The organism is Casimicrobium huifangae (assembly GCF_009746125.1).
GTDB classification, from domain to species: Bacteria; Pseudomonadota; Gammaproteobacteria; order Burkholderiales; family Casimicrobiaceae; genus Casimicrobium; species Casimicrobium huifangae.
Genome location: NZ_CP041352.1, coordinates 917,210 through 973,055, shown reverse-complemented (window position 1 = coordinate 973,055; position 55,846 = coordinate 917,210). Strand labels below are relative to the sequence as shown.

Annotated in this window: 54 protein-coding genes (2 of these 54 cut by a window edge); 24 read left to right on the top strand and 30 right to left on the bottom strand. The window is 63.0% G+C overall.

Annotation, left to right across the window (positions count from 1 at the left end; all coding sequences use genetic code 11):
- The 9 genes in view from ftsW to mraZ are tightly spaced (at most 14 nt apart) and all read right to left on the bottom strand, a layout consistent with a single transcriptional unit that may run on beyond the window.
- Positions 1-857 carry the 5' portion of a putative lipid II flippase FtsW gene (gene ftsW, locus FKL89_RS04450; RefSeq protein WP_156861629.1) on the bottom strand. The gene continues 406 nt to the left of window position 1, outside the view, so only the first 857 of its 1,263 coding nucleotides appear in the window; its start codon is at positions 855-857; its stop codon lies beyond the left edge, outside the window.
- On the bottom strand, positions 854-2,260 hold the full coding sequence (murD, locus tag FKL89_RS04445; protein WP_156861628.1) for a UDP-N-acetylmuramoyl-L-alanine--D-glutamate ligase: 1,407 nt from the start codon (positions 2,258-2,260) through the stop codon (positions 854-856). The genes ftsW and murD overlap by 4 nt, the downstream gene beginning before the upstream one ends.
- Positions 2,261-2,274: 14 nt before the next feature.
- Positions 2,275-3,429, bottom strand: coding sequence for a phospho-N-acetylmuramoyl-pentapeptide-transferase (mraY, locus tag FKL89_RS04440; RefSeq protein WP_156861627.1), 1,155 nt, complete (start codon positions 3,427-3,429; stop codon positions 2,275-2,277).
- Entirely contained in the window at positions 3,429-4,880 is a 1,452-nt protein-coding gene (locus FKL89_RS04435; protein ID WP_156861626.1) for a UDP-N-acetylmuramoyl-tripeptide--D-alanyl-D-alanine ligase, read from the bottom strand. The genes mraY and FKL89_RS04435 overlap by 1 nt, the downstream gene beginning before the upstream one ends.
- Entirely contained in the window at positions 4,795-6,297 is a 1,503-nt protein-coding gene (locus FKL89_RS04430) for a UDP-N-acetylmuramoyl-L-alanyl-D-glutamate--2,6-diaminopimelate ligase (protein WP_156861625.1), read from the bottom strand. Before FKL89_RS04430 ends, FKL89_RS04435 begins: the two co-directional genes overlap by 86 nt.
- Positions 6,294-8,039 (bottom strand): peptidoglycan D,D-transpeptidase FtsI family protein, encoded by a 1,746-nt coding sequence (locus FKL89_RS04425; protein WP_156861624.1) that lies wholly within the window; start codon positions 8,037-8,039, stop codon positions 6,294-6,296. Before FKL89_RS04425 ends, FKL89_RS04430 begins: the two co-directional genes overlap by 4 nt.
- 12 nt (positions 8,040-8,051) lie before the next feature.
- Complete coding sequence (gene ftsL / locus FKL89_RS04420) at positions 8,052-8,339, bottom strand: cell division protein FtsL (protein ID WP_156861623.1); 288 nt, start codon at positions 8,337-8,339, stop codon at positions 8,052-8,054.
- Positions 8,336-9,286 carry a 16S rRNA (cytosine(1402)-N(4))-methyltransferase RsmH gene (gene rsmH / locus FKL89_RS04415; protein WP_156861622.1) on the bottom strand — a complete coding sequence of 317 codons (951 nt, stop codon included), beginning with the start codon at positions 9,284-9,286 and terminating at the stop codon, positions 8,336-8,338. The genes ftsL and rsmH overlap by 4 nt, the downstream gene beginning before the upstream one ends.
- Positions 9,287-9,296: 10 nt before the next feature.
- Complete coding sequence (gene mraZ / locus FKL89_RS04410) at positions 9,297-9,731, bottom strand: division/cell wall cluster transcriptional repressor MraZ (RefSeq protein WP_156861621.1); 435 nt, start codon at positions 9,729-9,731, stop codon at positions 9,297-9,299.
- A gap of 504 nt (positions 9,732-10,235) precedes the next feature.
- Here mraZ and FKL89_RS04405 point away from each other — a divergent pair.
- Both FKL89_RS04405 and FKL89_RS04400 read left to right on the top strand, forming a co-directional pair.
- Positions 10,236-12,368, top strand: coding sequence for a DUF1800 family protein (locus FKL89_RS04405; RefSeq protein WP_156861620.1), 2,133 nt, complete (start codon positions 10,236-10,238; stop codon positions 12,366-12,368).
- A 14-nt stretch (positions 12,369-12,382) separates the two neighbouring features.
- On the top strand, positions 12,383-13,741 hold the full coding sequence (locus tag FKL89_RS04400; RefSeq protein WP_156861619.1) for a DUF1501 domain-containing protein: 1,359 nt from the start codon (positions 12,383-12,385) through the stop codon (positions 13,739-13,741).
- Positions 13,742-13,748: 7 nt separating this feature from the next.
- Here FKL89_RS04400 and FKL89_RS04395 read toward each other — a convergent pair whose 3' ends face one another.
- Positions 13,749-14,753, bottom strand: coding sequence for an Ldh family oxidoreductase (locus tag FKL89_RS04395; protein ID WP_156861618.1), 1,005 nt, complete (start codon positions 14,751-14,753; stop codon positions 13,749-13,751).
- Positions 14,754-14,761: 8 nt separating this feature from the next.
- Positions 14,762-15,694, bottom strand: a complete 933-nt coding sequence (locus tag FKL89_RS04390; RefSeq protein ID WP_156861617.1) for a hydroxyacid dehydrogenase — start codon at positions 15,692-15,694, stop codon at positions 14,762-14,764.
- 148 nt (positions 15,695-15,842) lie between these two features.
- Between FKL89_RS04390 and FKL89_RS04385 the strand changes: the two genes are divergently transcribed.
- The 8 genes from FKL89_RS04385 to FKL89_RS04350 all read left to right on the top strand — a co-directional run bounded on the left by FKL89_RS04385 (position 15,843) and on the right by FKL89_RS04350 (position 21,672).
- A complete protein-coding gene (locus tag FKL89_RS04385; protein WP_156861616.1) occupies positions 15,843-16,124 on the top strand; it encodes a UxaA family hydrolase in 282 nt (93 codons plus the stop codon).
- A gap of 341 nt (positions 16,125-16,465) precedes the next feature.
- Positions 16,466-17,635, top strand: coding sequence for a UxaA family hydrolase (locus tag FKL89_RS04380; protein ID WP_191991685.1), 1,170 nt, complete (start codon positions 16,466-16,468; stop codon positions 17,633-17,635).
- A gap of 31 nt (positions 17,636-17,666) precedes the next feature.
- A complete protein-coding gene (locus FKL89_RS04375) occupies positions 17,667-18,440 on the top strand; it encodes an SDR family NAD(P)-dependent oxidoreductase (RefSeq protein ID WP_156861615.1) in 774 nt (257 codons plus the stop codon).
- 222 nt (positions 18,441-18,662) lie between these two features.
- Positions 18,663-19,397, top strand: coding sequence for a GntR family transcriptional regulator (locus FKL89_RS04370; protein ID WP_156861614.1), 735 nt, complete (start codon positions 18,663-18,665; stop codon positions 19,395-19,397).
- On the top strand, positions 19,394-20,326 hold the full coding sequence (locus FKL89_RS04365) for an ROK family protein (protein ID WP_337786224.1): 933 nt from the start codon (positions 19,394-19,396) through the stop codon (positions 20,324-20,326). Before FKL89_RS04370 ends, FKL89_RS04365 begins: the two co-directional genes overlap by 4 nt.
- 190 nt (positions 20,327-20,516) lie before the next feature.
- Positions 20,517-20,750 (top strand): 50S ribosomal protein L28, encoded by a 234-nt coding sequence (gene rpmB / locus FKL89_RS04360; RefSeq protein ID WP_156861613.1) that lies wholly within the window; start codon positions 20,517-20,519, stop codon positions 20,748-20,750.
- An 18-nt stretch (positions 20,751-20,768) separates the two neighbouring features.
- Positions 20,769-20,924, top strand: a complete 156-nt coding sequence (gene rpmG / locus FKL89_RS04355; RefSeq protein WP_156861612.1) for a 50S ribosomal protein L33 — start codon at positions 20,769-20,771, stop codon at positions 20,922-20,924.
- A gap of 232 nt (positions 20,925-21,156) precedes the next feature.
- Positions 21,157-21,672, top strand: coding sequence for a hypothetical protein (locus FKL89_RS04350; RefSeq protein ID WP_156861611.1), 516 nt, complete (start codon positions 21,157-21,159; stop codon positions 21,670-21,672).
- Between the two features lie 125 nt (positions 21,673-21,797).
- Here the strand turns inward: FKL89_RS04350 and FKL89_RS04345 are convergent, their stop codons facing one another.
- Positions 21,798-22,994, bottom strand: coding sequence for a DesA family fatty acid desaturase (locus FKL89_RS04345; protein ID WP_238363483.1), 1,197 nt, complete (start codon positions 22,992-22,994; stop codon positions 21,798-21,800).
- Between the two features lie 532 nt (positions 22,995-23,526).
- On the opposite strand from FKL89_RS04345, the gene FKL89_RS04340 reads away from it, so the two are divergent.
- The 5 genes from FKL89_RS04340 to FKL89_RS04320 all read left to right on the top strand — a co-directional run bounded on the left by FKL89_RS04340 (position 23,527) and on the right by FKL89_RS04320 (position 27,336).
- Positions 23,527-23,847, top strand: a complete 321-nt coding sequence (locus FKL89_RS04340) for a 2TM domain-containing protein (RefSeq protein ID WP_156861610.1) — start codon at positions 23,527-23,529, stop codon at positions 23,845-23,847.
- Positions 23,844-24,788, top strand: coding sequence for a sensor histidine kinase (locus FKL89_RS04335; RefSeq protein ID WP_156861609.1), 945 nt, complete (start codon positions 23,844-23,846; stop codon positions 24,786-24,788). Before FKL89_RS04340 ends, FKL89_RS04335 begins: the two co-directional genes overlap by 4 nt.
- Before the next feature lie 81 nt (positions 24,789-24,869).
- Positions 24,870-25,655 carry a LytR/AlgR family response regulator transcription factor gene (locus tag FKL89_RS04330; protein WP_156861608.1) on the top strand — a complete coding sequence of 262 codons (786 nt, stop codon included), beginning with the start codon at positions 24,870-24,872 and terminating at the stop codon, positions 25,653-25,655.
- A gap of 25 nt (positions 25,656-25,680) precedes the next feature.
- Positions 25,681-26,766, top strand: coding sequence for a hypothetical protein (locus tag FKL89_RS04325; RefSeq protein ID WP_156861607.1), 1,086 nt, complete (start codon positions 25,681-25,683; stop codon positions 26,764-26,766).
- A gap of 147 nt (positions 26,767-26,913) precedes the next feature.
- Positions 26,914-27,336 carry a hypothetical protein gene (locus FKL89_RS04320; RefSeq protein WP_156861606.1) on the top strand — a complete coding sequence of 141 codons (423 nt, stop codon included), beginning with the start codon at positions 26,914-26,916 and terminating at the stop codon, positions 27,334-27,336.
- A gap of 7 nt (positions 27,337-27,343) precedes the next feature.
- Here FKL89_RS04320 and FKL89_RS04315 read toward each other — a convergent pair whose 3' ends face one another.
- From FKL89_RS04315 to FKL89_RS04280, 8 genes are all read right to left on the bottom strand, one after another.
- On the bottom strand, positions 27,344-28,516 hold the full coding sequence (locus FKL89_RS04315; protein ID WP_156861605.1) for an acyltransferase family protein: 1,173 nt from the start codon (positions 28,514-28,516) through the stop codon (positions 27,344-27,346).
- Between the two features lie 2 nt (positions 28,517-28,518).
- Positions 28,519-29,442 (bottom strand): CPBP family intramembrane glutamic endopeptidase, encoded by a 924-nt coding sequence (locus FKL89_RS04310; RefSeq protein ID WP_156861604.1) that lies wholly within the window; start codon positions 29,440-29,442, stop codon positions 28,519-28,521.
- A gap of 137 nt (positions 29,443-29,579) precedes the next feature.
- Entirely contained in the window at positions 29,580-30,086 is a 507-nt protein-coding gene (locus FKL89_RS04305) for a DinB family protein (RefSeq protein WP_156861603.1), read from the bottom strand.
- A gap of 90 nt (positions 30,087-30,176) precedes the next feature.
- Positions 30,177-32,324, bottom strand: coding sequence for an alpha/beta hydrolase domain-containing protein (locus tag FKL89_RS04300; RefSeq protein WP_238363482.1), 2,148 nt, complete (start codon positions 32,322-32,324; stop codon positions 30,177-30,179).
- Positions 32,325-32,411: 87 nt separating this feature from the next.
- A complete protein-coding gene (locus tag FKL89_RS20145; RefSeq protein ID WP_162527393.1) occupies positions 32,412-32,804 on the bottom strand; it encodes a hypothetical protein in 393 nt (130 codons plus the stop codon).
- 165 nt (positions 32,805-32,969) lie between these two features.
- A complete protein-coding gene (locus FKL89_RS04290) occupies positions 32,970-34,103 on the bottom strand; it encodes an acyltransferase family protein (RefSeq protein ID WP_272953731.1) in 1,134 nt (377 codons plus the stop codon).
- 233 nt (positions 34,104-34,336) lie between these two features.
- Positions 34,337-34,768: a hypothetical protein gene (locus FKL89_RS04285; RefSeq protein ID WP_156861602.1), complete on the bottom strand. Its 432-nt coding sequence runs from the start codon at positions 34,766-34,768 to the stop codon at positions 34,337-34,339.
- A 176-nt stretch (positions 34,769-34,944) separates the two neighbouring features.
- Positions 34,945-36,183, bottom strand: a complete 1,239-nt coding sequence (locus tag FKL89_RS04280; RefSeq protein WP_156861601.1) for an RsmB/NOP family class I SAM-dependent RNA methyltransferase — start codon at positions 36,181-36,183, stop codon at positions 34,945-34,947.
- Between the two features lie 79 nt (positions 36,184-36,262).
- On the opposite strand from FKL89_RS04280, the gene FKL89_RS20455 reads away from it, so the two are divergent.
- Positions 36,263-36,388 carry a hypothetical protein gene (locus FKL89_RS20455; protein WP_272953730.1) on the top strand — a complete coding sequence of 42 codons (126 nt, stop codon included), beginning with the start codon at positions 36,263-36,265 and terminating at the stop codon, positions 36,386-36,388.
- A gap of 10 nt (positions 36,389-36,398) precedes the next feature.
- Here FKL89_RS20455 and FKL89_RS04275 read toward each other — a convergent pair whose 3' ends face one another.
- The 5 genes from FKL89_RS04275 to FKL89_RS04255 all read right to left on the bottom strand — a co-directional run bounded on the left by FKL89_RS04275 (position 36,399) and on the right by FKL89_RS04255 (position 41,291).
- Complete coding sequence (locus FKL89_RS04275) at positions 36,399-37,229, bottom strand: DUF3667 domain-containing protein (RefSeq protein ID WP_156861600.1); 831 nt, start codon at positions 37,227-37,229, stop codon at positions 36,399-36,401.
- A gap of 208 nt (positions 37,230-37,437) precedes the next feature.
- Positions 37,438-38,604, bottom strand: coding sequence for a mandelate racemase/muconate lactonizing enzyme family protein (locus FKL89_RS04270; RefSeq protein WP_156861599.1), 1,167 nt, complete (start codon positions 38,602-38,604; stop codon positions 37,438-37,440).
- A gap of 16 nt (positions 38,605-38,620) precedes the next feature.
- Positions 38,621-39,307: an SDR family NAD(P)-dependent oxidoreductase gene (locus tag FKL89_RS04265; protein WP_156861598.1), complete on the bottom strand. Its 687-nt coding sequence runs from the start codon at positions 39,305-39,307 to the stop codon at positions 38,621-38,623.
- Positions 39,308-39,320: 13 nt separating this feature from the next.
- Entirely contained in the window at positions 39,321-40,289 is a 969-nt protein-coding gene (locus FKL89_RS04260; protein WP_156861597.1) for a Bug family tripartite tricarboxylate transporter substrate binding protein, read from the bottom strand.
- Between the two features lie 66 nt (positions 40,290-40,355).
- Positions 40,356-41,291 (bottom strand): dihydrodipicolinate synthase family protein, encoded by a 936-nt coding sequence (locus FKL89_RS04255; protein ID WP_156864540.1) that lies wholly within the window; start codon positions 41,289-41,291, stop codon positions 40,356-40,358.
- A 115-nt stretch (positions 41,292-41,406) separates the two neighbouring features.
- Here FKL89_RS04255 and FKL89_RS04250 point away from each other — a divergent pair, with 115 nt between their 5' ends.
- The gene (locus tag FKL89_RS04250; protein ID WP_156861596.1) at positions 41,407-42,378 is read left to right on the top strand and encodes a LysR family transcriptional regulator; all 972 of its coding nucleotides are present in this window, start codon (positions 41,407-41,409) and stop codon (positions 42,376-42,378) included.
- A 175-nt stretch (positions 42,379-42,553) separates the two neighbouring features.
- Here FKL89_RS04250 and FKL89_RS04245 read toward each other — a convergent pair whose 3' ends face one another.
- Genes FKL89_RS04245 through FKL89_RS04235 form a run of 3 tightly spaced genes read right to left on the bottom strand, consistent with a single transcriptional unit; the run spans position 42,554 to position 45,528 of the window.
- Positions 42,554-43,723 (bottom strand): DUF3108 domain-containing protein, encoded by a 1,170-nt coding sequence (locus FKL89_RS04245; RefSeq protein WP_156861595.1) that lies wholly within the window; start codon positions 43,721-43,723, stop codon positions 42,554-42,556.
- A 42-nt stretch (positions 43,724-43,765) separates the two neighbouring features.
- Positions 43,766-44,392 (bottom strand): phosphoribosylglycinamide formyltransferase, encoded by a 627-nt coding sequence (gene purN / locus FKL89_RS04240; protein ID WP_156861594.1) that lies wholly within the window; start codon positions 44,390-44,392, stop codon positions 43,766-43,768.
- Complete coding sequence (locus FKL89_RS04235; protein ID WP_156861593.1) at positions 44,389-45,528, bottom strand: AIR synthase-related protein; 1,140 nt, start codon at positions 45,526-45,528, stop codon at positions 44,389-44,391. The genes purN and FKL89_RS04235 overlap by 4 nt, the downstream gene beginning before the upstream one ends.
- 39 nt (positions 45,529-45,567) lie before the next feature.
- Here FKL89_RS04235 and FKL89_RS04230 point away from each other — a divergent pair, with 39 nt between their 5' ends.
- The 6 genes from FKL89_RS04230 to FKL89_RS04205 all read left to right on the top strand — a co-directional run bounded on the left by FKL89_RS04230 (position 45,568) and on the right by FKL89_RS04205 (position 50,688).
- Positions 45,568-46,890, top strand: a complete 1,323-nt coding sequence (locus tag FKL89_RS04230) for an AI-2E family transporter (RefSeq protein WP_156861592.1) — start codon at positions 45,568-45,570, stop codon at positions 46,888-46,890.
- 21 nt (positions 46,891-46,911) lie between these two features.
- Complete coding sequence (locus FKL89_RS04225; RefSeq protein WP_156861591.1) at positions 46,912-47,634, top strand: HdaA/DnaA family protein; 723 nt, start codon at positions 46,912-46,914, stop codon at positions 47,632-47,634.
- A gap of 229 nt (positions 47,635-47,863) precedes the next feature.
- Positions 47,864-48,094, top strand: a complete 231-nt coding sequence (locus tag FKL89_RS04220) for a hypothetical protein (RefSeq protein WP_181955218.1) — start codon at positions 47,864-47,866, stop codon at positions 48,092-48,094.
- A 280-nt stretch (positions 48,095-48,374) separates the two neighbouring features.
- The gene (gene mnmA, locus FKL89_RS04215; protein WP_156861589.1) at positions 48,375-49,457 is read left to right on the top strand and encodes a tRNA 2-thiouridine(34) synthase MnmA; all 1,083 of its coding nucleotides are present in this window, start codon (positions 48,375-48,377) and stop codon (positions 49,455-49,457) included.
- Between the two features lie 211 nt (positions 49,458-49,668).
- Complete coding sequence (locus FKL89_RS04210; RefSeq protein ID WP_156861588.1) at positions 49,669-50,166, top strand: hypothetical protein; 498 nt, start codon at positions 49,669-49,671, stop codon at positions 50,164-50,166.
- A gap of 66 nt (positions 50,167-50,232) precedes the next feature.
- Entirely contained in the window at positions 50,233-50,688 is a 456-nt protein-coding gene (locus FKL89_RS04205; RefSeq protein WP_156861587.1) for a hypothetical protein, read from the top strand.
- A 43-nt stretch (positions 50,689-50,731) separates the two neighbouring features.
- On the opposite strand, the gene FKL89_RS04200 is transcribed toward FKL89_RS04205, so the two are convergent.
- A complete protein-coding gene (locus FKL89_RS04200) occupies positions 50,732-51,757 on the bottom strand; it encodes a histone deacetylase family protein (protein ID WP_156861586.1) in 1,026 nt (341 codons plus the stop codon).
- Between the two features lie 113 nt (positions 51,758-51,870).
- Between FKL89_RS04200 and FKL89_RS04195 the strand changes: the two genes are divergently transcribed.
- Positions 51,871-52,410, top strand: a complete 540-nt coding sequence (locus FKL89_RS04195) for a PH domain-containing protein (protein WP_238363481.1) — start codon at positions 51,871-51,873, stop codon at positions 52,408-52,410.
- A 16-nt stretch (positions 52,411-52,426) separates the two neighbouring features.
- Here the strand turns inward: FKL89_RS04195 and FKL89_RS04190 are convergent, their stop codons facing one another.
- Positions 52,427-55,846: the 3' portion of a hydantoinase B/oxoprolinase family protein gene (locus FKL89_RS04190; RefSeq protein ID WP_156861585.1), read on the bottom strand. It continues 222 nt past the right edge of the window; 3,420 of the gene's 3,642 nt are visible here — the last part of the coding sequence; its start codon lies off the right edge, out of view; its stop codon occupies positions 52,427-52,429.

The following is a 55,846-nucleotide window of genomic DNA, read 5'->3' as shown; positions in this document are numbered from 1 at the left end:
ACGCCACCACGACCAATCGCCATCAACGATTGCGTGAGTTGATAGCCGGAGCCAAACTCTTCTTTCCACGGATCAATGAAGCCAAAGAAACGCTCCAGCCGGTAGGGTTCGAACCACACCAGTGCCACAGCAGCCACCAGGCCCACCACCACGACCGGCAGCACCAGACGATGATCGAGACCAGCCATGAACAGGATCAGCAGCCCGGTACTCAAGACCACCAGCGTCGCGCCAAAATCGGGCTCTCGCAACAGCACCACGCTGACGGCGAGCGCGATCAGCAGGAACGGGCCGAGGCCGTTCACCAGACTCTGTTTGATCGGCTGTGCGGCGTGAATTACGGCTGCCTTGGTCACGGCGTAGCGCGCCGCGAACAGAATCATTGCGAACTTCATCAGCTCGGACGGCTGCAGACTGAATGGCCCCAGCGGAATCCAGCGCCGCGCCCCGTTGACCTTGCGTCCGATACCGGGGATCAACACGGCAACAATCAGCACACAGGCCACGATGAACACGATGGGTGCGACCCGCTCCCAGGTTCGCAACGACGTGTCGAATACAAACAGCGCAAGCACCGCGCCGATCACCACAAACATGCATTGCCGCAGCAGGAAGTACGACGCCGAACCCCGGGTAAAACGGCTCTCGCTCGCACTGGCGATGGAGGACGAGTAGACCATCAGCAGACCGATGGCGACGAGGAAGGCAACGACCCACACCAGTGCCACGTCAAACTCGGCCAGCGCGCCACCCGACGAGGATAACGGCCGCATCGAAGCGCTTCGGCCGTCGCTACGCCACGGCAGTTTTGCGCCAATGCGCTCAGTAACGCCGGTGAACATGGTGGCGACGCTCATGATGCAGTGCCCCGCTTCGGCGATGTCGGCGATGTCAGCACACGACCGCGCGACGCCGCCCAGTCGCTGACCGCGCGCACGAACACCTCGGCACGATGACCAAAGTTGCGGAACATGTCCCAACTCGCACAGGCCGGGGAAAGCAGCAACTGCTCTCCCGCCCGGGCGCCATCGAGCGCAGCAGCGACCGCATCGTCAAGTGAAGCAAATTTCCGCCACGGCACGCCACTGGCCGATAGCGCAGCGGCGATTGCGTCGGCATCCTTGCCGATCAGATGCACGGCGCGGCAGTGCCGCGCGGCAGCCGGGACAAGTTCTCCAAAGTCCTGCCCTTTGCCGTCGCCACCTGCGAGCAGCCAGGTGGGCGTTGCCAGGCCATCCAGCGCAGCAACGGTCGCCACAATCGTAGTGGCTTTCGAGTCATCAATCACACGCACGCCATCAATCTCGCCAACCGCCTGGCAGCGATGTGGCATGCCGCGAAAGCTGCGCAGGACGCGCTGACAGTCGGACGGCGTGACTGCGAGTGAGTCCATGAGCGCCATTGCCGCGAGCGCGTTCTGTGCGTTATGCGCGCCCGGTATGCCCAGTTCGGCCATGGCAATGATTGACTGGGAGCCCCGCAGCAGTTGACCTTCAGGTCCGGCGATGTCAAGGCCGTAGTCCTGCTTCGTCAACGGCCGTCCGGCACCGAAGGTCGTGGCTGCGACGTCGGTACGACGCATGCTGGCCGACCAGACGTCGTCGCGGTTGATCACTTGCCGTTCGGCACCGCCAAAAATCCGTTCCTTGCAGGCCGCGTAAGCAAAGAAACTTGGGTAGCGGTCCAGGTGATTCGGAGTGACGTTGATGACAGCCGCAGCTTCGGTCTTCAGCGACACCGTCGATTCAAGCTGGAAACTAGACAACTCCAGCACCCATGTCCGGCAATCGGGAGCTTCGGCCAGGGCGTCAAGAATTGGAATGCCGATGTTGCCGGCGACGCGAGCCCCGCCGTCGACGGTACGCGCGAGTTCACCCGCCAGCGCAGTCGTCGTTGTCTTCCCGTTCGATCCGGTAATCGCAAACACGCGCGCTCCATCAGGAACTTCGCGGGCAAACAGCTCGATGTCGCCAACTACCGGTGTGCCAGCCTCTATAGCGCTGCGTACTGTGAAACTTGCTCGCGGCACGCCTGGCGACAGCGCGATCAGATCCGAAGCCGGTAGCCGATCACGCGCGAAGTCCATCGTCACGAATTTCGCCGCCGGGAACTCTGACCGGTACTGCACCAGTGCCGCCGGTGATTCCTCACTATCGACCGCCGTGACCACCGCGCCTCGTCGGCTAAGGAAGCGCGCGAGCGAAAGCCCGGTCGCGCCGAGGCCGACGACCGTTGCTGTGGATTGCGCGCACTGGAACAAGTGACGACTTCCTTTCAGCGAAGCTTCAGGGTGGACAGGCCTGCAAGCACGAGGAACATGGTGATGATCCAGAAGCGGATGACCACATGGTTCTCGTGCCAGCCACCGAGCTCAAAGTGGTGATGCAGCGGGGCCATTCTGAGAATGCGTTTGCCCTTGGTGTACTTGAAATAGCCCACCTGCAACATCACTGAAATCGTCTCGGCGACGAAAACGCCGCCCATCACTACGAGAACGATTTCCTGACGCACGATCACGGCGATGGTGCCAAGCGAGGCACCGAGCGACAGCGCGCCGACGTCACCCATGAACACCCGCGCCGGGTGGGCGTTGAACCACAGGAATCCGAGCCCCGCCCCGGCCATGGCGCCACAGAACACCATCAGCTCCGCAGCGCCCGGGATGTACGGAAACAGCAGATAGCGCGAGTAGTCAACGCGACCCACCACGTAGGCGAACACCGCCAGCGCACTGCCCACCATGACCACCGGCATGATCGCGAGACCGTCGAGGCCATCGGTCAGGTTGACTGCGTTGCTGGTACCGACGATCACAAACCACGTCAGCGTGATGAACCCAAACAGCCCCAGCGGATAGGCAATGTTCTTGAAGAAAGGCACGATCAGATCGGCCTTCGACGGGAGATCGTTGGTGAAACCGCTCTGAACCCAGAGGAAGATCAGATTGAAAATCTTGCCTGTACTCGGCGCCGATACGGCAAATGCGAGGTAGGTAGATGCGATCAATCCAATCAGGGCCTGCCAGAAGAGTTTTTCCCTGGCCGACATGCCTTTCGGGTTCTTGTGCACGACCTTGCGGTAGTCATCGACCCAGCCAATCGCACCGAAGCCGATCATCACAAACAGCACGACCCACACAAAACGATTGCTCAGGTCAGCCCACAGCACCGTCGCCACCGCGATGGACGTCAGCACCAGAGCCCCGCCCATCGTCGGCGTTCCCTGCTTGGCCAGATGCGATTGCGGACCGTCGTCGCGGACGGCCTGTCCGATCTTCATCGTCAGCAACCAGCGGATCATGCGGGGGCCGATCGCCAGCGCGATGGCCATCGCCGTGGCACAGGCGAGGACGCTTCGCAGCGTGATGTAGTTGAACGCAGACAACGCCCGGATATCGGTCGCGAACAGGTTGGCAAGCCACAACAGCATTATTGTTTTTCTCCATACATGGCATTGAGCCGTTCAACGACGCGGTGCATCGCCATCGAATGTGCGCCCTTGGCGAGCACGGTGACAGATCCCGGTTCCGCGCTGGCAATTTCGTCAGCGAGCGCCTGCATCATGGCGTCAAGGTCAAGATATGCACTTGTGCGGCCTCCAATGGCGGTCGCTGCACGCTGCATCCGGCTCCCGAGCGTCAACACCCGATCGACGCTCGTGCGTTCGATGTCCTGCAACAGACTCAGGTGCAGCGAGTCACTGTGCTGGCCGAGCTCGGCGATGTCGCCCAGCACGAGAATACGTTTGCCAGGTTCGTTGAGCAGCACCTGCAGGCCGGCGCGAATGGATGCGGGATTGGCGTTGTAGCTGTCGTCAATGACACACAGTTGCGACGAGATTGGGCGCCGCGTCAGACGCCCTCCAATATTGGTCGCGCTTTCGAGTCCTCGTTGCACTGCGGCGGCGCCGATGCCGAGCGACTGCGCCACGGCTACAGCCGCGAGCGCGTTGCGGCCGTTGTGCTCACCTGCAAAAGGCAATTTGACGGTAACTGCCTCGTCCAGTCCGCGTGCGATGTTAAGGCGTGATTCCGCCGCCAAATACGTGCCACTGACATCGGCCGAATCGCACGTTCCAAAGCGGACTACGCGCCGATTCCGGTTGAGTACTTCCCAGTACGGTATGAAGTGGTCATCGGCGTTGAGTACGGCAATGCCGTCGCTCCGCATGCCAGTGAAAATCTCTCCCTTGGCCTGGGCGACCCCGGCAAGCGATCCAACGCCTTCGAGATGCGCAGGACCGGCATTGGTGATCACGGCAATATCTGGCGCTGCCAGGCTGGTGAGCAGCGTCAATTCATCAAAGTGGTTCATGCCCATTTCGATGACGGCGACACGATGCTGCTGGCGCAGACGTAGCAGTGTGAGAGGGACACCGATATGGTTGTTGTAGTTGCCCTCGGTGCAGAGCACAGCGTCGTCACCGAAATGCGCCCGCAACACCGATGCGGTCAGTTGTCGGGTCGTCGTCTTCCCGTTGCTGCCGGTAATCGCAACCACAGGTCCGGCAAACTGCCGGCGTGCTGCCTGTCCCATCATTTGCAGCGCGAGCAGCGTGTCACGCACCTGCAACACGGCAACGTTGTCGGGCGCTGACACCGGATCTGCGACCAATACGCCTGTCGCCCCCTGAGCAATTGCCTGATCAACGAAGCGGTGACCATCAAAGTTGGCGCCGCGCAACGCAACGTAGAGCGCTCCCGGCTGCAGGGTGCGAGTATCAATCGATACCGAAGTGAATGCCACCGCCGGGTTGGAGGTACGCAATTGCGCTACGCAGGCGCCGGCGAGAAACTCAGCCGCCCACATGATCACCTCGCGCTTTGTCGGGCTGCCCGGTACCTCGCCACGCCAGCAGGGCAGTTCGCGCGTGCTGGACATCCGAGAACGGCGAGCGAACGCCAGCAACTTCCTGATAGTCCTCGTGCCCCTTGCCGGCGATCAGTATGGCGTCGCCGAACGCTGCGCTGGCGATAGCCCGCTGGATGGCGTCGCTGCGATCAACGATGGCCACCGTGCGCGCCCGCGCCGGCGTCGGAATGCCGTCAAGGATGTCGGCAACGATGGCGCCCGGATCCTCGTTGCGCGGGTTGTCGCTGGTAACGTAGACGCGGTCGGCACGATCTGCGGCGATCCGTCCCATCTGCGGCCGCTTGCTGCGGTCACGGTTGCCGCCACAACCAAATACCACCGCCATCGCTGCCGGCCGAGTTTCGCGCACGGTCTCCAGCGCCTTGGCCAGCGCATCTGGCGTATGCGCGTAGTCCACGTAGACACGCGGCCCGGCATTGCCATCAACAGCCACGTTTTGCATGCGTCCGGGCGCAGCCACCAGCGTTGCCAGCACGGCGCCGGCACGGCACAACTCGACGCCATCCGCCACCAGCGCCGCTGCAACCGCCAGCAGGTTGCTGGCGTTGAAACGCCCAATCAGCGGCGTGTTGACTTCGACTTTCTGTCCGGCGTAGTCGATGTTCAGGTGCATGCCGTCAGGACGCATTTGCCGCACGGTGCCACGCACGGCACCTTCGTACAAACCGTAAGAGATCGTGCCAGGCAGCTGACGCTGAATCAGCTCACGGCCGAATGCATCGTCGGCATTGATGATGCGATGGCGAGCTGGATAGTCGGTAAACAGTTTTGCCTTGGCCGCGCCATAGGCGACCATACTGCCGTGGAAGTCCAGATGATCCTGGGTCAGGTTGGTGAAGATCGCAGCGTCAAAGCGCATGCCCTGCACTCGCCCAAGCTCCAAGGCGTGGGAGCTCACCTCCATCGCGACAGCTTCAGCACCGGCCTCGCGCAGATCGCGCAGGATAGTCTGCAAATGAACCGCATCCGGTGTGGTGTTGCTGGTCGGCCACTCGCGTTCGCCGAGTGTCACGCCCAAGGTGCCGATAGCGGCACAGCGCATGCCAAGCGCGCCATAGGCCTGCATCAGCCAGTTGGTGATGGACGTCTTGCCGTTGGTACCGGTGACGCCAAACACGCGCATCGCGGCGGCTGGATGCGCGTAGAACTCTCCGGCAATATGACCAAGCTGTGCGGCGAGATTGCTGATGCCCAGCACTCGCGCGTCGCTGATGGTGGCGTCGGCACCGGTAGCCTCTTGCAACACAGCCGCCGCCCCTGCGTCCAGTGCCGCCCGGATGAATTGACGACCGTCAACTCTGGACCCAGGGATCGCAACAAACACGTCGCCGGGCTTGATGCTGCGCGAATCAAGCGTCATGCGCTGGCGCGCAACCCCAAGGCGATCAAGTGCAGCAACGGCCGCCGAGGCTTCAACGATGGTCATGGCTGCCCCTCGCGGACAATCGCCACCTGGGTATCCACCGCCGTCGGAACGCCCGGCAGCGGCGCATCGTAAGGCACTTCCATCAGGCGCAGTGTTTGCCCCATGATGCTGCTGAATACCGGCGCCGCTACCTGACCGCCGTAGAAAATGCCACCGGCGGGCTCATCAATCATGACGGCGACCACGTAGCGCGGATTGCTGACTGGCGCCAGACCAACAAAGGACGCTACATAGCGGCCTTCCGAATAAATGGCGCCAGCCAGCTTCTTCGCAGTCCCGGTCTTGCCGGCAACGCGGTAGCCCGGTACCTGTGATAGCGGCGCGGTGCCTTCTTTCGACGTTGCCTTCTCAAGCATCGGCAACACCCAGCGCATCGTCTCCGGTGAATAGACCGGCACCTGCCGGGCAGCACCACCGTTTTTGAACAGCGTCACATCGACCAGCGAACCCTGATTGGCAAACACCGTGTAGGCGCGCGCCAGTTGCACCAGGTTGACCGACAGGCCATAGCCGTAGCTCATGGTGGCCTTTTCGATAGGCCGCCACGACTGCGGCGCACGCAGACGTCCGTGCGCTTCGCCCGGTACGCCCGTCTGCGGCGCGCGCCCGAAGCCTGCGCGCTGCAGATGACGCCACATCACCTCGTTCGGCAGCTTTTCCGCGATCTTGGCGGTACCGACGTTGCTCGATTTCTGGACGATCTCGGTGAGCGAGACGACGCCATTGCTGCCGATCGCGTGGGTGTCACGGATAGTGGCGCCGTTCAATGTGTAGGTGCTGCCCTGCATTGGAATCAAGGTGTCGGGTCGCACTGCACCCGTCTCGATCGCGGTCGACACAGTGAACGGTTTCATCGTGGAGCCGGGCTCGAACAGATCGGCCACCGCGCGATTGCGCAGACCGCCAGTGGCCGCCGCCGCGCGATCACCGGGTTTGGCCGTCGGGTAGTTGACCAACGCCAGAATTTCGCCAGAGCGTGCGTCAAGCACCACGGCAGCACCGCCCTTGGCCCGATGAGCATCTACGCCGCGTTTCAGCTCGCGAAAGGCGAGATGCTGCACGCGGGAGTCGAGCGCGAGCTGCAAATCACGCCCCTGCTGCGGCGCGCGCACGCTGCCGAGCTCTTCCACTACGCCGCCGCGACGGTCGATGGTCACTCGGCGTACACCGGGTTTGCCAGAGAGCCATTCGTTCTGCGCCAGTTCGATGCCTTCCTGACCTACGTCGTCGACGTTGGTGATCCCGAGCACCTGCCCGACCACTTCCTGTGACGGGTATTCGCGCTTGTATTCAGTCTGGATGGCAACGCCGGGAATCTTCAGCGCGGCAACGGCCTGTCCCTGCTCAGGGGTAACGCCGCGAGCGAGAAATACGAGATCGCGCTCGCTGTCGAGTTTGCGCTCGAGGTCCTTGGGCTTTAGCGCCAGCGCCTTCGCCAAAGCGGCGCGCTGGGCGTCTGAAATTTCAACCTGATCGGGAAAAGCGAACACACCGCGTGCCGGAACGCTGGAGGCAAGCACTGCCCCTTCGCGATCGAGCAGACGACCACGGTGTGCCGGTAATACGAGGTCGCGCGTGGTGCGGGCATCGCCGCGTCGCGTCAGGTCTTCGTGTTGCACGACCTGCAGATAAATGCCGCGGCCGGCAAGCACCGCAAAACCCGCCAGCAAACCGTAGGCGACCGCGCGCACACGCCAGACGGCGAATTGCGGTGTGCTTTTGGTGTTGGCGGTTCTGGCCATGCTGCCCACCACCTACTGCGCCGCGGCAGCGCTACTGCCACCGAGTTCGACCAGTTGTGTCCGTGCACCCTCCGGCAGGTCCATGCCGAGACGGTCACGCGCAGTGCGTTCGACAATGGTCGGTGTCGACAGTCGTGACTGCAGCAGGACCGCCCGATTGCGCTCCGACTCAAGCTGGTAGGCCAGGTCGCGGGCGCGATTGATCTCGATGGTGAGATGGCGCACGCGATACTGGCTGCTGACCAGTGCGAATGCGCTGATCCAGACCAGAATCGCCAGCACAATATTGGCTCGCGTCATGCGACCGTTCCAGCAAAGTCGCCAAGCTTTTCCGCCACGCGCAGACGCGCGCTGCGTGCACGCGGGTTAGCTGCGACCTCTTGCTCGGTGGGCGCGATGTCGCGCCCGACCAGTTTCATCGCGGCCGTGGATGTCTGCGCTGCCGGCAGGTGTCGCAGACGCGGGTCTTCGGGTGTGCGTCCGGCCTGCTCACGCATCCACAGCTTGACGATTCGGTCTTCGAGCGAGTGAAAGGTGATGACCGCAAGACGACCGCCGGGCGCAAGCAAACCCGGCACCGCGGTCAGCGCCATTCGTAGCTCCTCGAGTTCGCGGTTGACGTGAATCCGAATAGCCTGGAAGGTTTTCGTGGCCGGATGCTGCCCGCTCCACCGCGCTGGGACGGCTTTTTCGACAACCTGCGCAAGCTGAAGGGTTCGCTCGACCGGTTGCCGCTCGCGTGCTGCAGCAATCGCTGCTGCAATCCTCTGAGCAAACCGCTCTTCACCGTAGTCACGGATCACCCCTGCCAGTTCGTCAACACTTGCCGTGGCGATCCAGTCGGCCGCCGTTGGGCCGCTTCCCTGGTCCATGCGCATGTCGAGCGGGCCATCGCGCATGAAGCTGAAACCTCGCGCGGCGTCGTCGAGCTGCGGTGACGAAACACCGATGTCAAGCAGGATGCCGTCAACCGCAGCGATGTTGCGTTCAGCGAGCACGCGGCCCAGTTCACCGAAGTGGGCAGCGACAAAAGTGAAGCGCGGATCGCCGATGCGGGCCGCTTCAGCAGCGGCCGCCGCGTCACGGTCAACGGCAATGAGTCGCGCGTCTGCCGGCATCCGGCGCAGCAACTCACGGCTGTGGCCACCGCGACCAAAGGTACCGTCCACCAGCGTGCCACCGCGCTCGGGCAGCAGCGCGTCGCAGGCCTCTCGCAGCAGAACGGAGATGTGGGTGCCGGGTTGCATCGGGCGCCACTCATACGGACAAGCCGGCCAGCTCGGCGGGCGGGTCTTCACGCATCGCGCGTTGTGCCAGCTCGATGACGTCCTGCCAGCCGCGTTCGCTCCACAGTTCGAAGCGATCGCCCTGGCCAATCATCTGCACCTTGCGGTCCAGCTTGGCGTAGTCGCGCATTTCCGGGGTCAGCACAACACGCCCGGCGCCATCGACTTCGCAATCGCTTTTGTAGCCAAGCCACATGCGCTGCATCGCCTTGATGCGCGGGTTCATGTTGGGCAGCGCGCTGACGCGGGCTTCGAACGGCTGCCAGGCGTCAGCGGCAAACAGCAGCAAGCAACCGCTTGGATCGGCGGTCAACACCAGGTTGACGCCCAGCGCATCGCGATAGCGCGTGGGAATCGCCATGCGACCCTTCGCGTCAATGCTCAGATTGGATGCGCCCGTAAACATGCAAAAGATTATCCCACCTTTTGCCGCGAATCCCCACTTTTACTCACAAGTTGACAAATTTCTGATCAATCTGAAGAAACTTATATTTTTCAATGACCTACAGAAGCTTTCTAAACGCTTTTACACATAAAAATAGACGCAAAATGAACGAGTTATGCACAACTATCAAAGTGTTGCGTGAACTGACACTGCTCGAGGTTTTACGCGTGGATCATCGCACTTCGATGTCTGCGGCAAGTTGACCATCGACTTTTGGCATTTTGACGGTTTGAGCCTTTATCAAATGGTGCTTTCAGCAAAAAGCTGTAAGACAGTGATTGGTCGCACGCGATGCATCCGTGAGGCCGCCGTGGCTGTCTATGAGATTCTTCGCCGCACAGGGCGTGTCGCAACGTCCAGACCATTAACGGGAAATAGTTTGTTACGTTTGATGGACAGGCATTTGTGCGACTTTGCACGACACTCCGCATTACTCAATACTCACCAGAGAAAAGGGGAGTCCAGATGCGCAACTCCAGTTTGTCGCTGTTGCAATGCCTGCAGGCGAGTGTCGCTGCCACAGCACTGATCGTGCCCGTCACAGCACATGCGGCCGAGCCCGGTGCCACCATCGTCGAATTCTTCAACTCGACGTCGAGCAAATATTTCATCTCCGCCAATCCCGCCGACTGGGCGCTGCTTGACCAGTACGCGAGCATCGGCTGGAAACGCACCGGAGTTACTTTTTCTGCCTTCACGCAGGGACAGGACGCGAGCGCGAAGCCGGTTTATCGCTTCTATGCACCGGCAGTTGGTTCACACTTTTTCACCATCAGCGAGTCGGACCGCACGCTGCTGGCAAATACGCCGGGCTTTGTTGCCGAAGGCATCGCCTGGTACGCCTACGACCAGTTGCAAACTCTGGTCGCCACCATCAATCCCTGCGCCAGCGGCACCACAGCGCTCTACCGGACATTCAACAACGGCAGCAATGGCCCGGCAAACCATCGTTACTTCCAGGACTACGGTTTCTACCAGTCCTACGCTGCCAAAGGCTATGCGCTTGAAGGCGTCGCGATGTGTCTGCCGCTGTCAACGGCTGAGAAGCGTGCCGATGCCTCGCGACTGCTGTACCAGGCAAGTTTTGGCGCCAAGCCGTCGGATATCGACACCGTGCTCAATCGCGGCGCGTCTGGCTGGATTGATGACCAGCTCAACGCCGCTGCGAGCCAGTACACGCCGCGCGACTGGTGGCCGCTCAATCGCCCCGACACCTGTGTCAACAACACCACGCCGCCGCTGACCGATGCCAGCTACTGCCAGCGCGACAACTACAGCCTGTTCCAGCCGCAACGCGAGTTCTTCAAGCAGGCCATCAACAACAACGACCAGTTGCGGCAGCGCATGGCATGGGCGTGGTCGCAGTTCTTCGTGATCTCGGGTACTGATGTCGGCATGCCCTACGGCATGATCGACTATCAGCAGATGCTGCGCGACGAAGCCTTCTCGAATTTCCGCACGCTGCTGCAAAAGGTGACATTGCACGCCGCGATGGGTCGCTACCTCGACATGGTCAACAACCTGAAGCCGCAAAACGGCGTCGAGCCCAACGAGAACTATGCACGCGAGCTGATGCAACTCTTCTCGCTCGGTCTCTACCAGCTGAACAACGACGGCAGCGTGAAGACCGGCAGCAACGGCATGCCACTCGACACCTACACGCAGGAGGATGTCGAGAATCTCGCGCACGTCTTCACCGGCTGGACCTATCCCACCGTGCCGGGGCAATCACCCGCCAACATCAACCGCGTGGCCAACGTAAAGGGCTACATGGAGGAACGCGGCGCCCAGCACGACTACACCACGCAGCCCTTCCTCAGTGGCAGCATTCCCGGCTCAATGACGCAGGGCCAGCGCCTCAGCGCCTCGCTCGACATCATCTTTAATCATCCGAATGTGCCGCCGTTTGTGGCGAAGTTCCTGATTCAGCACTTCGTCACCGGGCAACCGGGTGCAGCCTACATCGATCGCGTCGCCAGGGTATTCCAGAACAACGGCAGCGGCGTCCGTGGCGACATGAAGGCGGTAATTCGCGCCGTGCTGACCGACCCGGAGGCGCGTGGTGCTGCCAAATGGGCACCAGCCTACGGCCACCAGAGCGAACCGGTACTGGCGATTACCCGCCTGGCACGCGCAATGAACGCGCAGACCGACGGCGTTTACTTCCGCACCACCACCGCCAACTCGGGGCAGACCGTGTTCATCTCGCCGTCGGTATTCAACTATTACCCACCGGACTACGCCCTCAGCAAAAGCGGCGCGGTGGCGCCCGAGTTTGCGATTTACAACACCACGTCCGCACTCAACCGGGTGAATACGGCGTACGCCACCGTCTTCGGTACCATCAACCCCGATCCGACGGTGTTTGGTGCGACGGGTACACAGTTCGATTTGTCCCCGTACACCGCAGTCGCCGGCGACAGCAACGCCCTGCTTGATCGCGTCAATGATGTGCTGTTTGCCGGCAGGCTAAGCAGCAGCGCCCGCACGATCATCAAGGCTGCCGTTGATGCGGTGGCGGCTGTCGATACGACGACACGAGCCCGCACAGCACTGTATCTCGCCAGTGCCGCGCCCGAATCCCAGGTCCTGCGCTAAACGGAGCAAAAGTCATGAAACACACTCGTCGTGAATTCCTCCACGCACTGAGCGCTGGCGCTGCGGTTGCCTCCCTGTCGCGTTTCGGCGTTTCACCAGCGTGGGCGCAGTCGGCCCCGAACGACTACAAAGCGCTGGTCTGCATCTTTCTGTTCGGCGGCAATGATGGCAACAACGTCGTCATCGGTGCCGACACCGCCGGCTACACCGAGTATTCGGCTGTCCGCGGTGCCGCCAGCGGCATCAACATCGCCCAGTCCGAATTGCTGACCATACAGCCGAAGAACACGAGCCGCGTATTTGGTCTGCATCCGTCCCTGGCAAAAGTGCATCCACTGTTCGCCAGCGGCCAGCTTGCGGTGCTCGCCAACGTCGGTCCGCTCAATCGCCCCACCACCAAGGCCGCGTATCTTGCCGGTACCGACAACCCTTACCAGCTCTTTTCGCATGCCGACCAGCAGGCGCAGTGGCAGACGACCTTCTCGGACGAGCCGTCGCGTACTGGCTGGGGTGGCCGACTCGCTGACGCCGTGAAGTCGATGAACGGCAGCGCCGCAATGCCGGTGTCAACATCGATCGCCGGCAACGTTCTGTTCGCGCAAGGTAGTGCTACCAGCGCGCTCACCGTGCCATCAAGCGGCACCTTCGGTCTTTCGGACAACGGGACGAACAGCATCGCCCGCGCCCGGCAACAGGCACTCGCCGCGCTGCTCGGGGAAGGCCGCGACCACACACTGGTGATGGAAACCGCCGACGGCCTGGCCAACGCCATCAACCTATCCACCATCGTCAACCCGGTGATCAGCGCGACCAACACGACAGTACAGTCGCTGTTCAATACCAACGGAAATTCGCTCGCGCTGCAGTTGCAGCAGGTGGCCAAACTGATAGCCGCGCGCGACACCTTCGGCGTCAAGCGTCAGGTATTTTTCGTCTCGCTGGGTGGGTTCGATACCCACACCGGGCAGCTCAATACTCAGGTCAACCTGTTGACGCAGGTCGGGGATGCGATGAAATCGTTCTACGACGCCACCGCTACGCTCGGCGTTGCCGACAAGGTGACCTCGTTCACGCTGTCAGATTTCGGGCGTACCTTCAAGCCGGCTGCGGGCGGTGGTTCCGATCACGCCTGGGGCAACCATCACTTCATCATGGGTGGCGCGGTCAAGGGCGGTGCCATGTACGGCACCTTCCCCACGCTCGCACTCACTGGTCCCGATGACGTCAGCAGTGAGGGGCGCTGGTTGCCGTCAACGTCAGTCGATCAATACGCCGCCACGCTGGCGACCTGGTTCGGCGTAACCGACGCCCAGCTGTCAGCGGTGTTGCCAAACCTCTCGGCGTTTCCGACGAAGAACCTCGGGTTTCTGTAAGCGTTGCTCAGGCGCCGGCGAGTGCCCGCATCTGTGCGAGAGTTGCGTCGGCGACGTCGAGACCGTCGCTGGCCGCCTTGCGCGCCAGCGCGTAGCGGCGAGCACCGGGCAGCCGCACGCCGTCGTCAGCAAGCATGGCAGCCACCAGCGTCTCGATGCGTTCGGCAAAGACCTCGCCGCCGCCCATCGCGGCGGGGTCGATGACCAGAAAGAGTTGTCCAAGCTTGGGCTGGTTGCCGGGCACTTCGAAGAACGAGTCTGCCTCGAAGCCGAAGTGGGCGCCGGTGAACGCCGTCACCAGCAATTCCACCGTCAGCGCCAGCATCGCGCCCTTGACACCGCCGGCCGGCGCCATGCTGCCCTTGAGGCCGCGCGCCGGGTCGGTCGTGGGTTGTCCGTCTTCATCTAGCGCCCAGCCGGTGGGAATCGCCTTGCCCTCCTTTGCGGCCACCATCAACTTGCCACGCGCCACTTCTGACAACGCGAGGTCAATGGCCAGCGGTTCACCGCCTCGACGCGGGAATATCGCGGCAATCGGGTTGGTACCGAACAACGGCCGCTTGCCACCCCAGGCGTTGATTGCCGCCGGTGAATTGGAAAACGCGAGGCCGACCATTCCGGCAGCGGCGATTGCTTCGAGGTGATAGATCGCCGCGCCGAAGTGATAGCTGTTGGTCACTGCGGCCACCGCAACACCCAGCTCACGGGCCTTGGTCATCGCGTGATCAATCGCAAGTGCGCAGGCCGGGAAGGCCAGACCGTCGGCCGCATCCACGATCACCGTCGCGCCCTGTTCGCGGCGCACCACGGCCGTGGCTTTTCCATCCACCCGCCCGGCGCCCATGTGACCAGCGTATTGCGCCACGCGCGACAGGCCGTGCGACACCGTGCCCTGCGCTTCGGCGTAGACCAGTGCGCGTGCGGTGGCCTGCGCGGCGGCAGCGGACGCGCCAGCGCGCTCCAGCGCACGTGCTGCGAGTGATTCAGCGTCAGCGATTGAAATAAGTGCCATGATGTTCCCTACTTCAATGCGTCAATGACTGCGGCGGCGATCATCGACGACACGCGGATGTTGGCCTCGAACGACACGCCAGCGATATGCGGCGTCAGCACGAGGTTCGGGCAATCAGCCCAGTCCGCCGTTGCCGGCAGTGGCTCCTGCGTGAACACGTCGAGCGCCGCGCCGCGCAATGAGCCAAGCTTCAGGGCTGCCACCACCGCTGCTTCGTCAATGATGCCGCCGCGCGAGGTATTGATCAGCACCGCGCCTGGCTTCATCGCGGCTATGCGGTTGGCGTCGAACAGATTGCGCGTGGCGTCCAGCAGCGGGACGTGCAAGCTGATCACATCAGCCTCGGTCGTGATCTGCTCCAGCGTTTTCGGCTGCACGCCGATGTCCTGCCACGCCGTATGAGTCGCTGGCAAAGCCGGGTCATAGGCGATCACGTGCATTCCCAGCGCGCGGGCGAGACGTGCCGTGAGTTGACCGATGGAACCGAAGCCGATCAGGCCCATCACGGCACCCGCCGTTTCGCGTCCGGCGGAGAGCTTGTTGCGTGGCCATTTCCCGGCGATCACCTCTGCCGTGCTCAGATAGCTCGCACGCCGCAGCAGCATCGCGGTGCCAATCACATACTCCGCTACGGCCAGGGCGTTGGCGCCGGTGGCCGGGATCACACGAATGCCGCGCGCTTCGCAGGCGGGCACGTCAATATTGTCGAGACCGACACCGAGACGGCCAATCACTTTGACCTTGCCGCAGGCAGCTAGCAGTGCGCCACGCACCTGGGTGCGATTGCGCACGATGAAGGCATCGCAATCAGCGACCGCGGCCGCGAGTGCGGCAGGGTTGTCGACCAGATTGGCGTCGTAATGGATGGCATCGGGACCGAAGCGCTGCCGCAAGGTGTCTACGGCGGCTTCATCCATGAATTCGGAAATGACTATTCGCATGGCAGGCAGGTGGGTTGTTGTCGGTTTCGATTTTGTATTCTAAGCAAGTCATCTATATCATCTATATGACTTAGAATAAACTTGTTGCGACAGAAATCGCCTCCCGCGGCCTGATGGCAGTGCCGCGCCCGGCGTGTGAGGAAAAACGATGATTCATTTTGTTGTGCATGAAAAGGGCGATGGCGTCGGCGTCGTCGTCGTGGAAGGCTGCGCCAAGGGCAGCAAGGCTACCGGCTGGATCATGGAGCCCGACTCCACGGTCAAGGTGGAACTGAAGAACGATATTCCGATCGGCCACAAGGTCGCCTTGAAGGACTTCAAGGTCGGCGACACCGTGATCAAGTACGGCGTCGACATCGGCAAGGTCGTCGCTCCGATCAAGAAGGGCGAGCATTTGCACGTCCATAACGTCAAGACCAAGCGCTGGTAGCGCGGAGCGCTACCAGGGCAGGACGACGCTTCGCCAGGACGTCGCGCTTTGCGCTAGGACGACGCGCCCTTCGGTCGCTATGACGCAAGGCTTCACGCGCCTTTGGCGCAGGACGAATGACGACGCTTCGCTAAGACGACGCTCCCGTTGGTCGCTACGACGCAAGACTTAGTCAACGTAACACTGCTCTCAACCAATTCTTTTCAGCAATCAGTCAAGCATGAATGACCTATCTGTATCGACCCCGCTTTGCGTCCTAGCGAAGCGTCGTCCTAGCGCGCAGCGCGTCGTCATTCGTCCTTGATTTTTTGCCCTCACCACTTTTGCCAGGAACAATCCAAATGCTCAGCAAAAAATCAAAATTCTGGGGCTACCGTCGCGAAAACGGTCGCGTCGGCGTGCGTAACCACGTCATCATCCTGCCGGTGGACGACCTGTCGAACGCCGCAGCTGAAGCCGTTGCCCACAACATCAAGGGCACCATGGCGATCCCGCACCCGTACGGTCGCCTGCAATTCGGTGCCGACCTTGAGCTGCATTTCCGCACGCTGATCGGTACCGGCTGCAACCCCAATGTTGCGGCCGTCGTGGTGATCGGCATTGAGGGCGGCTGGACGCAAAAGGTGGTCGAAGGTATCGCCACCACCGGCAAGCCGGTCGTCGGCTTCGGCATCGAAGGTCACGGCGACCATGAGACGATTCGCCGCGCCTCCGCGGCTGCGAAGAAATTCCTGCAGAACGCCAGCGAACTGCACCGCGTTGAATGCCCGATCAGCGAGCTCTGGATCTCGACCAAATGCGGCGAATCGGACACCACGTCCGGCTGCGGCGCCAACCCGACCGTCGGCAACGCGTTCGACAAGCTGTATCCGCTGAAGACCACGCTGTTGTTCGGTGAGACGTCCGAGATCACCGGTGGCGAGAAGTTGCTCGAAGCGCGCTGCCGCTCGCCGAAAGTCTGGAAAGACTTCATGACCATGTTCGACCGCTATCAGGCGATGATCGAACGGCACAAGACCAGCGATCTCTCCGACTCGCAGCCGACCAAGGGCAATATCGCCGGTGGCCTGACCACCATCGAAGAAAAAGCGCTTGGCAACATCCAGAAGATTGGTCGCACCTGCAAGATCGACGGCGTGCTCGACAAGGCGGAGGCGCCCACCGGTCCGGGCCTGTGGTTCATGGATTCATCGTCCGCTGCGGCCGAAATGGTGACGCTGTGCGCGGCCTCGGGCTACGTGGTGCACTTCTTCCCGACTGGCCAGGGCAACGTGATCGGCAACCCGATCCTGCCAGTGATCAAGATCTGCGCCAACCCGAAGACCGTGCGCACGATGAGCGAGCACGTCGACGTTGACACCTCCGGTCTGCTGCGCCGCGAGATGACCATGAGCGACGCGGGCGACGCCCTGCTCGACTGCATGATGCGCACCATCAACGGCCGCCTGACGTCGGCGGAAGCACTCGGCCATCGCGAGTTCGTGCTGACGCGCCTGTACGAATCGGCGTAACTGCTACCGGCGGGTGGTTTAGGCTTCGACCATGAAATCACTCGCCAGCCTCTTCCGTCTCGACCACCGGGTCGCCGTCGTTACTGGCGGCAGTTCCGGCATCGGCCGCGCAATGGCCTATGCCATGGGCGCGCAAGGCGCGAAGCTCGTACTCGTCGCCCGCAGCGGGGACGCGCTTGAACGCACGGTGCGCGAATTCGCCGCCGAAAATATCGAAGCGAAGGCCGTTGCTGCCGACCTTGGCGATGCAGCGCGGCGGACGCAGGCAATAGGCGAGATCAATGCCGCGTTCGGCGCGCCCGACATCCTGGTCAATGCGGCAGCCAACAACATCCGCAAACCCCTGCCCGAATTGAGCGAGGATGAAATTCGCGCCACGCTGGCGCTCAACCTAGAAGCCCCGCTGGCGTTGATCCGCGCGCTGGCGCCAGCCATGCAGGCAAGGGGCTGGGGTCGCATCATCAACCTCGCCTCGCAGCAGTCATTCCGCGCCTTCAACAATAGCGGCGTCTACGGCATTTCGAAGGGCGGCATCGTCTCGCTGACGCGCTCCACCGCCGAGCACTACGGGCGTTTCGGTGTGACCTGCAACGCGCTGGCGCCGGGCTTCGTCGTCACGCCGCTGACTGAGCAGGCGGTGAACACCATCCCCGGCTTTGCCGAGCGCCATGCGGCTGCATCGATGGTCGGGCGCAACGGGCTGCCCGAGGACTTCCACGGCGCGGCCATCTTTCTGGCGTCCGACGCCAGTGCCTTTGTGACGGGCCACACACTGTTTGTCGATGGTGGCTACGGCGCCAAGTGAGCGCGCCGTGGCCAGCAGGCTGTCTGAACCGGCGCCGCGATGCCCCGTTGCAACCGTACAGCTTTTCACACTAACACCCAATATATCTGGGCTTCGCATTACATTCAACGCAAAGTCGACTTCATCCTCTTTCCAGCTTCATGCCCACATAAAATGGACTTCTTGCGAAAAAGCTGAAGCGTCCATCGACAGTCGGTTCACCGCAAGCGATACTGCAAAGTTATGGCAACTTCATTGAACAACCCCGATGGCGGGCCGCTTTACAAGGGCGTACAGCGTGCGCTGATGGAGCAACTGGCATCGGGTGAGCTGAAACCGGGGCAACTGATCCCCTCCGAGCGGCAGCTCGCCATCGAGTTCAGCGTCTCGATCGGCACCTTGCGCAAGGCAATTGATGAGCTGGTCGAGAACCGCATCCTGATCCGCCAGCAGGGCAAGGGCACCTACGTCGCCTCGCATGATCGCGAACGGTTGCTGTTCTACTTCTTCCACATCGTGCCGCACAAGGGCATCAAGAGCTATCCGCTGGTTGAGTTCGTGTTCTTCCACAAGAGCACGGCAGATGCCGAAGCGGCAGCGCGCCTGAACATCGCCGTCGGTACACCGACCCTGCACATCCGCAACAAGCTCTCGCTGCAGGGCGCGGTGGTGCTGGTGGACGACATCACGCTTGACCTGGCACGCTTTGCGGGCCTGTCAGCCGCGCAGTTCAAGGAACGGCCCAACACCATCTACAACCTTTATCAGGAAGTCTTCGGCATCACGGTCGTGCGCACCGAGGAGCGGCTGCGGGCAGAAGCTGCGTCAATCGACCATGCGAAGCTGCTGAAAATCAAGCCCGGCATGCCCGTGTTGACAATACGCCGCACGGCGATCGACATGCGCGACGAGCCGGTCGAATTGCGGATATCCACGGTCAACACCGCCGCGCACGAATACTTCGCGGAATTGCTGTGACGGCGTTGGCCGCACAACCGCAGGCCTCGCTGCGGCTCGGCGTCGATCTTGGCGGCACCAAGACCGAGGCGGTGGTACTCGACGCCGATGGCGCCGAGCGCTGGCGGCACCGCATCGCCACCCCCAAACAGACGGCGGAAAGCATTTGCGACGCCATTGCCGGGCTGGTGGCCGATGCTGAGGCTGCAGTCGCGGGCCGTTGCAGCGTGGGCATCGGCACGCCGGGATCGCTGTCGCCGCACAGTGGCCTGCTGCGCGGTTCCAATACCGTCGTGCTCAATGGCAAGCCAGTCAGGCAGATGCTTGAGCAACGCCTCGGCCGCGAAGTGCGCATCGCCAACGACGCCAACTGCTTTGCGCTGTCGGAGGCGGTCGACGGTGCCGGTCGTGGCGCCAAGACAGTGTTCGGCGCCATTCTCGGCACCGGGGTCGGTGCCGGCGTCGTCATCGACGGCAAGGTACTGGAGGGGCTGCACGGCATCGGCGGCGAATGGGGGCACAACCCGCTGCCGTGGCCGGAAGGCGATGAGCTGCCCGTAGCGCTCGGCGGCCGTGCCAACGTTTGCTATTGCGGCAAGCCGGGCTGCATCGAAACCTGGCTCTCCGGCACCGGCATTCAGGCGCACTTTGGTGACGGTTCAATCCATTCGGCTGATATCGTGACCCGTGCTGCAGCCGGTGACGTTGCTTCGGAGAGCTACCTGCGACGTGTTGAGGACCGCATGGCGCGCGCCTTTGCGACCATCATCAACGTGCTCGACCCGGACGTCATCGTGCTCGGTGGTGGCGTATCGAACATCGAGCGCTTCTACGCCAGCGTGCCGCCACTGTTGCCCAAGTACGTGTTCAGCGAATACGTGGCCACGCGCTTTGTGCGCAACGTGCATGGCGACTCGAGTGGCGTACGTGGCGCCGCGTGGCTCTGGTAAGCGCCCACTAACGTAGCGATTGCGACACGCCCGCTTTCGGGCTATAATTATCGGCTTTCCCTGAATCGCCAAACCCGGCCCGCCTGCTGTCCACTCGACGTTTGCGGCGCGCCAGACCCTTCAGCCGCCCAGGGACGTCACTGAAGTACCGGCAATCGCCCACACGGCGAGACGCCAGAGGAGTTCGAGCATGGCTCGCGTATGTCAAGTCACCGGCAAGAAGCCGATGGTGGGCAACAATGTTTCCCACGCCAACAACAAAACCAAGCGCCGCTTCCTGCCCAATCTGCAGCAGCGCCGTTTCTGGGTCGAAAGCGAAAACCGCTTTGTCAGCCTTCGTCTGACCACCGCCGGCATCCGCCTGATCGACAAGAAGGGCATCGACGCCGTTCTCGCCGACCTGCGCGCCAAAGGCACGATCTAATTCCGGAGGTTTTGAATCATGCGTGAAAAAATCAAACTCGAATCGTCTGCCGGCACCGGCCACTTCTACACGACGACCAAGAACAAGAAAACGATGAGCGGCAAGTTCGAAATCAAGAAGTTCGATCCCGTTGCCCGCAAGCACGTGCTCTATAAAGAGACGAAGCTCAAATAGTCGTCCTTCGTCGGCACGTACACCGTGCCGGCTCCGAAAAAGCCTGCTTTTTGCGGGCTTTTTTGTGTCGGTTGGCCGCTGCACGGGAAGCATGGTGCGTTAACACACCGGCAGATTCACAACACACCCGGACTCGCACGCGTCATCGCGCGAAGGAATTTGTTGCGTCGCAACGATCAGAAAAAGAAAATCGCGTCGGAAGATTTTTGACCCATTTTGAAAGGTTTCGTTGATGAATCGGTTTGTTCGTTCTCTGGTCTCCGCAGGCGCTGCGGCGTTCGTCGCCACTCAGTCAGCGTTTGCGCAGGTGCAACCCAGTATTGTTGTTGCGTTCGATCTTGCTGGTCCGATACCGGTTGGCTCTTGGGGTATCACCGCAGCCGCAGTGCTGATGGTCGCCAGCGCCGCCGTGTTGCTGCGCAAGCGCAACCGCGCAGCATCGCGACTGCTTGGAGCGGTTGCCGCCGCCGGCGTGGTCGGAGCAGTCGCCACTGCACCGCAATCCTCACAGGCTTTTGTGCCGATTCCGACGACCAATATGGTGACCAGCCCCGCCACCGCCATGGTGAACACGACGGGACCGTATCCCTTTGTCAACCTGACTGGCAACACCATCGTGATCCGCAGCATCACGCTGGCAAACCCCGGCTCCTTTTCGTTGCAGCCGCTGACCACGACCTGCGTCGCCGGCAATGCAGTGTCCGCCAACGCAACCTGCTACATCGGCATCCAGAACATGAGCCAGTGATGCGCCACTTGCGGCCATTCGCTGAGTGATCAGTGCGCACGCATTAAGGTGCGCCAGACAACAAAAAGGCCCGCAGTCGCGGGCCTTTTTGTTGTCTGGCAGCAGTAGCGTGCTGCCTTCGCGCGTCAGGCGTAACGCGCCAGACGCAGTGAGAACGCCTGCAGCGGCGCGATGTTCGAGCCTTCCGCACTGGCGCGCCACTGCTTCCAGCGGGCAACCAACTGCTCCTTCGACTCCGTGGAGCGGCCCCACAGTGCGACCAGCTCCTGGCGCTTCTGGTAGAGCTGCTTGAGCGCATCACTGGCAGCAAAGGCCGCCGCCAGCCGGGCCCGCTGTGCATCCGCGAGCGTAGCTGCATCAGCCCGGAAATCCGCGAGCAATTGACGCAAGTTCGGCAGGTCGGCCGCCGCGGCGCCAGCGCGAGCCTTGCGGGCGGCGAATTCGGCCTTCGCGGTGGCTTTCACCACGCGGGCGTATTCCTGCATGACGCGATAACGGTGGGTGATGATCGCCTGCAGCGTCTCATCAACCTCGCCCTCGGTGGTGCGAATCTTCAGTGCTGGCGCCACCTTGCGCACATGAGCCAAGCCCACGGCCGACATCATGCGGATGTAGATCCAGCCAATGTCAAACTCGTACCAGCGGTGGGCAAACTTGGCCGAAGCGCCGAACGCGTGATGGTTGTTGTGCAACTCTTCGCCACCGATGATGATGCCGATGGGGCTGATGTTGGTGGAGGTGTCGTCCGTCGAGTAATTGCGATAACCCCAGAAGTGGCCGGTACCGTTGATGATGCCGGCCGCCGTGATCGGGATCCAGGCCAGCTGGATTGCCCACATGGCAAGCCCGGCAAAGCCGAACAGCGCGAAGAAAATGATCAGCGAAACGCCCATGCCCTGCCAGGTGTACTTGCCGTAGACATTGCGCTCCATCCAGTCGTCTGGCGTACCGTAGCCGTAGCGAGAGATGGTCTCGGCGTTCTTCGCTTCCTTGCGGTAGAGGTCAACGCCAAAACGCAGCACGCCCCAGTGGCCGTAAACCATTGGGCTGTGCGGGTCCTCAGCCGTTTCGCACTTGGCGTGGTGCTTGCGGTGGATGGCCACCCACTCGCGGGTCACCATGCCGGTCGTCAGCCACAGCCACATGCGGAAGAAGTGCGAGACGATGGGGTGCAAGTCCAGCGCACGATGCGCCTGCGCCCGGTGCAGAAAGATGGTCACAGCCGCGATGGTGACGTGGGTGGTACCCAGCAGCACCAGCACATAGCCCCACCAGGGCAAATCAACGGCGCCCTGAACGGCGGACAAAACAAAATCGATCAAGGAAGTCTCTCCCTCAGGTCTGTCGGATATCGCAGCCGCAGGAAACGCCAGTCTCAAACGCCACGCAACTTGCGCTTAGTCTGACAAAGACCTTGTTCCGGGGCCGGACAATTCTGCGTGTTATTTTAGGTTCGAAAACTGTCTTTCCAGCCATCGGAGTGCTCCAAACGTCGCTTGAACCGCTGGCGAAGCGAGCCCCGCTTGATCTGGCGCAATTGGCACGAATTTGCGGTGAGTTCGCAAGCAACAGCTTTTTGACGAAAATACCATCGAATATGGGCCTGGATCAAATATGATCGAAAGTCGACTTTATGCCAGTTACGGGTCTAAACCCGATTCAGTGGTCGTTTTCAACGAAAGCTGCACAAAAGGCACGACGCACGACAGCCATCTGACTGCCGCTGGCGAAACCCGGCTGACAATGGCGGCGCAATCCTGTCGATTCGTCGAACCGTCTTTGCTCCGGCCGCTGACGCCACCTAGACTGCGTCCATCAATCCCGAACCGCCGAAAGCGCTGAATACCTGAGATCATGGACGACGAATTGATCCTCCCCGGCATGTCCGAACGTGAAATCGCCATCCGCCGCCGTGTGCACCGGCTGGCGGAGTTTTATCGGCACGTGTTTGTCTACGTAATCGTCAACCTCACGCTCTGGGGCGCCAACGTCTGGATGCTGTGGGGCACCGCCGCCGGCGGGCGATTCTGGTCGTACTGGGCGATCTGGCCGACGTTCTGGTGGGGCATCGGTGTCTTCGTGCACGGGCTGTCGGTATTGCCCTACTGGAGCTTCTTCTCGCAAGAGTGGGAAGACCGCAAGGTGAAAGAGCTCATGCAGAAAGAGCGGCAATGAACGTCAGCACCACCGGCGAAAGCCGCCCCCTGTCCTACGCTGAAGCGCACTATCAGGAGTCGCTGCGCATCGCCCGCAAACGGGTAAAGGACATCCGCAGTTTCTACATCTCGGCGTCAATGTACGCCGTGATCATCCCGATCCTCTGGGTGATCAACCTGAGCACGGGCACCCGGCTCTGGGCGCAGTGGGCGACGATCGGCTGGGGGCTCGGGCTCGTGGTGCAGGGACTGACCGTGTTTGCCGGACGATCTTTCTTCGGCACCGAATGGGAGCAGAAGAAGGTTGACGAGATCATGGCGCGCGAGAAACTCAAGGTGGTTTCCAGCGAGAAGCAGCTGATGCAGGCACAAATGCGCATGTTGCAGGCCCAGATCGAGCCGCACTTCCTGTTCAACACGCTCGCCAACATCCAGAGCCTGATCAACCGCTCACCCGAGCGCGCCAACCTGATGCTGGACAACTTCATCGCCTACCTGCGGCAAAGCCTTTCTGCGAGCCGCTCTCAGGAAGGCACAGTCAAACAGGAAATGGAATTGCTGCGGCATTACCTTGAACTCATCAAGATCCGCATGGGCGAGCGGCTGCAGTTTGGGTTTGAGGTTGATCCGGCGCTGGAGGCCGCACCGCTGGCGCCGATGCTGCTGCAACCGCTGGTGGAGAACGCAATCAAGCACGGCCTCGAGCCAAAAGTCGAAGGCGGGCGCGTGGACGTGCGCATCGCACGTGAGTCCGGCGTCGCAAACGGCGCCGGCGGCCAGATGCGGCTGACGGTGCGCGACAACGGTCTCGGCTTTGGTGAGCACGCCGACAGCGCTGGCACCGGCGTCGGGCTGGCCAACTTGCGCGAGCGCCTCGCCGTGCTCTACGATGGTCGCGCCACGCTCACCGTTGCCGACGCCAGCCCTGGCACCGAAATCACGATCCGGGTGCCAATGTAGGAGCGGCTCTGCCGCGACCTTACTATCTGGCCACTACCATCGCGGTAGCGCCGCTCCCACAGCTTTTTTGCAAATCCGACAATGACCACCGCCCTCATCGCCGACGACGAATCCCTGCTGCGCGACGACCTGCGCGACAAACTGACCGCGCTGTGGCCGGACCTGGTCATCGTCGCCGAAGCCGCCAACGGCAACGAAGCCGCCGATCTCATCGCCCGGCACGAACCTGACATCGCCTTCCTCGACATCAAGATGCCCGGGCAGACCGGCATCGAAGTCGCACAGGGCATCGAGACTGACACGCGGGTGGTGTTCGTCACCGCCTACGACCAGTACGCCGTCGATGCCTTCGAGCGCGAGGCGATCGACTATCTGCTGAAGCCCGTCACCCGGGAACGGCTGGCGCAAACGGTGACGCGGCTGAAAAACGCGGTGGCGTCTGACGTTCCAGAAGCAGCGCCCGCACCAGAACTCGCACAAATCCTCAACCTGCTTGCGCGCGCTGGCGGTAGCGCCACGGCGGCGGGTGCCGCTGCCAGAGCGCCGCTGCGCTGGATTCGCGCCAGTCGTGGCGACACGACTTACCAGATCGCGGTGGACGAAGTGCTGTACTTCCAGAGCGACGACAAGTACACCATCGTCTACACCGCGAACGGGGAACACGTGATCCGCATGCCGCTGGCAGAGCTCGTCTCCTCACTCGACGCCGAGTACTTCTGGCAAGTGCATCGCGGCACCATCGTCAATATCCGCAACGTGCTCTCCAGCAAGCGCGACGGTGACGGGCGGGTCTGGCTCAATGTCAGGGACGTCGCAAAGCCGATCACCGTGTCGCGCGCCTATCAGCATCTGTTCAAGCAGATGTAGTCGGCGGTGCAGCACGGGGCGAGCGATGGGATTGAAGGGCTGGTTCAACCGGGCATTCGGCGCCAGCGTGCATGCTGTCACAGCCGGGTCAACCGCTTCCGCAACGTTGCAGCAAAGTGCCACTGCGTTCCCGCTGCACGGACAAGACCATGCCTGGGGCATCACCCAGGCCGAGCTCTTCCGGCGTCTGGCCATCACGCCTGAAGCGACAGCTGATGCGCGCTGGCAGACGCTACCGGGCGGGCACTACTTCGGGCTCGACATTGCGCAGGTACAGGTCGGCCGCGCATCGCGCTGGCCGGACCGGCCGATCAACCAGGTCTGGTATGCCGTGCGCAGTGATCCGCAGGTGCCGCACTTGCAGCAAGCAAAGACAATTCACGAGCGCTTCGTACGCGAGTTCGGCGCGCCGCCATCCGGCAGCGCCCGCTTCGACGTCAGAAAGCAAACAGCGTCCGGCAGCATTGCTACGTGGGCCGAATGGCGCTGCGGCGGTGTGCGCTGGCGCTACTCGACTTATGGCGCGCCGCGAGCACAGAACGGCGCCAACACGGTTGGGTTCATTGCGCTGGACTGGGATGACGAAGTCGCAATGGCCGCGCCGTTTCGCAGTGAATGGCAGGCGCGCAATGAAGCCCTTGCCTCAATCACCGATGCCGAACGTATCGCCAGCGTACACATGGCCTGCGCCGCCACGAGCGCCCAACGCCGTTACCACTTCGATGCGCCCGCCAATCCGAACGCCGATCCCCAACTGGTAATGGCGGCCCGTCTGCTCTACGCACCGGATCGCCTGCTGACCCCGCCTGCGATTGCATCGCTTGACGACGGAAAGGGGCTCTGGTTGTGGCGTTCCAAGGCACAAGGCTGCTGGGGTGCTTCCAGTGTCACTGACACCGTTGTATTTCACACTGGCGATCCGGCGAACTGCATGTGGACTCACGTCACACCGGCGCGCGGGCCAGGCTCGGACCAGCTTGAGATCGGCACGCTCATTGGCAGCCGGGCCTGGCGGTCGCGAGAGCAATCCGGTGACCTCGCCGAATTCGTTGGACACCTGCAGCAACTACCTGGCGTCCGATACCAGTTCATGGAATCGATGGACGATTGACCAACTGGCAGGTCTGGACAGCACCGCCGCCCCTGCGCTGATGGTCGGGGCCTTGAAAGACTTCCACGCAGCCTTGTGTTTGCGAAGGGCCCTATATGACATTAGCATAGACACTCATCAATCCCTGGTAGATTGTGAGGCGGCGACATGACCAACTGGGCTGACTACGGCGGCGTGGTGGTGAACAACTCGAACGAGGAGCTGCTGCTGGCATTCGACAGCCCGGTGCCCGGCCCGTGGAGCTGGGGTCATGGCAAATTGCCTGCGGGCAAGCGGACGCGCTCCGGACTGGATGTAGATGGTGTGCGCCCGGTTCGTCCCGGCATCATGATCGAGTGGGTGGACCCGCGCACCAGCGCAATGCTCGGGCGAGCCTGGGCCGGAAGCTGGTGGAAGATCCGCAACGGTTGCACTGCCACCATCCGCAATGGTCCGAACCCTTCGCGGCTTTACATGACGCTGAGCTACGACAACGCGTTCGGCCTGCTCACCACATTTACGTCACCACTGGTCAAGACCGATGCCGACTTTGGCTGGTCGCCGGGCGTGCGCTACTTCCCGGTCATCTGAGGTTTGATCACTTGCCCCCGTCCCGCGCACCGATCAGCGTGCGCAGATACGGCACGCGGCGCCCCGCTTCGTAGAGCGCAAAACTGCCGATAGCGGTCAACAGAACCAGCAACAAGCCCTCGGGCAATGGAGTGATCTGCAGCGGCTGCAATTTCCACGCGAACACGATGATCAGCGTCTGGTGGAACAGATAGAGCGGAAACACGGCGCCGGTCAGGTAGCGCCGCGCCGGGCCGTCGCGGTTCAGGTACACCTGCGCCAGCCCGAACGCCGCGACGATCGCGCACCATTGGTTCAGCGCCCAGATCACGCGCTGGAAGTAGCGCAGCGCGTCGGGCGGCGGGCGCTGCTCGTTGAACGTCGAGAAATAGATGGCCATGAACACATAGGTCAGCAACCAGATCAGCGCGGCGTGCCAGCGCAGCCGCCGCAGGTCGGCGCCGATCTGCGGCGAGTGCAGGAACAGCACGCCGAACAGGAAGGCCGGCAGAAAGGTCGCGTGGTTCATCCAGTCCCACGTCAGGTTGTGCGTCGACGGAAACGCGTTGAGCAGCGTGATGCGGGTCAGCGCGATGTACGCGACCGGCAGCGCGATCAGCCGCCAGCCGGCCAGCCAGCGTTCGCCCACCCGCGTTGCGCGCTCGATGCTCGCGGGCGCGAGCCTGAGCCACAGTGCCAGCAGCATCGCGTACACCCACAGATAAGCGACGAACCACATGTGGTTCCAGGTCGGCAGATCGAGGCACTTGCCGTCCATGCAAAAGCTGTGATCGGCCTTCAGGTAGCGCAGCCAGAACTCGTGATAGTCGAGCGAATAGCCGCCCTTCTGGATCACCTCGTAATACGACTGCGGCGGCACCACCACCAGCATGGCAAACAGCAGCGGCCACAGCAGTCGGCGGCTGCGCTCGCGCACGAACGGGCCGGCGCTGCGGCGCAACAGCAGGAAGTGCGTCGCCGCGCCCGACACCACGAACAGCAGCGTCAGCCGCCAGGGCGAGGTCAGCATCATCAGCGGCTCGATCGCGTCGGATGCGTATGGGCTCTTGATGTGAAAGTCCCAGGTCACGTAGTACATGCCCACGTGATAGAAAATCAGCAGCGCAAACGCGATGATGCGCAGCCAGTCGAGGTCGTATCGACGCTCATGCGGTGCCGCCGCCTGTGTGGCGCCTGTCATGATCACGGACGCTGGACGGATGGCGAACCTGATGACGAGCCGGATGACGAAAAATAGCGCCACAGCAACCAGGCCGATGCGATCAGGAAGAACGCCAGGCAGAGCAGGCTGCCCTCGGGACCGACCGGACCACCATTGAGATAGCGCGATCCCTGCGGAACCAGCTTCACCAGCAGCGCTGGCGTATACGAGTCGAGGCCGGTGATCGGCACCTCGAAGCCCACCGCCAGCAGCCAGTTCCATGTGGCGTGCCAGCCCATCACGCCCCAGATGCTCCCTTCGCGCAGCGCCCAGAGGCAGGCGAACACCGAGAACAGCACGCTCAGCAGTACGTCATGCCACGGCGACTGGCGGTCGAAGTGCAGCAGTGCAAACACGGCGGTGGTGAACGCGATGCCCGTCGCCACGTTGAACTTGCGCGCCACCGCCGACAGCATCCAGCCGCGAAACAGGATCTCCTCCGCCCCGGCCTGCACGATGAAGCACAGCAACAGAACCCCGATATGTGCGAGCGACACAGGTGCCGCGAAGGCGGGCGCGTAGCCGTGCGCGGCATAGCCTCCCGCAGCCCATATCGCAGCGACCACGGCCAACGCGGTCGCGACGCCAATGGCCAGGCCGCGCAGGAATCGCTGCCGCGCCTCCGCGTGGCCGAGTCCGACCGAAGCGAACGAACGCCGCTCCACCCAGCGTACCCAGGCGAGCACGATGAGTCCGGTCGCCGCGAAAGGCACGATCAGGAACAACACAAGTCCCAGAAGGTTTGCCGGATCCCCCTTGGCGTTGAGGGCGCTCAGGTGGCGCAGGAGCTCGTTGCCCCCGATCGCCGGGACTACGACGAACAGCAAACTCAGGAAGGGAACGAGGATGCCCCAGGGCATCCAGCCGCGGGCGGGCTCGACGGAGAACGGAAAATTGGTGCGCATCGGCGGATGCTAGTGGCCGTCGAGCCCGCCGCGATACTGCATTCGGACGAAACGCTGATTGCTGCGACAGAACGGGGGCGCGAAATCGTGTCGCGCGGGTCTAACGCAGCACGCGCCGCGTGATTACCCGCCTGCGTTCAGGCGGCGCGGCGCTCCGGTTCGGCCGAGTGCAGGTAGCGGGTGTAGAGGTCACGCGGCGGCGGATTTCCGAGCTGCGCCATGATGCGGCCGACTGCGCCGCGGTGATACGCGCCATGCGCTGTGACGTGCGCCAGCATCTCCTCGCGTGTCATGCAGGCGCCAAGACCATCGGTGAACTTGAATGGCACCGCTTCAGCGAGTTTCTCTGGTGGAAGCGATTCCACATACTGCACATACCAGCGATCAGTCGTGGCCACGGCGTCGCGCAGCGCGTCCAGCGTCGGTGTCTCCGGCGTGTTGGTGCCTTCGTAGCCGTGCGGCACACCGGACAAGTGGCCGACAAAGATACGATCAACCACATAGATGTGATTGAGCAGGCGAATGGCCGTGTGACGCTCAGTCTTGTGCGCCTCGGCGTCGACTTTGGCCAGCCCGACAAACAATTCCTCGTTCGCCCAAGTCTTGTATTTGAACAGTGACAGCAGCAGGGTGGATGCACTCATGATTCGCTCGCGAGGGTGAATGCGGAGCGTAACGCAACCGCGAGCGAAACATTGCCGAGAGGGCAAACCGCCGCCCGGCATCTGATCACCTTACGGTCGCAACACCGCACTCGCCTCCGCCTGAACGATCAGCGCATCCGCATCTGCTTGCAGCAGAAAGCCCTTTGCCACGGCATTCGCCGCCGCTGAGCGAACAGCAGCGACGTAGCCCGCGTGGTCCTTGTAGCGTTCCTCCAGCGACAGGCGGGAATCGCCACTGGCGACTCGCTCCGCCTTCGTCTTGGCGAATGGCACCATGCCGCCAACGTAGTTGCAGATTTGTCCAGCGTGGAACGGCCGGGCGCCACCTGCCGTGATGTTCCAGCCGAGATAGGTGCCGAGCGGCGCATCGTGCAGCACAACGGGCACGCCGCCCACTTCGTTGCCGTCGGCGTTCACGCGCGGCACCTTCATGTTGATCACCTGCTTGATCGGCGGCGGCAGTCTGGTCGGCACACCCGAGCCATCGTTGGCATTGAAGTCCGGCCCCCAGTCGTAGTCGAAGGTGGGCATGATGAAGTTGTCCGGAATCGACGGCGGAATGCCGGGGATCGTCGGGAAGCCCATCGCAGCCTTGTTCGAATCCACCAGCTCACCCTTGCTCAGGCGCGGCCACACGCTGGGTGGCGGCGCGACGCCCTGCATCACCCAGTTACGGAAGTGCTGGCGCAGCGCGTTGACGGTGTGGATGTGCGGCATCACATTGGGCGCGAGTACAGCAGTGCCGAAGTTGTTGCCGGGGCAATTCGGCGGCGGCAGCGTCTGCCCCGCAAGGCTCGCGTTGAACATGGTGTTCGGCGTCGGCACGATGTAGCCACCGTGATTGCTGCTGGCGATGTAGTAGCGGCGCACGTTGTCGGGCAGCGGAATGTCAGTCTTGCCGTCAGTGCCCACCCATTCCGGCGTGAGCTTGAGCGCCCACACTTCGGCCGAGCCGAAATGCTCGATGATCTTCGGGCAGGTTTTTGTGGTGTTGCAACGATCCAGAATGCCGCGCTCGGGGAGCCCACGCACCTTGTCCGGCCACGGTACCCACCACTGCGGCCCTTCACTGCCAGCCTGATACAGCTCGAGTACACCGTCCGGCTGCGCCCAGCGGAAGTTGAGCGCGATGCGGCGTCCGGCGATGATCGGCCATGCGCCATCATGCACCTGTCGACCCGCTTCGTCCTGGTTGAAGCCGAGATGAATGAAGCCGCGCAGGAAGTTGCCCGACTGCGAATTGCCGCGCGAGATGACGTGCTTGATTTTTCCCGCGAGCGGGTTGGGGGTACCGAAATCATCCTTCGCTTCATTGCGGAAGAACGACGCCACATCGCGGAACGCTGCGAAGCCGACGCCCAGCACCGGCGGGTTTTCCGCCGTGAACACCACCTGATACAAAAGCTTCGGATCAAAGCCATTTTTCAGGCAGATCTGCGTTGCGTCCGGCGTGCCGGGGAAGGGATTTTTGGCGTCACACTTCGCCCATGCCCAATCGCTGGGCGGCATGACCGAATCGACCGTAACCTTGCCGTCCACCGTCTCATGCTTGATCGCAGTGAGCGTCGATTTCCTGGTGTCGAGATCGTACGGTTTGTACGGCACCGGGCTCGTTTGCACCAGCATCGGCTGCGACTCCGGCCCGCTGCGGTTGACAATGCGGCCCAGCACTTCACCGCGCACCGGAGAGCCGTCGGCGTTCCTCGCAATCGGCACGATCACGAAGTCCTGCCCCCTGCGGTCGTGCGAAGTTTGCCCGGCGTTGTCACCCTGCCAGCCGCTGCTCAGGCCAACGTCGCCCGCGTTCCGTTCCGCCGGAACGATGGTGATCCGTCCACCGCGATTGGGCACGTCGTGCCACATCAGACCAGAGAGCTTTGCCGGGTCGGACGGCATCACCAGCTGAAAGGTAGCGATGTACTCCACCCTGCCCTTCGCGTTCTTCGGCGCCAGCTGGATGTCCTGAATGATCGCGTTGAGTGGATTGGCGGGATCAAGCTCGCCATACGCGCGACCGCTGATGCGCTTGATCGCGCCAGCAGGACCAGTCGCCGCTAGCGTTGTGTCTGGATCCAGCGAGGATTCAATTTCGATCTTCGATACGCGGGCATGTGCGACACCAGCCAGACACAACGCCGCTATCAGCGCGCCGGCGATGGTTGTTGCCGATGCCGTCGCAACCGTACTTCTACCCGTCACGCTGGAAAATGTCGCCATGATGTCCTCCTGATACGGCGGCATCATCAACGATCATGCGTGGCCGCCCGGAACAACGTTCCGATTTCCGGCCCGCGCGGCACGACGCTACATCGCCTTGCCCTTGAACCAGTGTTCCAGTGGCTCCGGATTGGGGCGGTACCAGGTCGGTTTGCGGTAGAACATCATGGTGCCTTCGACGCTGTCGCCTCGAATCACACCCTTCCAGACGTTGCGGCCGTGCTGCTCGCTGCGCGTCTCAACCTCAAAGGTGATCGAGTCGCCATTGGCGGTAGTGCGATAACTACCCTTGTCGTAGCCATACTGATCGCAGTCGGACGAATGGAATTTGCCTTCGGCGAATGACAGGATGTCCCTGGCGATGTGCGCCGGCTTGCCAGTGAATCCGGCCTGGGTATCAAAGCGCCGGCCGTCGAGTGAATTTTGCGCCGCTGCCACCAACGGTATGAGGCATAACAGCGCCCATGCGAATCGCTTCATCTGCTCCTCCTTCGGGTGAGAACATCGATGCGGCGCCCTCGCGCTTTGTTGCCGCAGCGCCGCGGGACTGGCACAGTGCCACAACGGCGCGAGCTACGCAAGGGTAACCGCGCCACGCGAGCCAGTCGGGCTATCCGCCCGCCGATGTGGGCGATAGCGCCCGGCTTACTCCGCCGCTGGCGACGCCACCTGTTTGCGTGCAGTGAACGGCAACCGGCCACGCCATCGCAGGAACGGCCGTTCGATGAGATAGTGCAGCACGGCACCGGCCACAATAGCCGTTACACCATAGACCACAAAGGCAAACACGCCGGTGCCCTGTAACTGTTCGCCCCAGTGCGCCTGCACCAGGTGATACATCGCCTTGTGCACCAGGTACAGGCTGTACGAGATTGCCGCCAGCCAGCCCGCACCGGGCACGGCACGACCGCCGACGATGCCGTTGCGCCCGGCGCCGGCGAACACCAGCAGCGCGAGGCCCAACGAGAGCACGGGCCAGCCGATGGCGTTGGCCAGCAATCCGGTGCGATCAGCAAACAACCAGAACGCCAGCGCCAGCACGGCAAGCCCTGCGAGCAGAGCGAGGTTGGCATGGCGCTGCGCTCTTGTCCAGTGATCCGGGCGAAAGGTTTTCCACACGGCCAGTGCGACGCCGCAGAGCAGTCCGTCAAGCCGCGCCCAGGTCGGGTAGTAAATGTCCTCGACGAACCAGTTGCGCGCGTCCATCTGTGGGTCAATCGTGGCGTTGTGTAGCCACGCCGCGCTGCGCGCAGCGATACCGATCAGCACCAGCAACGCCGCGAGTCCGGCAAACTTCCAGACCGCCGGTCGCCGCGTCAGCCACACTGCCAGCAGCGGAAACACCCAGTAGAAATGCTCTTCAACACACAAGGACCACGCATGCGAGAACGCAGTGTTTTGCAGGTAGTCGATACTGAGGTTCATCGTGAAGGTGACGAACTTCCACCACGGCTCCATGCCGGGTGCCTCGCGAAAGGCGGGCCACAGCAGGTAGATCAGTAGCACCGCCCAGTACGCGGGCAGGATGCGAAACGCGCGGCGCAGGTAGAAGTCGGTGAACGACAAACGCTCCCCTCGCGCCAGCGGCTTCAGTACCTGTGTGCCGATCAGGAAGCCGCTCAACACAAAAAAGAGATCGACCCCCATCCAGCCATAGCGCGACAGCCACGACCATGACGGCCCGAGGCCGCCGACGACAAAGGAGTGGAACAGCATCACCCAGAGAATGGCGATGCTGCGCAGGAGGTCGAGGCCAGGGAGGCGGTCGGTAGTATTCAACGGCGGGCACGATGCGAAGGACGAAGGGCGCAGAGCATAGCGTTGTGCGGGAACGCGCCATACCCGCTGGTCGCGGCGGTGGTGCCGCCAGACCCGAAGTCAATTCGATCTGTGCTTCCCGTCACCCTGCTCCGCGACGACTGGCCCGCAGCGGCCGGACTTGATCTCCGGCCGATTTTCGGAGCGCTTGCACTGATGGCTCGGCCCGACGCCCGGCGTCGCCAAGCCTCTGCTCAGTTCTTCGCGTCGCCCGCTGGTTTGAACGAAGTCACCGGCACCAGCTTGCTGTCCTTCTCGGCCTTGGCACTACCGAAGTACGTCCCATTGCGGACGAACACGTACCAGCACAGATTGGTGCTGTTATTCCAGGCCGTGAAAGTTTTCGGGGTACAAATCTGGCCATCGTCGGCCAGCGACCAGCTGCCCGTTACCGGCGAGTCGCTGCGGCTGCCATAGTGATATCCCGAGCCGGAGATCTTGCCGTCGGCGGACAGCAGCAAACTCTCCTCACCCTGACGATTGGCCCACTTCTGTTCGACGCGTACGGGCATAAGGCCGATGAAATCGGCCTTGGCAAGCTGCTTGCCTCCCTGCTCCAGCAACTCACCGACCGTCGATTGCGCTGTTGCAGCGCCGGCAAAGCACGCCGCTACTACGGCGGCCAAACTGATAACAACCTTCAAAGTAACTTCCCATAGACCCCAATACGGAACACTGCCAGACGATGGGGCATACATCCTGGCGGCCGCGAGTATAGAAAGCCGTCGCCTGAACGCGCCACCTCCATTCCATGCCGCGAGACTGGGGTACCATGGACAGAAGTAATTGGGCGAGGGGCGATTCAGTCTTCGCTGGTGCTGCGCTCAAACACTGCCGCAAAGAACCCATCACAGCCATCGCGATGTGGCAGCAGTTGGGCAAAACGCGATTCACCCGCCTCCTCGCCACGCAACGATGACGGCACGATGATCCAGCCGGGGTTTGCTTCGAGGAAACTCTCGGCGATCTTCTCGTTTTCTTCCGTGAGCACGCTGCAAGTCGCGTAGACGAGGCGCCCGCCCGGTCGCACCAGGCGCGATGCGGCGGCGAGGATGCTCTTCTGCTTCTCCACCAGCTCCTTCACGCTAGTCGGCGATTGCCGCCACTTCAGGTCAGGGTTGCGCTTGAGCGTGCCCAGGCCCGAGCACGGCGCATCGACCAGCACGCGGTCCGCCTTGCCGATGAATTTGTCGAGCCGCTTGTCGTGCTCGTTCTCGATGCGCATAGTCTGCACATTGCTGGCGCCGCTGCGCGCGAGACGGGGGCCGAGATTGTCGAGCCGGCGTTCGCTGACGTCGCAGGCGTACAGCCGACCGGTGCTGGCCATCATCGCTGCCAATGCGAGCGTCTTGCCGCCGGCGCCCGCGCAGAAGTCGATGACCATTTCGCCGCGCTTGGCGCCGACGATATGCGCCAGCAACTGGCTGCCTTCATCCTGCACTTCCAGCGTGCCATCCTCAAACAGCGGGTGGCGCGAGATGTCAACGCGATGCGGCAGCCGTATGCCCACCGGTGACAGCGGCGTGGCGCGGGCATCGGGAAAGCCTTCCTTCTGCAAGCGGCCGAGAATGGCGTCACGCTTGGCCTTCAGCGTGTTGACGCGAAGGTCGAAGCTGGCCGGTTCCAGCAGCGAATCGGCGAGCGCGAGACGCTCTTCGTTGCCGTACTGCACGCCGAGCCGGTCCCAGAGCCACGTGGGCAGTTCACGGCGCGGATGCGGGCCGAGTGCTTCGTCGGCCTTCAGAAATTTCGCGTAACGATCTTCTTCGCCCGGCGGCACCTTGACGCGGCGGCGGAACTGGCGCGCCAGCGCGGCCAGTGCAATCGCGTCGAACTTGGCGCCGTCGCCAGCAATCGCTTCGACCGACAGACGATGCCGAAGCCACGCGTAGTAGCCCTCGGCCACCAGCTGACGATCCAGCGAGCCGACGCGCTTTTCGCGCAGCACGTAAGAGAGTGTGCGGTCGGCAGGGTAGTCAAACTTCGCCGCGGACTGAATGGCGAAGGCAAGTGCGCTCAGCGCAGAGGGTCGTAACAGCATGGTGGCATTGTAGAGGCCGAACCTATGGCTTTTTGCTGAAAGCCCTATTCAAACTGGGCTTCACGGGGAAAATCGCTTCATGTCGACTTTCTGCCGTTTTGCCGCTGCAGCCCATATCAAATGGGGATCTTTGCTGAATGCTGTTCAGAAAATGACCGCCAGTGCGGTCACGATTACCAGCACCATCAGGGCGATGACTTCGTAGCAGACCGACATCAATCCAGCGCGCAACAGGCGCGGCCACCAGCGACCGCCGTACACGCGCTGCATGGCGAGCAGCGCGTACACCGGCACCGCGAACGCAATGGCGGAACGACAATGGCAGGTGCTGCGTCGGGCAACAGCACCAGAACGAGCACCGCGAGCATCCAGAACGCGTGCAGATGCAGCGCGAACACCAGATGCTCGCCGTAGACCATGCGGCGGTTGCGGTAGAGCCAGTGCAGCATCAGCGCGAACGCTGGAATCAGCACAAACATCGCATAGCCCCAGAACTTGAGCATGCGCTGCGGCATATCGGCGAACGCCGCGCGCAACTCGGCGGGGCTGTGGTCGAACCGCTTGCGCAGGTGGTTGCAGACGCGATCCGGCAGCCCCTCGCAGACAAATTTGCCCTTGTCGTAGCGCACAATCGCGCCGTTTATGTCGATGAAGCTGCCGTTCATTTCACGGCTCACCTGCACTGGTGGTGTACCAGTGCCCAGCCCCGCAAACAGGCTGATCAGCAGCAGCGAGACGATGCTGACCGTGAGATAGAGCTTCAGCGGCAAAACGTACCGGCGCTTGCGGCCAGCGAGATAGTCGACCGTCAGTTGACCCGGCTTGCTGACCAGCGCCCATAGCGTCTGCGCCAGCGTGCTCCTGACCGCGACGTAGTTGCCAAGAAAGTGATCAACAAACTCGCGGACCGAAGGGGGATGCAGTGAGGTTTCCTGACCACACTCCGGACAATACTTTCCGGGCGCCGGCGTGCCGCAGTTGCGGCAATGCGATTGCGCTGACGGCCTGAGTGAAGGTGAAGGCGACGAAGAAGCGGCATCGGTCATGCACGCAATCGTAGAGGAGACGGTACGGCCCAACAATGGGTGAGTAGCGGGAATGCAAGTCTCCCCTGTACAACAGGGGAGATGTCGGCGCAGCCGACAGAGGGGTTGCTGAGGCGGTGAGTAAGCACGGTGCGGAGCAACAGCTATGTCACCCCTCCGCCGCTACGCGGCACCTCCCCTGCTCCGCAGGAGAGGCTCGCAACGAAGCCTACTTCGCCAGCGCGTGCATCTCGGCGATCAGGTCGCTCTTGCCCTCAAAACCGATGCCCGGCAGCGACGGCAGCGTGACGTAGCCGTTCTCGACGCGCACGCCATCCGGGAAGCCGCCGTAGGGCTGGAACAAATCCGGGTAGCTCTCGTTGCCGCCGAGCCCCAGGCCTGCGGCAATCGCCAGCGACATCTGGTGGCCGCCGTGCGGAATGCAGCGACTGGGCGACCAGCCGTACTCCTTGAGCATGTCGAGCGTGCGCAGGTATTCGACGAGGCCGTACGACAGCGCGCAGTCGAACTGCAGCCAGTCGCGATCCTTGCGCATGCCGCCGTGGCGGATCAGGTTGCGCGCGTCCTGCATCGAGAACAGGTTTTCGCCGGTGGCAAGCGGGCCGGCGTAGCTCTCACCGAGTCGCGCCTGCAGTTCATAGTCAAGCGGATCGCCCGCCTCCTCGTACCAGAACAGCGGGTACTGCGCCATTGCCTTGCCGTACTCAATCGCGGTCTTGAGATCAAAGCGGCCATTGGCATCCACCGCCAGTTGCTGGCCCGGCTTGAGCATTTTCAGCACCGCTTCGATGCGCTCGATGTCGTCCTTGAGCGGCGCGCCGCCAATCTTCATCTTGACCACCGAGTAGCCGCGATCAAGGTAGCCCTGCATCTCGCCACGCAAGCCATCAAGGCCTTTGCCGGGGTGGTAGTAACCGCCCGCCGCGTAGACGAAGACCTTCGGATTGGCCTTGCCGGTGCCGTACTGCTTCGCAAGCAGCTCGTGCAGTGGCAGCCCGGCAATCTTGGCGACCGCGTCCCACACCGCCATGTCAATCGTGCCGACCGCCACCGAGCGCTCGCCGTGGCCGCCGGGCTTCTCGTTGGTCATCATGCAGGCCCAGACCTTGTGCGGGTCAAGGTTGTCACCTGCCGCGTTGACCAGTGATTCCGGCGCGGCTTCGAGCACGCGCGGGATGAAGCGCTCGCGCATCAGGTTGCCCTGGCCGTAGCGGCCATTGGAGTTGAAGCCGTAGCCGATCACCGGCTTGCCGTCGCGGATGACGTCGGTCACCACCGCGACAAGGCTCAGCGTCATCTTGCTGAAGTCGATGTAAGCGTTGCGGATGTTCGACTTGATCGGACGGGTGGATTCGAGGATCTGGGTGATTTTCATGAGGAGAAGCGTGAATCTATTTGTTGAGCGACGATCCGCCGCAAATCTGGATGTCCTGCCCGGTGATGGCGGCAGCGTTTGCCGACATCAGGAAGGCAACGAGTGCGGCCACTTCTTCGGGCTGGATCAGGCGACCGATGGGCGGCAACACTGGTGTCTCGGCTGCGCGCTTAGGGTCGGCGAGCATTCCGGTGGCCGTGGCCGCCGGGGAAACCACGTTGACCGTCACGCCCTGCGCGGCGACCTCTGCCGCCCAGCTTTTGGCGAGCGCGATCAGCGCTGCTTTCGTGGCAGCGTACTGGCCGCGCCCCGCCTTGCCCCCCGCAACGCGGCTGCCGATCAGCACCACGCGTCCGTTGCCGCGCGCAGCCATTGCCGGAATCAGCACGTCGGCGAGACGGGCTGCTGCATCAACATGCAACTTCCACATCAGCTCGCCGCCCGCGTGATCCAGTTCACCCACCTTGCCGACGCGCAACACACCGGCGGCATGCGCAAAGGCGTCCACGTTCGCGCAAGCGAGTGCAGCAGCGTGCAAGGCAGCGCTATCGGTGAGGTCGACGGCGTGATGGTCATAAGCCGCGTGAGCGATGGTGGCGTCGGCGCGATCAAGGCCGGTGACCTGCCAGCCCGCATCAAGCAATGCGGTGGCGATGGCATGACCGATGCCGGAGCTGCTGCCGGTAACGAGCGCGTGTTGCATGGCGATGCTGCGACTACTCGAACTTGATGCCGGCGTCCTGAATGATCTTCATGGATCGCGCGGTATCGTCCTTCTGGAATTTTGCAAAGTCTTCCGGACTGCCCGCCTCAATCAGCAGGCCGTTGCCGAGCAGACGGTCCTTCATATCACCAGCGAGCGCCTTGTTGGTCTCGGCGTTGAGCTTCTTGATGATTTCGGGTGCCGTCTTCGCCGGTGCCCACAAACCGTACCAGCTATAGGCCTCGTAACCCGGCACCGTTTCGCCAACGGTTGGCACATCCGGCATCGACGGCACGCGCTTGGCCGAGGTGACGGCGATCACGCGCAACTGCCCCGCCTTGGCGTAGCCCTGTGAGCCGAGGATCGGGTCAATGAAGCCGGCGATACGGCTGCCGAGCAGATCCTGATACGCCGGTGTCGAGCCTTTGTAAGGAACGATGAACAGCTCCATCCCGGCTGCGCGGCGCAACTGCTCGGTGGCAAGGTGGCCAGCCGATGCTGCGGAGCCGATGGCGAACGAGAGCTTGCCGGGGTTGGCCTTGGCGTACGCGATCAGCGACTTGACGTCGGTCACCGGCAGCTCCTTGGCGGTGGCAACCGCGAGCGGTGCTTTGGCCACCAGCGCAATGGGCGCGAAGTCCTTCACCGTGTCGTACGGTGGCGATTTCAGTGGTAGCGTGGAGGTAGTGAAGGTAGAGGCGTTGAACAGCAGCGTGTAGCCATCGGCCGGCGCCTTGGCCACCGCGTCGGCGCCAATGGTGCCGTTACCGCCCGGGCGGTTCTCCACCACAAACACCTGACCGGTCTGGTCGCCCAGCTTCTGTGCGAGCAGTCGGCCGACGGTATCCAGCGTGCCGCCCGGCGGGAACGGAATGATCACGCGGACTTGTTTGTTCGGATAGCCCTGCGCGCTGGCCGTCGCCGAGAGCGCCGCCAACAGACCAATCGCGAGTAGCCTGGCGATGAATGATTTGTATTGCATTGAGTCCTCCTGGATTCCTGTTGTTTTGCCGTAGGGTGGGCAACTGGTTGCCCACCCGACTTGCGACTAAGCCTTGAGCAATCCCGCCTGCGCCAGCGCGGCCTTGATCACCTCAAGCTCCTGCGCACTCGGCGCATGCGTCGGCGGGCGCACATGGTCGTTGGCGATCACACCCGCGTGGCGCATCGCGGCCTTCATACGGGCATGCGCTTCACCCGTGGGCTCGCCGGCGCCGTAGACGGCTTCCTTGATCGGCGTGATCTTCGCCTGCACGGCCATCGCCCTGTGCAGATCACCCGCTTTCACCGCGTTCCAGAGGTCGATGATGAGCTGCGGGATGGCGCTCGCAAAGCCAACCAGTGCGCCATCAACGCCCTGCACCATCGAGGCAAGCAGGTATTCGTCGTGGCAGGTCAGGATTGCCTTGGTGGCATCGGCATCGCGAATGGCCTTGATGTCGCGTGCATATTTGCTCATGTCCCGCTGGCCAACCTTGAATGCCTGCACATAGGGCAACCGCGCGAGATCGGCGAGCAAGGCCGACGAATAGGACGCGCGCGTCCACGCCGGGTAGACGTGGCAGATCAGGTCTAGCCCGACTGCGTCGTAGATGTTCTGGAAGTAGGTGGTCGCGTGGTCAGCATGAAAGCCGAAGCGCAGCCAGTGGTGCGGCGGCATCACGTCGATGCCGACGGCGCCGGCCTGCTTGGCGAGCTTGGCGTGATGCGCTGCGTCGGTGAGGCCTTCGCAGACGACCGAGGAAATGACCGGCAGCTTGCCCTTCAGTTCGTCAGCAACGATACGCGTCACTTCGGCGCGTTCCTCGGGATCAAGTGCGAACACTTCACCCGTGTGGCCATTGGTCATCACTGCGACGATGCCGTCGTGCGTGGCCAGCCACGAGGCGAGCTTGCGCAGCGCCGGCTCGTCAATGCGGTTGTCGTTGGTGAACGGGGTGGAGATTGCGGGGATAATGCCGCGATAGTTGGCGATGGTGGGCATGCGTACTCGGTTGGACGTCATCGAAAGGGTGGCGAATTGTTGTCGCACCCCGGCGTCGCCGTCCAATACCCGAAACAGATAGAACTATTCAAAAAGAGGAGGCATCGCGTCGGCGATGGGGCCAGGAAACAGACCGCTTGACCTGGACTGGCTGGAGGATTTCATCGTCCTCGCCGACAGCGGCAACTTCTCGCGGGCGGCGCAGGCCCGGCACATCGCGCAACCGGCATTCAGCCGCCACATCAAATCGCTCGAGGAATGGGCTGGCGTTGACCTGTTCGACCGCACCACGCATCCGGTATCGCTGACCGCCGCCGGCAAACGCCTGCTGCCGGAGATCGAAGACGTGCTGCAGCGGCTGGAAGCGGCCCGCTCGCAGGCGCGCGCCGCACACGAGCAGGCGGCGGTGAGCCTGCAATTTGCAGCGACGCATGCGCTCTCGCTCACTTTCTTCCCGACCTGGCTGGGCAAGGTGGAAGCGCGGTTGCACGTCGGACGCAAAATGGGCCCGATCCAGATGGTGTCAGACAGTTTTGCCGCGTGCGAAGACCTGATGCTGCAACGGCGCGCGCAGTTTCTGCTGTGCCACGGTCACCCCGAGGTAGCAAACCGGCTTGACCCGGCGCAGTTCGAGTTCGCCGTCGTCGGCGAAGACCGCCTGCTTCCAGTGTCCGCCGCGAATGCCGACGGAAAGCCGCAACACGCAATCCCGGCGGAGGCTACCGGCAATGTGCGCAGGAGTGGCAAAGCGAAGACAGCACTACCCGTGCTGACTTACGGCGAGGCTTCAGGCATCGGGCAGATCATGCGCGCGGTGATGGGTAGCGCCTTCGGTGAACGCAGCGATCTCGCCATGCGAATCGTGTTTACCGCGCATCACGCCGTCTTGCTGAAGACGATGGCGATAGAGGGACGCGGTGTGGCCTGGCTCCCCGCCAGCCTGATCGCGCCGGAGCTGGCCAGCGGCGCGCTCACCCGTGCCGGTGACGACAGCTGGACGGTGCCGATCGAAGTGCGGCTGTTTCGGCCACGCGCTGCGCTGTCGGAGACAGCCGAGGCGCTGTGGCGGGTGGCCAGGGGCGCGTGACGCAGCAGTCTGTCTCCTGCCGCAGTAGCGGTCAGCCAGCGTTTCTGCGTTGATCAACTTTTTCGCGTAACCCGCAGCCGAATTGGGCTCATTTGGCTATTTCACCCTAAGTCGACTTTTAGTCATTTGACGACTATCGCCCAATGCCAATGCGCGATTCAACAAATAGCCAATGCTATTCCGTGCTGATCGCCGTCAGCTCAAACGAGGCGCTGCGACCCTGCGCATTGACCACCTTGATCCGCATCGGGATGTAGTGCCACTCAGGTGACAGCCAGAACGTCGCGTTGCCATTGGGCTTGCCGTCGGCATCGGGCTTGCGCGTGCCCTTCCACACTTGCGTCGCTACCCTCTTGACCGCGCGCTGACCGGTCACCGGATCGGCGTCGCCCGTGGGCAGCTCGATCTCTTCCTCACCCGCGCGTTCGAGGGTGTAGACGTCCATCCGGCGTGACGTGCCGACGCTGATTGTCACCCGGTCGGTCTTCGGCGTGGAAAAGTAGAACTGCACGATCCAGGTGAGCGGGTCATGCGGTGAACCTTCAAACGGAATCGGCTCCTTGTCGGGTACGCGCAGCAGCCGCTTTTCGTGATCGAAGATCGTCTCGCGGCGCTTGTCCGGATTGCCGCGTTCCTCGGTGAATTTGTCTGGGCGCAACCCTTCCGACGTAATCTGCCCCTCGGACTCGCCGGTGAAGGTGCCCGGATAGAGCAAGGCCGCGATGCCGCGACCGCGACCAACGACACGCAACTTGTAGCGCCCGTTGTCGTGGTTGAACTGCAGCACTACGGGCCCGACCTCGAATTTCTGCTCGCCAAGGAAAGCCGTGTAACCAAGATTGATCTTCTTTGGCGGCATCCGCGCGGGCGGCGGCGCTGGCTCGGGTGCGGGCGGGGGTGGCGTTGGTTGTGGCGGTGGCGGCGCGGCAGCAACTTGTGGCTCGGCGGCGGGCGCGCTCTCCGGGGCGGTCGGTGCAACCGGCGAAAGGTCAGGCACGGGATCGGCCACGATGGCCACTGGCGCCGACGCGGCCACCACCGGTTTCGGTCTTTTCGGCTTCTGCTTCGGCTTCGGCGCTGGCGGCGTGGCCACTGGCACCGGTGGCGGCGGCAGCGGCATCAGCTTGGCCGCCAGCGTGATGCTCTTATCCTCGGGTGGCTCGACGTCGGCTGCCGCGCCAATCAGCAGGTGCAGCACCAGCGATGCCGCCAGCGCCAGCGTCAGCTTGCGGCGTGGGGTGGCGAGCAGGCCGCGACGGCGCGCCAATCCGCGCGCAAGATCAAACCGGGTCGACTCCGCAGCCGCCGGACTGGCACTTTCAAAGCTGGAGACGGCGTCGGCCATGGCTGCGGCTAAACGCCCGCTTCGCCGCGCACGATGACAGGGTTATCCACCACGCGCTGGGCGGGTACGCACCCGTAACCCTTCGACGGCCAGTCGCCCTTCGCAGAACAGCCGAACTGCGTAAGGCAGGATCTGATGCTCCTGGGTGAGCACCTTGGCCGCCAGTGTGTCGGGCGTGTCCTCATCGTCCACCTGCACCGCCGCCTGCGCAATGATCGGGCCGCGATCGAGTTCGGGAGTGACGAAATGCACCGTGCAGCCGTGCAGCTTGACGCCATCGGCCAGCGCGCGCTCATGGGTGTCGAGCCCCGGAAAGCTCGGCAGCAAGGACGGATGGATATTGATCAGCCGACCAGCAAAGGCATTGACGAACACCGGCGTGAGAATGCGCATGAAACCGGCGAGTACGACCAGATCGGGCTGGTATTCGTTCAGGGCGGCAACCAGCGCAGCGTCGAAGGCTTCGCGATCGGCGTAGTCGCGGTGGCTGATGGCGAAGGTTGCGATGCCGGCATCACGCGCAACGTCGAGCCCCTTCGCATCGGCCTTGTTGCTGCCGACCACCACCACATCGCCGCCGCAGTCGTTGCGCAACAGGGCAGCCATGTTCGAGCCGCGGCCCGAGATCAGCACCGCAATGCGCTTGCGTTGATTGTCGGGTGCGCTCATCGCAGCTTCAGATCGTCGGCGCTGTAGGTCACGCCGATCGGCTCGATGATCGCTTGTTTGGGGCCAGCTTCAACCTGGCCTGCGACCCAGGCGTCGATACCGCAGGCTTTGGCGATGGCCACGGTCTGCTCGGCCTGGTCGGGCCGCACAAAAAAAGCGAAACCGGCGCCCATATTGAGCGTGCCGTACGCCTCGGTGCTGTCGAGCTTCGCTTCGCGCTGCATGAAGGCCAGCACCGGTGGCACTGGCGGCACGGTGTGAATACGGTAGGTCAGCGCCGACGGGTGCCGCAATAGCTTGCGCCAGCCGTGGCCGGTGACGTTGACACAGTAGTGCACATCGACGCCCGCCTTGGCCAGCGCCTCGGTGACCGGCACGTAAAGTACGGTGGGCGCAAGGATGGCTTCACCGAAGCGTTGGCCATTACCAACGTCGGTCTGATAGCCCTGCGGCAGGCGCTCGGCCAGCTTGCGCGCCAGCGACACGCCGTTGGCGTGGATGCCGCTGGAGGCCAGCAGCACGATGGCATCGCCCGCCGCCAGCTTGTCGCCCAGTGAAAGCCGCGACTTGGGCTGCACGATGCCGGTACAACTGGCGCCCAGATCAATGGTGCCGCCCTCCACCACCCCCGCCAGCGCCGGAGTTTCGCCGCCGCCCCAGGACACGCCGCAGACATCGCAGGCCGCCTTCCAGCCAGCGATCAGATCGGATGCACGCTGGCGGTCGGCGAACCAGTCGCTGCCGCCCGCAGCCCAGTACGCCTGCACGACCAGCGGCGTGGCACCGACAGTGATCAGATCGTTCACCGCCATGGCGATGGTGTCCTGCGCGATGGCCCCGTAGAAGCTTTTGCCAGTCTCGCGGTACACGGCGTCGGCAACCAGGATCTTGGTGCCAAGGCACTCCACGATGGAGGCCAAGTAGAACGGCCCGGCATCAACCACATAAGCCGATTCGCCCCGCGACGCCGCGATTTCGCTGACGCCGTGCTGCGCGAGTTGCACTGCGGTGGCACGGGCCGATTGCTGTGCGAGCAATTTGACCGGATCGACCTGATCGTAATTGACCCCTGCCTGCTCGTAGGTAAGGGTGTCGGGATTCGGATTTGTCGCAGACGGGGCGGCCGGGGTGGACATAGGGAGTTCTTGGGTGAACGTGTTGTAATGCCGCCCACCATGAACGCAGACGCGAACAACAACCAAAAAGACGGAAGCGACGCCGGCACGCCGGGCGCTGCCAGCAAGGGCCGCGACCAACGCGCGGCAAGCGAAAATTTTAGCCCGGCAACCGTCAACGAGCTGTCCACTGCCAGCGATGCGGCGCCGCCAGTTGCTGCGAAAGCCCCAGCCACCGGACCGATCGCACCGATCGCCAATGCTGTGGCCCGCACCAACTGGTGGAGCGAGCTGGCCCCCGGCCATCGCGCGCTGGCCATCATTGCCGTGCTGGTGGCGCTGGGTTATCTGCTGGGCGCGCTGGCGCCGGTGCTGACGCCGTTCATGTTCGGTGCCATCCTGTCGTACGTTGGCACGCCGGTGGTGGCCTGGCTAGAAGCGCGGCGTGTCCCGCGAGCTGCCGGCGCGGTGCTGGTGATTCTGGCGATCGCTGCTTTTGTGGGCGGCATGGTGCTGGTGGTGGCGCCGCTGGTGTCGTCCGAGGTGACGCGGATTGCCGAGAAGATGCCCGACCTGCTGACCAAGATTCAGGACCAGTGGCTGCCGTGGATCAACCAGACGCTGGGCACCGCGTTCTCGTTCGACCTGTCACAACTGAAGACGCTGGCCAAGGACAACGCGGGTGCCGTCGGCGGTCTGTCGGCCAAACTGGCCGGCTCACTGCAGTTTGGCGGACAAGTGGTGATCGGCCTCGTCGTCAATCTGACGCTGGTGCCGGTGGTCATGTTCTACGTGCTGCGCGACTGGCCGCAAATGATTGCCGGTATCGACCGCATGCTGCCGCGCCCGGTGCGGCCGACGGTGCGTGACATGGCGCGCGAGATCGACGCCGTGCTGTCGGAATTCCTGCGTGGTCAGGGCATGGTGATGCTGGCGCTGGCCACCTATTACTGTGTTGCACTCAAAATCGCCGGGCTGGAGTTCGCGCTGCCGGTCGGTCTGGTGACCGGATTGCTGGTATTCATTCCCTACGTTGGCTTCGGGCTCGGCCTGATGCTGGGCATGCTGGCCGCGCTGACCCAGTTCACCGCGCCGGGGCCGATCATTGCGGTGGCAGCGGTTTTCATGGTGGGCCAAATACTGGAAGGCTTCGTGCTGGTGCCCTATCTGGTGGGCGATCGCATTGGCCTGCATCCGCTGTCGGTCATCTTTGCCCTGATGGCATTCGGCCAATTGTTCGGGTTTGTCGGCGTGCTGCTGGCGTTGCCGGCCAGCGCGGCGCTGCTGGTGGCGCTGCGCGTCATGCAGCGCCGGCTGCTGGAGGCAGAAGCGCGGGAAGCGCAAGCGGCAGCGGCTGGCGAAACCGCGTCGCCACAGGCTTGAGCATCGTCCTCCGCATCCGCCATGGTTCAGGCCCCGCAGATTCCGTTCGACTTTTTTGCGCCCACGCCGGCGAGTTTTGACAGTTTTGTCGTTGGTGACAACGCCGAAGTTGTCACTAGCCTGTATGCGTTGACTGACCGGGCATCGCCGGTCAAACCGCCGCCTGCGGTCGCAATCTGGGGCGGGCCTACTGTCGGGAAGAGTCATCTGCTGGCGGCGACCGCAGCAGCGACGAATGCCGACAATCCGGGCGCGGCCGTGCTGCTTGCCGCCGGCGACGCCTTCCCCGCCGATCCCTTCGTGTCTGCCCGCTTGATCTGCGTTGACGACGCCGACCGACTCACCGCTGCGCAGCAGGGCTGGCTGTTCACCGCCTTCAACCACATCGTTCCCTCCGGTGGAACCGTTGTAGTGAGTGGTCGCACACCGCCAGCGCAGTGGCCTTTACGTGATGATCTGCGCACCCGACTCGGCAGCGGGCTGATTTTCGAGCTGGTCGCGATCCCGCAGGATGCGCTGCCCGGCGCGCTAGTGGAACACGCGGCAAGACGAGGTTTCCAGCTCAGTGACGAAGTGCTTACTTACATATTGAGCCGCTCCAGACGGGATGTTGCGTCGCTCTGGCAGATTGTGAACGGTATCGACGCCCTGTCACTCGCGCGCAAACGCGCGGTCACCGTTCCACTGTTGCGAGAGTATCTGGCGCGCAACAACCTGTCCGACTCGGGGGCGTCAGAAGTCTGAAAAGGCCGAGCACGCCGGCCAAATTAGCGTTTTCCCTTAAGACAACGCTAAAATTGCAGGTTGAGCTAGAAAAAAGAACTTCGTCACAGAAGATAAGCGCAAGCAGGGGAGCTCCGGTTTGTGTTTTTGTTACTTTCTGTGTCAACCGACCAGAAAGTGTCTTCGTTATCGGCTCAAGCTCGCAGCAATGTGAGCCGCGCAAAAAACCAACTCTATAGAGGATTTGAAAATGAGCAAACTGTTGACCGCCCTCATCGCTACGGCTTTCGCCGCTGTTTCTTTCGCCCAGGCTCCGGCCGCCCCGGCAGCTCCGGCTGCTGCTCCGGCAGCTGCCGCTCCGGCTAAGGCTCCGGAAGCCAAGAAAGAAGAAGCCAAGAAAGAAGCCGCTCCGGCCAAGGCTGAAAAGAAGGCCAAGAAGGCCAAGAAAAAAGCCAAGAAAGCTGAAAAGAAAGCTGCTTAATTCGACGGCGTCCTTCGGACGCTTCGAAACAAAAAGGCACCTCCGGGTGCCTTTTTTGTTTCAGGACGTCGCCCGCTGCGCGGGCCAGGACGACGCGCTGCGCGCCAGGACGACGGTTGCGCATTCGCGCAACCTAGGACGGAATCAGGTTGCACGAAAATACAGAAATGCCAAAGAACAGCCAACGCTCCCTTCTCTTGCGTCCTAGCGCGCAGCGCGTCGTCATAGCCTGCGCAGCAGGGCGTCGTCTTAGCGCAGCGACGTCCTCGGCCACCTCCCTATGAAAGTCATTGTTGGTCTCTCCGGCGGCGTCGATTCCGCCGTCTCTGCCTGGCTGCTCAAGCAGCAGGGCCATGAGGTGCTGGGCATCTTCATGAAAAACTGGGAAGACGACGACAACAGCGAATACTGCTCGTCGCGCGAGGACCTGGTCGACGCCGTCAGCGTCGCCGACCACATCGGCATTGACATCGAAGTCGTCAACTTCGCCACCGAATACAAGGACCGCGTGTTCTCGTACTTCCTGGCCGAATACCAGGCCGGCCGCACGCCGAACCCTGACGTGCTGTGCAACACCGAGATCAAGTTCGCAGCCTTCCTCGACCACGCCATGCGTCTGGGCGCCGACAAGATCGCGACCGGCCACTACGCCGGCGTACGCGAGGCGGCCGATGGTTCGGGGCGTTTCGAACTGCTCAAGGGCGACGACGACAGCAAGGACCAGTCGTATTTTCTGCACCGTTTGAATCAGGCGCAGCTGTCCAAAGCGATGTTCCCGCTGGCCAACATCCCCAAGCGTGAGGTGCGCGTGATCGCCGAGCGCGAACGCATCCCGAATTTCGCCAAGAAGGATTCGACCGGCATCTGCTTCATCGGCGAGCGGCCGTTCCGTGAATTTCTCGAGCGCTACCTGCCCAAGACGCCGGGCCGCATGGTCACGTCCGAAGGCGAGGACGTCGGCGCCCATCAGGGGCTCGCGTACTACACGCTGGGCCAGCGCGGCGGGCTTCATATTGGCGGCTCGCGCGCAGGCTCGGGTGAGCCCTGGTACGTGGCCGGCAAGGACATGGCAGGCAATCGGCTGATCGTCGTGCAGGGCCGCGAACATCCGGCCCTGCGTCGCACTGACGTGCCGCTGGTCAACACGCACTGGATCGCCGGCAGCGAACCCGCAGCGGGTAGCGGCTACGGTGGCAAGACACGCTACCGCCAGCCCGACGCCGCCTGCGAGTACACGCCTGCCGACGCTACCCACTCACACGCGACATTGCACTTCCATGATGCCCAGTGGGCGCCAACCCCCGGCCAGTACGCTGTGCTCTACCAGAGGAACGTGTGTCTGGGCGGCGGCGTGATTGCCTGAGAGCTGCAGCTCTGACGATCAGCGATCGCAGACAGCTTTCGCGCGAAAAGCCCATTGATACTGGGCTGAATTAACATTTTTCACAAATGTCGACTTTTGACGTTTTCAGCGCTGACGCCCAATGCAATAAAGGCGACACCGCAAAGCTGAAGGGTGCAATGTGCCGATGGCAGGCTCGCCATGCTGGTGGCATCGTGATAGCGTTGCGAGCATGATATCCCGCATCGCGCTTCGCCACTCGCTCGTCTACGTCCTCGCTGCATCACTGGTGGTGCCTGCGCCGATCGCACTGGCGCAGCAGTCGATGGGGCCGGGCACCGTGCAGCCTCCGGCCAGCCCGCCACCAGCGAATGAAGCCGCCGCGAAAAAGCAGATCGCGACCGCGCAGGCCAACCAGGCGACCATCCGCATCACGCGCAAGGCGGCTGACGAATACGCCGTTGCCAACGTAGGCAATGGGACCATCGTCATCAAGACCAAGTACTGCCACGAGTACGTGCGCGATGAAGAGGCAATCATGCAAACCAGTGAAGACGGTGGCGAGAACGCGCTGCTGTTCGCCACTGGCGCCTACTGCGAAGTCGTCGGTGTCAACAAGGAAAACGACCGTAGTTACGGCATCATCGACTTCCTGTTCGACGTTGGTCTGATGCTGCTCAACAAGGCCACAGGTGGCGTGACGCCGAAGCCAATGCCAAAGCGCAATTGACAGCGTGGCGCTTTCAGCCGGCGAAGTGCGTCTATCGAATGGTCACCCATTGACCGGAGCGCTCACATGGCTGTCCAAGTTGTCGTCAGGAATGGAACGCTGTTTTTCTGGAACCTGAGCGCGAATGTTGGGCGAACCTCGCCCAATCGGCCAGATGATGTGCAGCTCGTACAACTCGGCTATGCCTGCGCTGCGAAAGATCCCGCCGTTGACGCCAAGATGCGGCCGATCTTCGCCGCAGTCGTACCCGGCGCGCCGTACACGGGGCTCCCCAACGATCCGTTGACCATCGCGATCATCGCGGACCAGAAGGATCGCCGCGGCAGCACGCAGGATGGCCATATCAGCGTGCTGACCAACTTCGCCGGGGGCACCTACGGGCAGGATCATCCATTCATCATCGTGGGTCTCAACTTCAGCATTCGCGGCGCGTTGCCGGAAACCTTTCCTCGTATCGACAAGCACCCGCTCTGCCCACCACAGCTCAAGGCGGTTTCAATTGCCGCTGCTGGTCGCATCTAGGGCGTGTTAACACGCCCTGGCTTCGTCACCTGAGAAATGACTGTCAGGCGGCGCCGGTCAACACGCCGACAACGTTATCGCCAATCTCCGCGACCGCGTAGCCACCTTCCATGGCAAACAGCGTCGGCAGCCTGAGCGCCGCGATGCGTTCGCCCATGCGTGGATAGTCGGCGGTTTTCAGCTTGAAGTGCGAAATCGGATCGCCCTCGAAGGTGTCGACACCGAGCGACACCACCAGCGCGTCCGGCTTGAAAGCTGCAATTCGCGCGAGCGCCTGATCGAGCGCAGCAAACCACGCGTCTGCCGTGGTGCCAGCTGGCAACGGCAAATTGCAATTGAAGCCAAGCCCGGCGCCACGCCCCGTCTCGTCGGCGTGACCGAGAAAGAACGGGTACTCGGTCAGCGGGTCACCATGAATGCTGACGAACAGTACGTCGGCGCGGTCGTAGAAAATGTCCTGCGTGCCGTTGCCGTGGTGGTAATCGACGTCAAGAATCGCTACCCGCGCGCAACCCGCATCGCGTAGCGCCTGCGCGGCGATGGCAGCGTGGTTCAGAAAGCAATAACCACCGAAGAAGTCACGCCCGGCGTGATGTCCTGGTGGCCGCGTCAGCACGAACGCGCTCCGCTCACCGGCATTGAGCAGGTCAACCGCAGTCAGCGCGCAGTCGGCCCCCGTTCGGGTCGCCTGCCAGGTGCCGGCAGTCAGCGGAGAACCGGCATCGAACGAGTAGAGCCCCATACGCGCCGCGAAATTCTTCGGCTCAATGTCACTGCGCATACCGCGAATCGCCCACACTGCGGGAAACGCCGAGCCTTGCCCGCCAAGGGCCAGAAACTCATCGTGCGCACCACGCAGAAAGCGGACGTAAGGCTCAGCATGGACTTTGAGGATCGCCGCGTCGTCGTGCGCCTGCGGCGACAGCACCTCGCCCAAGCCTGCGCGTTGCACAGCAGCGTGCACCCAGTCGGCACGTTCTGGCTTCTCAAATGCCGGGACTTTCTCGCCACGGAAAAATTCGTATTCGGCCCGATGCGCGGCGTGCACCGCGTTGTAGATCGTTTTCATCGCGCTATTTTGCCTGCCGTCGCAATGCCGGCATGCCCGGCCACATTTGCCGCACAATCGCGCATTGCCGACCGACCTGAACGCCAACAATGAATGCCCAAAACGCTGACGACTTGCCGCTGCACGCCGAATTCAACCCGCTGATCAAACCTTATCTGGTCATCACCATCGGCTTTTCGATCGCGATGACGATCATCGGACTTCCAGTCGCGCTGATCTGGTTTCTCGGCGTCGGGCAATGGTGGGCGCGCCACTACTTCGAAAAGCTCGAATGCGTGCTGTCGGAGAACTCGCTGCGCTATCGCAAGGGCATCATCTTCCAGGTCGAAAAGACCATCCCGCTCGAGAACATCCAGGACGTGACCTTCATCGAGGGGCCGCTGCTCAAGCGCTTCCACCTGAGCATCCTGAAGTTCGAGACCGCGGGCCAGAGCGCCGGCCAGGCGCACGACATGAAGCTGATCGGCATCATCGACGCCCACCATTACCGCTCGCAGATCCTGGCGGCGCGGCAGGCGCTCAAGCGTCCGCGCGCCACCGCCCCGGCCGCCATGGACGCCGCCGACCGCGCTCAGGCCGAGGCGCTGCGCGCCATCCAGAAGAGCCTGGAGGAGATCAGCGCGCTGCTCAAGGAACGGTTGCCGAAGCAGTAACGCTCCGGCGCCCGACCTAGTGCGGCTTGCCGAAGCCGCCGCCGCCCGGCGTCTGGATCACGAACACGTCGTCGCGCTGCATCTCGACCTCGCAGATGTGACCGAAGTCTTCGCGGCCGCCGCCGGCGCGCTCGACCCAGTTTTTGGCCGGCGCGCCCGGTTCGCCGCCCGCCATGCCATGCGGCCGGTTGACGCGGTTGTTGCCGAGGATCGCGGCGGTCATCGGCTCGAGAAAGCGGATGCGGCGGTCGGCACCGTCGCCGCCGTGATGCGCGCCGCGGCCGCCGGTGCCCGGATGGATAGTGTGCGAATCGACGCGCACCGGATAGCGGAATTCGAGCACCTCGGGGTCAGTCAGCCGCGAATTGGTCATGTGGCACTGCACGACGCTGGTGCCGTCGAAGGTCGGGCCCGCGCCCGAGCCGCCCGAGATCGTCTCGTAATACTGATAGGCCTCGTTGCCGAACGTGAAATTGGTCATCGTGCCGTACGCACCGGCCAGCACGCCCAGCGCGCCGTACAGGCAGTTGGTTGCGGCCTGCGACACCTCGACGTTGCCGGCGACCACCGCCGCCGGGTAGACCGGCGACAGCATGCTGCCGTCCGGGATCACGATCTCGATCGGCTTCAGGCAGCCGGCGTTCATCGGGATCTCGTCGTCGACCAGCGTGCGGAACACATACAGGACCACGGCGCGGCTGACGCTGCGTGGCGCGTTGAAGTTGCTGGGCCGCTGCGCCGAGGTGCCCGTGAAGTCGACGGTCGCCGAGCGCGATGCGCGGTCGATCGACACCTTGACGTGGATGTGGCTGCCGTCGTCGAGGTCGACGCCGAACTCGCCATCGGTCAGCTTGTGGATCACGCGGCGCACGCTCTCCTCGGCGTTGTCCTGCACGTGCTTCATGTACGCCACGACGACCTCGCGGCCGAAATGCTCGACCATCTTGGCCAGCTCGGTCGCGCCCTTGTTGCAGCTGGCAACCTGCGCGCGCAGGTCGGCGATGTTCTGCGTGACGTTGCGCACCGGGTGGGCGTCGTGGGTCAGGATCGCGGTCAGCTCGTCCTCGAGAAAGATGCCCTCGCGCACCAGCTGCACGTTGTCGAGCAGCACGCCCTCTTCGCTGATGTGCTTCGAGAACGGCGGCATCGAGCCCGGCGTGATGCCGCCAATGTCGGCATGGTGGCCGCGCGCGGCCGTATAAAAAAGAGGCGAGGACTCGCCCTTGAGGAAAACGGGCGTCACCACCGTGACGTCGGGGATGTGGGTGCCGCCGGCGTACGGCGCGTTGAGCACGAAGGCGTCACCCGGCTTCATCTGGCCGGCGCGCTTTTCGAGGATTACGCGCACGCTCTCGCCCATCGACCCGAGGTGCACCGGCATGTGCGGCGCGTTGGCGACCAGGTTGCCCTCGGGGTCGAAGATCGCGCACGAGAAGTCGAGCCGCTCCTTGATGTTGACCGAATAGCTGGTGTTGGCGAGCGTGACGCCCATCTGCTCGGCGATCGCCATGAACAGGTTGTTGAACACCTCGAGCAGCACCGGGTCGGCCGTGGTGCCGATGGCATGCGCGCGCTGCTTGACCTGGGTGCGTTCGAGCACCAGATGATTGAGCGGCGTCACCAGCGCGCGCCACTCGGGCTCGACGACCGTCGTCGCGATCGGCTCCTTGATGATCGCCGGGCCGGTGATCACGTCGCCGGGCCGCAAATCCTCGCGGTAGTAGACGCCGGTCTCGCGGTCGGCATCGTCCATCCAGGCGTGCACCTGCGCGCGGGCCAGCAGGCCCGCGGGGCGCGCGGCCAGCACCGGCGCAGCCTCGCTGGCCGACTGCGTCTGCCCGATCGCCTCGGCCGAGATCGCCTCGATGACCAGCGCGCGGCCCGGCATCAAAAAGCCGTAGCGCTGGCGGTAGGTCGTCTCGAACGCCTCGACCAGCGTGGCCTGGCGCGTCGTGGCCGTCACCGGCAGCTCGATCGTGGTGTCGGTGCCGTCGTACTTGAGCGCGACGGTGTTGACCACGCGCACCTGCGCCGGCGCGAGGCCCTGCGCCTCGACGTCGCCGCGCGCGCCGCTGCCCAGGGTGGTGAACTCGCTGCCCAGCGCCGCCAGCAGCTCATCGCTGAGCGGCTTCTCGACGGCCGCCTGACGCAGCGTGCGCACGTCGGCGAGCCCCATGCCGTAGGCCGACAGCACGCCTGCGAACGGGTGGATGTAGACACGCTGCATGCCGAGCGCGTCGGCCACCAGGCAGGCGTGCTGGCCGCCGGCGCCGCCGAAGCAGGTCAGCGTGTATTCGGTGACGTCGTAGCCGCGCTGCACACTGATGTGCTTGATCGCGTTGGCCATGTTCTCAACGGCGATGCGCAGGAAGCCCGCCGCGATCGCCTCGGGCGTCTTCTTCTGTCCGGTCGCACGCTCGACCTCGGCCGCGAGCTGCGCGAACTTGGCGATCACGGCGCCGGTGTCGAGCGGCTGGTCGCCGCCCGGGCCGAACACGGCCGGGAACAGCTCGGGCCGCAGTTTGCCGACCATCACGTTGCAGTCGGTCACGGTCAGCGGTCCGCCACGGCGATACGCGGCCGGCCCCGGGTTGGCGCCGGCGCTCTCGGGGCCGACGCGGAACTTGCTGCCGTCGAACGTGCAGATCGAGCCGCCGCCCGCCGCGACGGTGTGGATCTGCATGATCGGGGCGCGCAGCCGCACCCCGGCGACCTCGGTCTCGAACGCGCGCTCGTACTCGCCCGCGAAGTGCGTCACGTCGGTCGAGGTGCCGCCCATGTCGAAGCCGATCATCTTGTCGAAGCCGGCGAGCTGGGTCACGGCTGCGGCACCGACGATGCCGCCGGCCGGGCCGGACAGGATCGCGTCCTTGCCTTGAAAGCGGTGGGCATCGGTCAGCCCGCCCGAGCTCTGCATGAACTGCAGCCGCACGTCGCCGAGCGACGATTGCACCTGCTCGACATAGCGGCGCAGGATCGGTGAAAGGTAGGCGTCGACCACCGTGGTGTCGCCACGCGACACGAACTTCATGAGCGGCGACACCTCGTGCGACACGCTGATCTGGGGGAAGCCAATCTGTTGCGCAATCGCCTTCAGCGCATTTTCGTGGGCACTGTAGCGGTAACCGTGCATCAGGCAGATGGCGACGGCCCGGAAGCCCTTATTGAATGCTGCTTGTAGATCAGCGCGAGCAGCGGCTTCGTTGAGAGGGGTTACGACATCACCGTGTGCGCCGACGCGCTCATCAACTTCGACCACCGACTCGTAGAGCAGCTCGGGCAGCTCGATCTTGCGCACGAAGAGCTTCGGTCGCGCCTGGTAGGCAATGCGCAGCTGGTCACGGAAGCCGCGCGAGACGACCAGCAGCGTGCGCTCACCCTTGCGTTCGAGCAGCGCGTTGGTGGCGACGGTGGTACCCATCTTGACGGCCTCGAT

What these genes read in the sequence shown, in the direction of transcription:
- FKL89_RS04265 (WP_156861598.1), bottom strand. Translation starts at nt 39,307, where the DNA reads ATGCAACACGCGCTCGTTACCGGCAGCAGCTCCGGCATCGGTCATGCC.
- FKL89_RS20145 (WP_162527393.1), bottom strand. Translation starts at nt 32,804, where the DNA reads ATGAAGCGATTCGCATGGGCGCTGTTATGCCTCATACCGTTGGTGGCA.
- FKL89_RS04405 (WP_156861620.1), top strand. Translation starts at nt 10,236, where the DNA reads ATGCGCAACTCCAGTTTGTCGCTGTTGCAATGCCTGCAGGCGAGTGTC.
- rpmB (WP_156861613.1), top strand. Translation starts at nt 20,517, where the DNA reads ATGGCTCGCGTATGTCAAGTCACCGGCAAGAAGCCGATGGTGGGCAAC.
- FKL89_RS04280 (WP_156861601.1), bottom strand. Translation starts at nt 36,183, where the DNA reads ATGCTGTTACGACCCTCTGCGCTGAGCGCACTTGCCTTCGCCATTCAG.
- rsmH (WP_156861622.1), bottom strand. Translation starts at nt 9,286, where the DNA reads ATGCAACCCGGCACCCACATCTCCGTTCTGCTGCGAGAGGCCTGCGAC.
- mnmA (WP_156861589.1), top strand. Translation starts at nt 48,375, where the DNA reads ATGAAAGTCATTGTTGGTCTCTCCGGCGGCGTCGATTCCGCCGTCTCT.
- FKL89_RS04230 (WP_156861592.1), top strand. Translation starts at nt 45,568, where the DNA reads ATGAACGCAGACGCGAACAACAACCAAAAAGACGGAAGCGACGCCGGC.
- mraY (WP_156861627.1), bottom strand. Translation starts at nt 3,429, where the DNA reads ATGCTGTTGTGGCTTGCCAACCTGTTCGCGACCGATATCCGGGCGTTG.
- FKL89_RS04275 (WP_156861600.1), bottom strand. Translation starts at nt 37,229, where the DNA reads ATGACCGATGCCGCTTCTTCGTCGCCTTCACCTTCACTCAGGCCGTCA.
- FKL89_RS04330 (WP_156861608.1), top strand. Translation starts at nt 24,870, where the DNA reads ATGACCACCGCCCTCATCGCCGACGACGAATCCCTGCTGCGCGACGAC.
- FKL89_RS04325 (WP_156861607.1), top strand. Translation starts at nt 25,681, where the DNA reads ATGGGATTGAAGGGCTGGTTCAACCGGGCATTCGGCGCCAGCGTGCAT.
- FKL89_RS04315 (WP_156861605.1), bottom strand. Translation starts at nt 28,516, where the DNA reads ATGACAGGCGCCACACAGGCGGCGGCACCGCATGAGCGTCGATACGAC.
- FKL89_RS04255 (WP_156864540.1), bottom strand. Translation starts at nt 41,291, where the DNA reads ATGCCCACCATCGCCAACTATCGCGGCATTATCCCCGCAATCTCCACC.
- FKL89_RS04305 (WP_156861603.1), bottom strand. Translation starts at nt 30,086, where the DNA reads ATGAGTGCATCCACCCTGCTGCTGTCACTGTTCAAATACAAGACTTGG.
- FKL89_RS04425 (WP_156861624.1), bottom strand. Translation starts at nt 8,039, where the DNA reads ATGGCCAGAACCGCCAACACCAAAAGCACACCGCAATTCGCCGTCTGG.
- FKL89_RS04375 (WP_156861615.1), top strand. Translation starts at nt 17,667, where the DNA reads ATGAAATCACTCGCCAGCCTCTTCCGTCTCGACCACCGGGTCGCCGTC.
- FKL89_RS04320 (WP_156861606.1), top strand. Translation starts at nt 26,914, where the DNA reads ATGACCAACTGGGCTGACTACGGCGGCGTGGTGGTGAACAACTCGAAC.
- FKL89_RS04435 (WP_156861626.1), bottom strand. Translation starts at nt 4,880, where the DNA reads ATGTCCAGCACGCGCGAACTGCCCTGCTGGCGTGGCGAGGTACCGGGC.
- purN (WP_156861594.1), bottom strand. Translation starts at nt 44,392, where the DNA reads ATGAGCGCACCCGACAATCAACGCAAGCGCATTGCGGTGCTGATCTCG.
- FKL89_RS04380 (WP_191991685.1), top strand. Translation starts at nt 16,466, where the DNA reads ATGCTCAGCAAAAAATCAAAATTCTGGGGCTACCGTCGCGAAAACGGT.
- FKL89_RS04210 (WP_156861588.1), top strand. Translation starts at nt 49,669, where the DNA reads ATGATATCCCGCATCGCGCTTCGCCACTCGCTCGTCTACGTCCTCGCT.
- FKL89_RS04245 (WP_156861595.1), bottom strand. Translation starts at nt 43,723, where the DNA reads ATGGCCGACGCCGTCTCCAGCTTTGAAAGTGCCAGTCCGGCGGCTGCG.
- FKL89_RS04205 (WP_156861587.1), top strand. Translation starts at nt 50,233, where the DNA reads ATGGCTGTCCAAGTTGTCGTCAGGAATGGAACGCTGTTTTTCTGGAAC.
- FKL89_RS04300 (WP_238363482.1), bottom strand. Translation starts at nt 32,324, where the DNA reads ATGGCGACATTTTCCAGCGTGACGGGTAGAAGTACGGTTGCGACGGCA.
- FKL89_RS04335 (WP_156861609.1), top strand. Translation starts at nt 23,844, where the DNA reads ATGAACGTCAGCACCACCGGCGAAAGCCGCCCCCTGTCCTACGCTGAA.
- FKL89_RS04390 (WP_156861617.1), bottom strand. Translation starts at nt 15,694, where the DNA reads ATGCGAATAGTCATTTCCGAATTCATGGATGAAGCCGCCGTAGACACC.
- ftsL (WP_156861623.1), bottom strand. Translation starts at nt 8,339, where the DNA reads ATGACGCGAGCCAATATTGTGCTGGCGATTCTGGTCTGGATCAGCGCA.
- FKL89_RS04220 (WP_181955218.1), top strand. Translation starts at nt 47,864, where the DNA reads ATGAGCAAACTGTTGACCGCCCTCATCGCTACGGCTTTCGCCGCTGTT.
- FKL89_RS04200 (WP_156861586.1), bottom strand. Translation starts at nt 51,757, where the DNA reads ATGAAAACGATCTACAACGCGGTGCACGCCGCGCATCGGGCCGAATAC.
- FKL89_RS04310 (WP_156861604.1), bottom strand. Translation starts at nt 29,442, where the DNA reads ATGCGCACCAATTTTCCGTTCTCCGTCGAGCCCGCCCGCGGCTGGATG.
- FKL89_RS04340 (WP_156861610.1), top strand. Translation starts at nt 23,527, where the DNA reads ATGGACGACGAATTGATCCTCCCCGGCATGTCCGAACGTGAAATCGCC.
- FKL89_RS04430 (WP_156861625.1), bottom strand. Translation starts at nt 6,297, where the DNA reads ATGACCATCGTTGAAGCCTCGGCGGCCGTTGCTGCACTTGATCGCCTT.
- FKL89_RS04260 (WP_156861597.1), bottom strand. Translation starts at nt 40,289, where the DNA reads ATGCAATACAAATCATTCATCGCCAGGCTACTCGCGATTGGTCTGTTG.
- FKL89_RS04350 (WP_156861611.1), top strand. Translation starts at nt 21,157, where the DNA reads ATGAATCGGTTTGTTCGTTCTCTGGTCTCCGCAGGCGCTGCGGCGTTC.
- FKL89_RS20455 (WP_272953730.1), top strand. Translation starts at nt 36,263, where the DNA reads ATGTCGACTTTCTGCCGTTTTGCCGCTGCAGCCCATATCAAATGGGGA.
- FKL89_RS04235 (WP_156861593.1), bottom strand. Translation starts at nt 45,528, where the DNA reads ATGTCCACCCCGGCCGCCCCGTCTGCGACAAATCCGAATCCCGACACC.
- FKL89_RS04395 (WP_156861618.1), bottom strand. Translation starts at nt 14,753, where the DNA reads ATGGCACTTATTTCAATCGCTGACGCTGAATCACTCGCAGCACGTGCG.
- FKL89_RS04400 (WP_156861619.1), top strand. Translation starts at nt 12,383, where the DNA reads ATGAAACACACTCGTCGTGAATTCCTCCACGCACTGAGCGCTGGCGCT.
- FKL89_RS04225 (WP_156861591.1), top strand. Translation starts at nt 46,912, where the DNA reads ATGGTTCAGGCCCCGCAGATTCCGTTCGACTTTTTTGCGCCCACGCCG.
- FKL89_RS04385 (WP_156861616.1), top strand. Translation starts at nt 15,843, where the DNA reads ATGATTCATTTTGTTGTGCATGAAAAGGGCGATGGCGTCGGCGTCGTC.
- mraZ (WP_156861621.1), bottom strand. Translation starts at nt 9,731, where the DNA reads ATGTTTACGGGCGCATCCAATCTGAGCATTGACGCGAAGGGTCGCATG.
- FKL89_RS04250 (WP_156861596.1), top strand. Translation starts at nt 41,407, where the DNA reads ATGGGGCCAGGAAACAGACCGCTTGACCTGGACTGGCTGGAGGATTTC.
- FKL89_RS04270 (WP_156861599.1), bottom strand. Translation starts at nt 38,604, where the DNA reads ATGAAAATCACCCAGATCCTCGAATCCACCCGTCCGATCAAGTCGAAC.
- FKL89_RS04370 (WP_156861614.1), top strand. Translation starts at nt 18,663, where the DNA reads ATGGCAACTTCATTGAACAACCCCGATGGCGGGCCGCTTTACAAGGGC.
- rpmG (WP_156861612.1), top strand. Translation starts at nt 20,769, where the DNA reads ATGCGTGAAAAAATCAAACTCGAATCGTCTGCCGGCACCGGCCACTTC.